At 71.8% G+C, this 57,671-nt stretch carries 52 protein-coding genes and 2 riboswitches (2 of these 54 running past the window's edge); of the genes, 23 read left to right on the forward strand and 29 right to left on the reverse strand.

Features of this window, described 5'->3' with window-relative positions; all coding sequences use genetic code 11:
• A protein-coding gene (locus C6361_RS03630; RefSeq protein ID WP_107266747.1) for a 1-acyl-sn-glycerol-3-phosphate acyltransferase crosses the window boundary here: on the reverse strand, positions 1-267 show its beginning. Its footprint begins 531 nt before the window's first position; the window shows 267 of its 798 coding nt (coding positions 1-267); the start codon lies at positions 265-267; its stop codon lies beyond the left edge, outside the window.
• 165 nt (positions 268-432) lie between these two features.
• Here C6361_RS03630 and C6361_RS03635 point away from each other — a divergent pair, with 165 nt between their 5' ends.
• From C6361_RS03635 to C6361_RS03650, 4 genes are all read left to right on the forward strand, one after another.
• A complete protein-coding gene (locus C6361_RS03635) occupies positions 433-1,875 on the forward strand; it encodes a cytochrome ubiquinol oxidase subunit I (RefSeq protein ID WP_107266748.1) in 1,443 nt (480 codons plus the stop codon).
• A gap of 95 nt (positions 1,876-1,970) precedes the next feature.
• Positions 1,971-2,966 carry a cytochrome d ubiquinol oxidase subunit II gene (gene cydB, locus C6361_RS03640; protein ID WP_107266749.1) on the forward strand — a complete coding sequence of 332 codons (996 nt, stop codon included), beginning with the start codon at positions 1,971-1,973 and terminating at the stop codon, positions 2,964-2,966.
• A gap of 168 nt (positions 2,967-3,134) precedes the next feature.
• Complete coding sequence (locus C6361_RS03645; protein ID WP_107266750.1) at positions 3,135-4,037, forward strand: siderophore-interacting protein; 903 nt, start codon at positions 3,135-3,137, stop codon at positions 4,035-4,037.
• Between the two features lie 163 nt (positions 4,038-4,200).
• Complete coding sequence (locus C6361_RS03650; RefSeq protein ID WP_107266751.1) at positions 4,201-4,614, forward strand: VOC family protein; 414 nt, start codon at positions 4,201-4,203, stop codon at positions 4,612-4,614.
• Positions 4,615-4,753: 139 nt separating this feature from the next.
• Here C6361_RS03650 and C6361_RS03655 read toward each other — a convergent pair whose 3' ends face one another.
• Positions 4,754-6,214 (reverse strand): glycine hydroxymethyltransferase, encoded by a 1,461-nt coding sequence (locus tag C6361_RS03655; RefSeq protein WP_107255795.1) that lies wholly within the window; start codon positions 6,212-6,214, stop codon positions 4,754-4,756.
• A 19-nt stretch (positions 6,215-6,233) separates the two neighbouring features.
• Positions 6,234-6,324, reverse strand: a riboswitch (ZMP/ZTP riboswitch).
• A 36-nt stretch (positions 6,325-6,360) separates the two neighbouring features.
• Complete coding sequence (locus C6361_RS03660; RefSeq protein ID WP_107255796.1) at positions 6,361-7,080, reverse strand: hypothetical protein; 720 nt, start codon at positions 7,078-7,080, stop codon at positions 6,361-6,363.
• A 243-nt stretch (positions 7,081-7,323) separates the two neighbouring features.
• On the opposite strand from C6361_RS03660, the gene C6361_RS03665 reads away from it, so the two are divergent.
• From C6361_RS03665 to C6361_RS03680, 4 genes are all read left to right on the forward strand, one after another.
• Complete coding sequence (locus tag C6361_RS03665; protein WP_107255797.1) at positions 7,324-8,052, forward strand: SDR family oxidoreductase; 729 nt, start codon at positions 7,324-7,326, stop codon at positions 8,050-8,052.
• Positions 8,053-8,175: 123 nt separating this feature from the next.
• Positions 8,176-8,625 (forward strand): helix-turn-helix transcriptional regulator, encoded by a 450-nt coding sequence (locus tag C6361_RS03670; RefSeq protein ID WP_107266752.1) that lies wholly within the window; start codon positions 8,176-8,178, stop codon positions 8,623-8,625.
• A gap of 5 nt (positions 8,626-8,630) precedes the next feature.
• Positions 8,631-9,041, forward strand: a complete 411-nt coding sequence (locus tag C6361_RS03675; RefSeq protein ID WP_107255799.1) for a VOC family protein — start codon at positions 8,631-8,633, stop codon at positions 9,039-9,041.
• Between the two features lie 71 nt (positions 9,042-9,112).
• Positions 9,113-11,515, forward strand: a complete 2,403-nt coding sequence (locus C6361_RS03680; RefSeq protein WP_107266753.1) for an excinuclease ABC subunit UvrA — start codon at positions 9,113-9,115, stop codon at positions 11,513-11,515.
• A gap of 122 nt (positions 11,516-11,637) precedes the next feature.
• Here the strand turns inward: C6361_RS03680 and C6361_RS03685 are convergent, their stop codons facing one another.
• The gene (locus C6361_RS03685; RefSeq protein ID WP_159079156.1) at positions 11,638-12,099 is read right to left on the reverse strand and encodes a DUF5980 family protein; all 462 of its coding nucleotides are present in this window, start codon (positions 12,097-12,099) and stop codon (positions 11,638-11,640) included.
• A gap of 877 nt (positions 12,100-12,976) precedes the next feature.
• Here C6361_RS03685 and C6361_RS03690 point away from each other — a divergent pair.
• Positions 12,977-13,996 (forward strand): tyrosine-type recombinase/integrase, encoded by a 1,020-nt coding sequence (locus C6361_RS03690; RefSeq protein WP_107266755.1) that lies wholly within the window; start codon positions 12,977-12,979, stop codon positions 13,994-13,996.
• On the opposite strand, the gene C6361_RS36820 is transcribed toward C6361_RS03690, so the two are convergent.
• Positions 13,993-16,713, reverse strand: coding sequence for an Hsp70 family protein (locus tag C6361_RS36820; protein WP_159079157.1), 2,721 nt, complete (start codon positions 16,711-16,713; stop codon positions 13,993-13,995). The two genes, C6361_RS03690 and C6361_RS36820, sit on opposite strands and share 4 nt — an antisense overlap.
• A gap of 263 nt (positions 16,714-16,976) precedes the next feature.
• Between C6361_RS36820 and C6361_RS03705 the strand changes: the two genes are divergently transcribed.
• Positions 16,977-18,143, forward strand: coding sequence for a sensor histidine kinase (locus C6361_RS03705; protein WP_107266757.1), 1,167 nt, complete (start codon positions 16,977-16,979; stop codon positions 18,141-18,143).
• The gene (locus C6361_RS03710; RefSeq protein WP_107255805.1) at positions 18,140-18,802 is read left to right on the forward strand and encodes a response regulator transcription factor; all 663 of its coding nucleotides are present in this window, start codon (positions 18,140-18,142) and stop codon (positions 18,800-18,802) included. The genes C6361_RS03705 and C6361_RS03710 overlap by 4 nt, the downstream gene beginning before the upstream one ends.
• Before the next feature lie 102 nt (positions 18,803-18,904).
• Here C6361_RS03710 and C6361_RS03715 read toward each other — a convergent pair whose 3' ends face one another.
• From C6361_RS03715 to def, 4 genes are all read right to left on the reverse strand, one after another.
• Positions 18,905-20,155 carry a hypothetical protein gene (locus C6361_RS03715; RefSeq protein WP_199853228.1) on the reverse strand — a complete coding sequence of 417 codons (1,251 nt, stop codon included), beginning with the start codon at positions 20,153-20,155 and terminating at the stop codon, positions 18,905-18,907.
• Positions 20,156-20,368: 213 nt separating this feature from the next.
• Positions 20,369-20,791 (reverse strand): DUF6223 family protein, encoded by a 423-nt coding sequence (locus C6361_RS03720; protein ID WP_107266758.1) that lies wholly within the window; start codon positions 20,789-20,791, stop codon positions 20,369-20,371.
• Positions 20,792-21,084: 293 nt separating this feature from the next.
• Entirely contained in the window at positions 21,085-21,864 is a 780-nt protein-coding gene (locus C6361_RS03725; protein ID WP_107270709.1) for an endonuclease/exonuclease/phosphatase family protein, read from the reverse strand.
• Between the two features lie 145 nt (positions 21,865-22,009).
• Positions 22,010-22,513: a peptide deformylase gene (gene def / locus C6361_RS03730; RefSeq protein ID WP_107266759.1), complete on the reverse strand. Its 504-nt coding sequence runs from the start codon at positions 22,511-22,513 to the stop codon at positions 22,010-22,012.
• Positions 22,514-22,819: 306 nt separating this feature from the next.
• On the opposite strand from def, the gene C6361_RS03735 reads away from it, so the two are divergent.
• Complete coding sequence (locus C6361_RS03735; protein WP_234359304.1) at positions 22,820-25,732, forward strand: DEAD/DEAH box helicase; 2,913 nt, start codon at positions 22,820-22,822, stop codon at positions 25,730-25,732.
• Positions 25,733-25,793: 61 nt separating this feature from the next.
• Positions 25,794-27,041, forward strand: a complete 1,248-nt coding sequence (locus C6361_RS03740; RefSeq protein WP_107266760.1) for an SWIM zinc finger family protein — start codon at positions 25,794-25,796, stop codon at positions 27,039-27,041.
• 228 nt (positions 27,042-27,269) lie between these two features.
• On the opposite strand, the gene C6361_RS03745 is transcribed toward C6361_RS03740, so the two are convergent.
• Positions 27,270-28,520 (reverse strand): chorismate-binding protein, encoded by a 1,251-nt coding sequence (locus tag C6361_RS03745; protein ID WP_107266761.1) that lies wholly within the window; start codon positions 28,518-28,520, stop codon positions 27,270-27,272.
• A 123-nt stretch (positions 28,521-28,643) separates the two neighbouring features.
• On the opposite strand from C6361_RS03745, the gene C6361_RS03750 reads away from it, so the two are divergent.
• Complete coding sequence (locus C6361_RS03750) at positions 28,644-28,844, forward strand: DUF5999 family protein (RefSeq protein WP_101365960.1); 201 nt, start codon at positions 28,644-28,646, stop codon at positions 28,842-28,844.
• A 56-nt stretch (positions 28,845-28,900) separates the two neighbouring features.
• On the opposite strand, the gene gcvP is transcribed toward C6361_RS03750, so the two are convergent.
• Complete coding sequence (gcvP, locus tag C6361_RS03755) at positions 28,901-31,762, reverse strand: aminomethyl-transferring glycine dehydrogenase (protein ID WP_107266762.1); 2,862 nt, start codon at positions 31,760-31,762, stop codon at positions 28,901-28,903.
• An 80-nt stretch (positions 31,763-31,842) separates the two neighbouring features.
• Positions 31,843-31,939, reverse strand: a riboswitch (glycine riboswitch).
• A gap of 326 nt (positions 31,940-32,265) precedes the next feature.
• Between gcvP and C6361_RS03760 the strand changes: the two genes are divergently transcribed.
• Genes C6361_RS03760 through C6361_RS03780 form a run of 5 tightly spaced genes read left to right on the forward strand, consistent with a single transcriptional unit; the run spans position 32,266 to position 38,076 of the window.
• Positions 32,266-33,939, forward strand: coding sequence for an ABC transporter substrate-binding protein (locus C6361_RS03760; protein ID WP_159079158.1), 1,674 nt, complete (start codon positions 32,266-32,268; stop codon positions 33,937-33,939).
• A gap of 9 nt (positions 33,940-33,948) precedes the next feature.
• A complete protein-coding gene (locus C6361_RS03765; protein ID WP_107255812.1) occupies positions 33,949-34,932 on the forward strand; it encodes an ABC transporter permease in 984 nt (327 codons plus the stop codon).
• Positions 34,932-35,855 (forward strand): ABC transporter permease, encoded by a 924-nt coding sequence (locus C6361_RS03770; protein WP_107255813.1) that lies wholly within the window; start codon positions 34,932-34,934, stop codon positions 35,853-35,855. Before C6361_RS03765 ends, C6361_RS03770 begins: the two co-directional genes overlap by 1 nt.
• Complete coding sequence (locus tag C6361_RS03775; RefSeq protein WP_369931248.1) at positions 35,852-37,069, forward strand: ABC transporter ATP-binding protein; 1,218 nt, start codon at positions 35,852-35,854, stop codon at positions 37,067-37,069. Before C6361_RS03770 ends, C6361_RS03775 begins: the two co-directional genes overlap by 4 nt.
• Positions 37,066-38,076: an ABC transporter ATP-binding protein gene (locus C6361_RS03780; protein WP_107266764.1), complete on the forward strand. Its 1,011-nt coding sequence runs from the start codon at positions 37,066-37,068 to the stop codon at positions 38,074-38,076. The genes C6361_RS03775 and C6361_RS03780 overlap by 4 nt, the downstream gene beginning before the upstream one ends.
• 43 nt (positions 38,077-38,119) lie before the next feature.
• Here C6361_RS03780 and C6361_RS03785 read toward each other — a convergent pair whose 3' ends face one another.
• A complete protein-coding gene (locus C6361_RS03785; protein ID WP_107255815.1) occupies positions 38,120-38,755 on the reverse strand; it encodes a carbonic anhydrase in 636 nt (211 codons plus the stop codon).
• Between the two features lie 337 nt (positions 38,756-39,092).
• Between C6361_RS03785 and mgrA the strand changes: the two genes are divergently transcribed.
• Entirely contained in the window at positions 39,093-40,088 is a 996-nt protein-coding gene (mgrA, locus tag C6361_RS03790; RefSeq protein ID WP_107266765.1) for an L-glyceraldehyde 3-phosphate reductase, read from the forward strand.
• A gap of 175 nt (positions 40,089-40,263) precedes the next feature.
• Here mgrA and C6361_RS03795 read toward each other — a convergent pair whose 3' ends face one another.
• The gene (locus tag C6361_RS03795) at positions 40,264-41,502 is read right to left on the reverse strand and encodes an FAD-dependent monooxygenase (RefSeq protein ID WP_107266766.1); all 1,239 of its coding nucleotides are present in this window, start codon (positions 41,500-41,502) and stop codon (positions 40,264-40,266) included.
• A gap of 234 nt (positions 41,503-41,736) precedes the next feature.
• On the opposite strand from C6361_RS03795, the gene C6361_RS03800 reads away from it, so the two are divergent.
• Positions 41,737-42,690: a TetR/AcrR family transcriptional regulator C-terminal domain-containing protein gene (locus tag C6361_RS03800; RefSeq protein WP_234359305.1), complete on the forward strand. Its 954-nt coding sequence runs from the start codon at positions 41,737-41,739 to the stop codon at positions 42,688-42,690.
• 130 nt (positions 42,691-42,820) lie between these two features.
• Here C6361_RS03800 and C6361_RS03805 read toward each other — a convergent pair whose 3' ends face one another.
• From C6361_RS03805 to C6361_RS03875, 15 genes are all read right to left on the reverse strand, one after another.
• Positions 42,821-43,552, reverse strand: coding sequence for a DivIVA domain-containing protein (locus C6361_RS03805; protein ID WP_234359306.1), 732 nt, complete (start codon positions 43,550-43,552; stop codon positions 42,821-42,823).
• Positions 43,549-44,727, reverse strand: a complete 1,179-nt coding sequence (locus C6361_RS03810; protein WP_107266768.1) for a globin domain-containing protein — start codon at positions 44,725-44,727, stop codon at positions 43,549-43,551. Before C6361_RS03810 ends, C6361_RS03805 begins: the two co-directional genes overlap by 4 nt.
• Positions 44,728-44,730: 3 nt before the next feature.
• Positions 44,731-45,180: a group 1 truncated hemoglobin gene (locus C6361_RS03815; RefSeq protein ID WP_107266769.1), complete on the reverse strand. Its 450-nt coding sequence runs from the start codon at positions 45,178-45,180 to the stop codon at positions 44,731-44,733.
• Between the two features lie 276 nt (positions 45,181-45,456).
• A complete protein-coding gene (locus tag C6361_RS03820; protein WP_234359307.1) occupies positions 45,457-46,098 on the reverse strand; it encodes a vancomycin high temperature exclusion protein in 642 nt (213 codons plus the stop codon).
• Positions 46,099-46,289: 191 nt separating this feature from the next.
• A complete protein-coding gene (locus C6361_RS03825) occupies positions 46,290-46,928 on the reverse strand; it encodes a MerR family transcriptional regulator (RefSeq protein ID WP_199853229.1) in 639 nt (212 codons plus the stop codon).
• Positions 46,929-47,142: 214 nt separating this feature from the next.
• Complete coding sequence (locus tag C6361_RS03830; RefSeq protein ID WP_101365933.1) at positions 47,143-47,607, reverse strand: bifunctional nuclease family protein; 465 nt, start codon at positions 47,605-47,607, stop codon at positions 47,143-47,145.
• A gap of 283 nt (positions 47,608-47,890) precedes the next feature.
• Positions 47,891-48,598, reverse strand: a complete 708-nt coding sequence (locus C6361_RS03835) for a MerR family transcriptional regulator (protein ID WP_107263527.1) — start codon at positions 48,596-48,598, stop codon at positions 47,891-47,893.
• 152 nt (positions 48,599-48,750) lie between these two features.
• On the reverse strand, positions 48,751-49,203 hold the full coding sequence (locus C6361_RS03840; RefSeq protein ID WP_101365931.1) for an FHA domain-containing protein: 453 nt from the start codon (positions 49,201-49,203) through the stop codon (positions 48,751-48,753).
• Between the two features lie 214 nt (positions 49,204-49,417).
• The gene (gene gcvH / locus C6361_RS03845) at positions 49,418-49,798 is read right to left on the reverse strand and encodes a glycine cleavage system protein GcvH (protein ID WP_107255821.1); all 381 of its coding nucleotides are present in this window, start codon (positions 49,796-49,798) and stop codon (positions 49,418-49,420) included.
• A 69-nt stretch (positions 49,799-49,867) separates the two neighbouring features.
• Positions 49,868-50,809, reverse strand: a complete 942-nt coding sequence (locus C6361_RS03850; protein WP_234359308.1) for a DUF881 domain-containing protein — start codon at positions 50,807-50,809, stop codon at positions 49,868-49,870.
• 107 nt (positions 50,810-50,916) lie between these two features.
• Positions 50,917-51,249 carry a small basic family protein gene (locus tag C6361_RS03855; RefSeq protein WP_107255823.1) on the reverse strand — a complete coding sequence of 111 codons (333 nt, stop codon included), beginning with the start codon at positions 51,247-51,249 and terminating at the stop codon, positions 50,917-50,919.
• Positions 51,246-52,148, reverse strand: coding sequence for a DUF881 domain-containing protein (locus tag C6361_RS03860; protein WP_107266772.1), 903 nt, complete (start codon positions 52,146-52,148; stop codon positions 51,246-51,248). Before C6361_RS03860 ends, C6361_RS03855 begins: the two co-directional genes overlap by 4 nt.
• The gene (locus tag C6361_RS03865) at positions 52,145-52,795 is read right to left on the reverse strand and encodes a CDP-alcohol phosphatidyltransferase family protein (RefSeq protein ID WP_107270711.1); all 651 of its coding nucleotides are present in this window, start codon (positions 52,793-52,795) and stop codon (positions 52,145-52,147) included. Before C6361_RS03865 ends, C6361_RS03860 begins: the two co-directional genes overlap by 4 nt.
• Positions 52,796-53,168: 373 nt before the next feature.
• Positions 53,169-53,609: a DUF2267 domain-containing protein gene (locus tag C6361_RS03870; protein ID WP_199853230.1), complete on the reverse strand. Its 441-nt coding sequence runs from the start codon at positions 53,607-53,609 to the stop codon at positions 53,169-53,171.
• A gap of 38 nt (positions 53,610-53,647) precedes the next feature.
• Positions 53,648-54,763, reverse strand: coding sequence for an N-acetylmuramoyl-L-alanine amidase (locus tag C6361_RS03875; RefSeq protein ID WP_234359309.1), 1,116 nt, complete (start codon positions 54,761-54,763; stop codon positions 53,648-53,650).
• Positions 54,764-54,953: 190 nt separating this feature from the next.
• Between C6361_RS03875 and C6361_RS03880 the strand changes: the two genes are divergently transcribed.
• Positions 54,954-56,360 (forward strand): selenium-binding family protein, encoded by a 1,407-nt coding sequence (locus C6361_RS03880; protein ID WP_107266773.1) that lies wholly within the window; start codon positions 54,954-54,956, stop codon positions 56,358-56,360.
• Positions 56,357-57,007: a hypothetical protein gene (locus tag C6361_RS03885; RefSeq protein ID WP_107266774.1), complete on the forward strand. Its 651-nt coding sequence runs from the start codon at positions 56,357-56,359 to the stop codon at positions 57,005-57,007. The genes C6361_RS03880 and C6361_RS03885 overlap by 4 nt, the downstream gene beginning before the upstream one ends.
• 67 nt (positions 57,008-57,074) lie before the next feature.
• Here the strand turns inward: C6361_RS03885 and C6361_RS03890 are convergent, their stop codons facing one another.
• Positions 57,075-57,671: the 3' portion of an XdhC family protein gene (locus C6361_RS03890; RefSeq protein ID WP_107266775.1), read on the reverse strand. 561 nt of this gene lie beyond the right edge of the window; the window shows 597 of its 1,158 coding nt (coding positions 562-1,158); its start codon lies off the right edge, out of view; the stop codon is at positions 57,075-57,077.

Here is a 57,671-nt window from a genome sequence, read left to right on the forward strand (position 1 = left end):
GCCGACGATCGGGGCCCGGAACACCCCGCCGGTGGCCATGATCCGGGGCGCGATCCGGCGTACCCGGCAGGCGGCGGTCAGCACGACCGGGTCGAACGGGTTGATGTGGTTGGCGGCCAGGATCAGCGGCCCGTGCCGTAGCTCCTCCGGCACGTCGCCGGTGACCCGGAGCCGGGCGAGCAGCCCGACGACGCCCCGGGCGAGCACCTGGAGGAAGAGCCAGAAGCGGGGGGCGCGCCAGGGTGCGGCGGTGGTGGTGGTCTCCATCAGCGGTCGATCGTCGCACGCGCCGGCCGCCGGGGAGGCCCGGGGCGGGGTGTGCTGGGCACCGGACCCCGATGCCGGCCGGTGACGTGATCGACCTCCCAGCGCCACCGTCTACGACGACAGGTAGTATTTACTACGTCCGGTAGTAAACCTGGGGGGTCAACCGTGGACGCGCTCGACGTCGCCCGGTGGCAGTTCGGTGTCACCACCGTCTACCACTTCCTCTTCGTACCGCTGACCATCGGGCTGTCGGTGCTCGTGGCGATCCTGCAAACCCGCTGGCACCGCACCGGGGAGCCGCGCTACCTGCGACTGACCAAGTTCTACGGCAAGCTCTTCCTGATCAACTTCGCGATGGGCGTGGTCACCGGCATCGTGCAGGAGTTCCAGTTCGGGATGAACTGGAGCGACTACTCCCGCTTCGTCGGCGACGTCTTCGGCGCCCCGCTGGCGATCGAGGCACTGCTCGCCTTCTTCCTCGAATCCACCTTCCTCGGCCTGTGGATCTTCGGCTGGGACCGGCTGCCCCGCCGGATCCACCTCGCCACCATCTGGGCCGCCGCGATCGGCTCGACGCTGAGCGCGTACTTCATCCTGGCCGCGAACTCGTGGATGCAGAACCCGGTCGGCTACCGGATCAACCCCGACACCGGCCGCGCCGAACTCACCGACATCGTCGCCGTACTCACCAACAAGGTCACCCTGGTCACCTTCCCGCACACCCTCGCCGGCTGCTTCCTGGTCGCCGGGGCGCTGATGGTCTCGATCGCCCTCTGGCACCTGCGCCGCCCGACCGGCACGACCGCCGACGAGAACCCGGCAGCGGGGGAGGACCGGGCCGCGTTCCGGTTCGCCGCCCGGTTCGGCTCCTGGGTCACCCTCGTCGCCGCCGTCGCCGTCGTGATCAGCGGCGACCTGCAAGGCAAGATCATGACGCAGGTACAGCCGATGAAGATGGCCGCCGCCGAGGCGCTCTACACCACCGAGGCGCCCGCCTCGTTCTCCGTACTCACCGTCGGCAGCCTGGACGGCAGCCGGGAACTCTTCGCGATCAAGATCCCGTACCTGCTCTCGGTGCTCGGCACCGGCGACCCGAACGGCCAGGTCATGGGCATCAACGACCTCCAGGCCCAGTACGTCGCCCAGTACGGCCCCGGCAGCTACACCCCGATCATCCCGGTCACCTACTGGAGCTTCCGATTCATGATCGGCTTCGGGCTGGCCGCCGCCGCGATCGCACTCTGGGTGCTCTGGGCGCAGCGCCGCGGCCGTACCCCGAACTCCCGCTGGCTGGTCCGGGCCGGCCTGGTCATGCCGGTCCTGCCGCTCGCCGCGAACTGCTTCGGCTGGATCTTCACCGAGATGGGCCGGCAGCCGTGGGTCGTCTTCGGCGAGATGCTCACCCGCGACGGCGTCTCCCGCAGCGTCTCCCTGGCCGAGGTACTCACCTCGTTCACCGCCTTCACCCTGGTCTACGCCACCCTCGCGATCGTCGAGGTCAAGCTGCTGATCCGGTACGCCCGGGCCGGCCTGCCGGACACCGCACCACCGGCCGAACCCGAACCCGACGCCGACGACGAGGACCGCCCGCTCGCCTTCGCCTACTGACCCCACCGGCCCCTGCTGATCCCCACCGGCCCCCGGCCCGGCCCACCCCGCCGGCGCCGGTATCCCGACCACGACCGATCCGACCGGAGTCCACGATGGACCTGCCCACCTTCTGGTTCCTGCTCATCACCGTGCTGTTCGTCGGCTACTTCATCCTGGAGGGCTTCGACTTCGGCGTCGGCATCCTGCTGCCCGTCCTCGGTCGCGACGACCGGGAACGCCGGGTGCTGATCAACACCATCGGGCCGGTCTGGGACGGCAACGAGGTCTGGCTGATCACCGCCGCCGGAGCCCTCTTCGCCGCCTTCCCCGGCTGGTACGCCAGCCTCTTCTCCGGCCTCTACCTGCCGCTGCTGCTCGTCCTGCTCGCCCTGATCTTCCGGGGCGTCGCCTTCGAGTACCGGCACAAGCGCCCCGAGGCCGGCTGGAAGGCCCGCTGGGATCTCGCCATCTTCCTCGGCTCCCTGATCCCCGCCGCGATCTGGGGAGTCGTCCTCGGCAACCTGCTGCGCGGCGTACCACTCGACGCGCGACACGACTACACCGGCGGACTGCTCGACCTGCTCAACCCGTACGCCCTGCTCGGCGGGGCGACCACGACGGGGCTCTTCGTCACGCACGGCGCCGTCTTCCTCGCGCTGAAGACCAGCGGCGAGATCCGCACCCGGGCCGGCCGGCTCGCCGCCCGGGCCGCCGCCACGACCGCCGCCCTCACCGCCGCGTTCCTGGCCGTCGGCCTGACCATCCGGCACACCCCGGCCGCCGTCGGCCTCGCCGTGGCCGCCGCGCTCGCCCTGGCCGGCACCCTGGCCGCGACCCGGGTACGCCGGGAGGGCTGGGCCTTCGTCGGCACCGCCGCCGCGATCGGGCTGACCGTCGCCACCCTCTTCGCGGCACTCTTCCCGAACGTGCTGCCCTCCACCACCGACCCGGCCGGCACCCTCACCATCGACAACGCCGCCTCCAGCCCCTACACCCTGAAGGTGATGACCTGGGTGGCCGCCTTCTTCACCCCCGTCGTCCTCGCCTACCAGGGCTGGACCTACTGGGTGTTCCGCAAGCGGATCGGAGTCGCCAACATCCCACGCTGACCTCCTCCCCGTCGCGAAGGCCACCGCCACGCTGCCCCCGCAAGTTGAGACTTCCCCCGCGCCCCGGCCCGTGCCGGGCGGGAAAAGTCTCATAAAGGACTTCAATGAAACAATTGAAGCGAAAGACTCGCGCAGGGCAGCGCCCTCTCGTAACCTTCGGAGGCCCCGATGGGACAGCTCCCGATCCGGTACATCCGGGTCGCCGACACCGCCCGGATCACGCCACGGATGGCCCGGATCACCTTCACCGGCGACGACCTCGCCGACCTCCACCTCGCCGGCCCCGACCAGCAGGTGAAGCTCTACTTCCCCAGACCCGGACAGCGCCGCCCCCGGCTGCCGGACCCCGACCCCGACCTCTGGCGCTGGTACGCCGGCTTCGCCGACATCCCCGCACCCGAGCGCCCCTGGACCCGCAGCTACACCATCCGGGCCCACCACCCGCACGGCAACCTCATCGACATCGACTTCACCCTGCACGAGCACGCCGGACCCGCCACCCGATGGGCCGCCTGCGCCACCCCCGGCGACACCCTCGGCATGTTCGGCCCGTCCCCGGTCTTCGCCCGCCCCCTCCCGATCGGCAGCACCGACTGGATGCTGCTCGCCTGCGACGAGTCGGCGCTCCCGGCGCTCGGCACCATCGTCGAGGCACTCCCCGCCGGCACCCGCGCACACGCCTTCGTCGAGATCCCCGACCGGGCCGAGGAGCAGCACCTCGACACCCCGGCCGACCTCACCCTGCACTGGCTGCACCGCGACGACCCGCCCAGCGCACACGGCAGCCGCCTGCTCGACGCCGTACGCGCGGCGACCTTCCCGGCCGGTTCCGTGCTCGCCTGGCTGGCCGGCGAAGCCGGCACCGTACGCGCCCTGCGCCGACACCTCGTCGACGACCGGGGCCTGCCGAAACGGTCGATCGACTTCACCGGCTACTGGCGACGGAACCTGACCCAGGACGACGACCCGACCGAGGAGGACCTCGCCGAGGCACGCGAACGCCTCGCCGACACCGAGACCGACGCCGCCACCACCGCTACCGACGCCGCTACCGCCACCGTGACCGGCTGAACCACCGGCCGCCGGACCCGGGCCGTCGCACGCGGTGACGCCCGCCCACCCCGAACCGATCAGGATTCAAGAAGCGCGGCCCCCGACGCCGCTCGTACCGTGGCCCTCGGATGCGTCAGCAATAGACGGATGCGTCAGCAGAAACGCAAAAAGGGGACAAGAGATGAAAGCGCATGTGAGCTCGATCCTGCTCGCCGTCCGGGACATGGAGCGGTCCAAGCGCTTCTACACGGAAGGTCTCGGCTGGAAGATCGAGCAGGACTACGGCGTCTCGGTCTTCTTCGCCCCGGACGGCGGCTCGCCCGTCGGCTTCTACGGCCGCGACGGCCTGGCCGAGCAGGTGGGGACCAGCCCGGAGGGCAGCGGCTTCAGCGGACTGGTTCTCACCTACGTGGTCCGTACCGAGACCCGGATCGACGAGATCATGGCGGAGGCGGAGAAGGCCGGCGCCACCATCCTCAAGCCCGCCGGCCCGCTGCCGTGGGGCGGATACGGCGGCTCCTTCGCCGACCCGGACGGCTACGTCTGGAGCCTCGGGTACAGCGCGCTGGGGGAGAACCAGCCCTACGCGGAGTAGCCGCCGACCGGAGCGGGGTGCGGTTCACCTCGCACCGCACCCCGGCCCGGTGACGTCCCGACCGCCCCGAGGAACCGGTTGACGTCCAGACCGCCCCGAGGACCCCGGAAGGCGGCTCCCCGGGGCAGCCCGTGGCGGGTCAGCCCAGGTCGACCAGCGGATACAGCGGATAGTCCGCCAGCAGATCGGCGGCCTGCCCGGCCACCCGCCGCGCCACCGCCCCGTCCAGCACGTACCGCGCCTTGGACGGGGCACCGTCCGGCCCGACCCCCGGCCGGGTCGCCGACAACACCGTGTGCAGCAGCCCCGCCACCTCGTCCATCTCCGCCACCCCGAGCCCTCGGGTCGTCAACGCGGGCGTGCCGAGCCGGACACCCGAGGTGTACCAGGCACCGTTCGGATCCCGGGGCACCGAGTTCCGGTTCGTCACGATGCCGGCGTCCAACAGCGCCGCCTCCGCCTGCCGCCCCGTCAGCCCGTACCCCGACACGTCCACCAGCAGCAGATGGTTGTCCGTACCCCCGGTTACCAGCCGCGCCCCCCGACGCAACAGCCCCTCCGCCAACGCGACCGCGTTCTGCACCACCCGGCCCGCGTACGCCGCGAACTCCGGCCGCCGCGCCTCCGCCAACGCGACCGCCTTACCGGCGATCACATGCGGCAACGGACCGCCGAGCACCAACGGACAACCCCGGTCCACCTGGTCGGCCAACTCCGGACCACACAACACCATGCCGCCGCGCGGACCCCGCAACGACTTGTGCGTCGTCGTCGTCACCAGATGCGCGTACGGCACCGGATCGAAGTCACCGACCAACACCTTCCCGGCGACCAGCCCGGCGAAGTGCGCCATGTCGACCAGCAGCGTCGCACCGACCTCGTCGGCGATCTCCCGCATCAGCCGGAAGTTCACCCGCCGCGGATACGCCGAATAGCCGGCCATCAGGATCAGCGGCCGGAACTCCCGGGCGATCCGGCGCACCTCGTCGTAGTCCAGCAACCCCGTCTCCGGATCGGTACCGTAACTACGCTGGTCGAACATCTTGCCGGAGATGTTCGGCCGGAAACCGTGGGTCAGGTGCCCGCCCGCGTCCAACGACATGCCCAACATCCGCTGGTCACCCAACTCGCGGCGCAACACCGCCCAGTCCGCCTCGGACAGCTCGTTCACGTGCCGCACGCCGGCCCGGCGCAACGCCGGCGACTCCACCCGGTCCGCCAGCACCGCCCAGAACGCCACCAGGTTCGCGTCGATCCCCGAATGCGGCTGCACATAGGCGTGCGCGGCCCCGAACAACTCCCGGGCATGCTCCGCCGCCACCGACTCCACCGTGTCGACGTTGCGGCAACCGGCGTAGAAGCGGCGGCCGACCATGCCCTCCGCGTACTTGTCGCTGAACCAGTTACCCATCGCCAGCAGCACCGCCGGGGACGCGTAGTTCTCCGAAGCGATCAACTTCAACGACTCACGCTGGTCGGCCAGTTCCGCACCGATCGCGTCCGCGACGCGGGGCTCGACCGCACGCACCACGTCCAACGCCGCGCGAAACGCGACGGACTCGGTGGAACTCGTGCCGACCGGAAAGACCTGATTGGCCATGGCAGCCTCCTGGGCGAAGAAAATCGGCCCAGGCGCACGGCACACGTCACTCGACGGGACCGCTTCCCGATGGTTGACCCCATCCCAGCACGCCAGTCACGGTCCGGGCCGAGCCTACCAACCCGACCGGCCCGGACGGCGAAGGATCAACCCGCGTCGCGCAACTCCGCCAACCGCGCCTCGATCTCCGCCAACTCGGCCCGCAACTTCTCCGCCTGCTGCTCGGCCTCCCGCCGCTCCACCGCCATGATCTGCTCCACCGCCTCGTGCACCCCGGGAACATCGATCAACGCCACCATCTTCAACGCCTCGGCCGGCTTGATCACGTACGGCTTCGCCAGCGACTTCGCGCCCTGCGTCGCCGCCAGCGTCCACTCGCCGTCCGCGTACGTCAGGGTGACCGTCAACCCCGCCGGACCCTTCGGCTTCGCCGCCTTCGTCGCCCGCCGGGCCGGCTTCGCCTCACCCTCGCCGTCCGCCGGACGGGCCGGGGGAGTGTCCACTGCGGTCACTGTTGCCTCCTCGCGGGGCGCCGGAACCGGCTCCCTGACAATCTTGAACTCTGGTTCGGGGACCGGCTCCGGCTCCGGTTCCGGCTTCACCGGCGCCCGCCGCGTCGCACCCTTCGGCGCGACAGCCAGATCACCGGGGGAGAAGGGCAGCTCGTCCCGACCGAACCGGACCACCACCCACTCCTCGGAGACCTCCGGATCGGTCAACTCCACCACCTGACCGAGCTGACCGGCAATCTGCCCCGCCGCCTCGGTGAACATCACCTTCGGCTTCCGGCCCGCCGCCAACGCGTCCCTGATCTGCTGCAACTCCTCGGTGGACAACCCCTGTTGAGCGGTACGCGCGGCAGCCATCGGATCCCTCTTCCGTACACCTGTTTGATTCATGACTTACTACCAGGCCCACCCGACAACGTCGAGACGGACACACCGTTCCGAGATCAACAAAACCAGAGCCCGGGACACGATCCGCCCCGACCGACCCGCCGCACCGACACCTGGCAGGATCGCCAGCTACCGGACCCGCGCGAACGATCCGCGACGAGCCCCGGCCCGGACCCGGCGGCCGGGGGCTGCGACAACCGAGGGGAGAGGCCCATGACTCCGCTGACGGTGGTGACCGGCGGCGGCCGCGGAATCGGCGCCGCGACCGTACGACAACTCGCCGCCGCCGGACACGACGTCGTCTTCTGCTACCGGCGCGACGCCGACGCCGCCGACGCCGTACTCCGCGACGTCACCGCCGCCGGACGCCGGGGCCTGGCCGTCCGCGCCGACACCACCGACCCCGACCAGGTGGTACGACTCTTCGACGAGGCCGCGAAACTCGGCGAACCCACCGGCCTGGTCAACAACGCCGGCGTGACCAGCCCGATCGGCCCGTTCGAAGAACTGACCGTCACCGACCTGCGCCGCGTCGTCGACGTCAACCTCATCGGCTACATCCTCTGCGCCCAGCAGGCCGCCCGCCGGTTCCCGTCCGGCGCGGCGATCGTCAACGTCTCCTCGGCCGCCGCCACCCTCGGCAGCCCCGGCGAATACGTGCACTACGCCGCCGTCAAGGCCGCCACCGACACCCTCACCGTCGGACTCGCCAAGGAACTCGCCCCCCGGGGAATCCGGGTCAACGCCGTCTCACCCGGCACCATCGACACCGAGATCCACATCATCTCCGGGGTACCCGACCGGGCCCAGCGGGTCGCCGGCCGGATACCACTCGGCCGCGCCGGCCGGGCCGACGAGGTCGCCGCCGCGATCGTCTGGCTGCTCGGCGACGGCGCCTCCTACACCACCGGCGCGGTACTCCGGGTCGCCGGCGGCATGTGACACCCCGCCGGGTGGCACCAGCCACGGCCTCCCCGCCGGGCGGCACCCGCCCCACGGGGCAGGGCCGGCACGCCAGGGAGGGGCGGCTAGGCAATTTCGGCAGGTCGTGGCAGCATCTCGCAGGTGAGCAGCACACTCGCCGAGGAGCAACGCCTGCGCGACCTCGTCCGGCTGCGCCGGGTCCGGGACCGGATCGACCGGGAGTACGCGCAGCCGCTCGACGTCGAAGCGCTCGCCCGTGGCGTGAACATGTCCGCCGGCCACCTCAGCCGCCAGTTCCGAGCCGCCTACGGTGAGTCACCATACTCGTACCTGATGACCCGGCGCATCGAACGCGCCATGGCACTGCTGCGGCGCGGCGACCTCAGCGTCACCGAAGTCTGTTTCGCGGTCGGATGCTCCTCACTGGGCACCTTCAGCACCCGCTTCACCGAACTGGTCGGCGTACCGCCGAGCACCTACCGGGCCCAGACCGCCCAGTCGACAGCGGAGATGCCACCCTGCATCACCAAACAGGTGACCAGACCGATCAGGAATCGAGAAGCGCGGGCCGACGAGCCGCAACTAGCGTGACGGCCATGGACATCAACATTCACGCCGCCTTCCTCCCGCACACCGACCCGGACGCCGCCCTCGCCTTCTACCGCGACACCCTCGGCTTCGAGGTCCGCAACGACGTCGGATACGCCGGAATGCGCTGGATCACCGTCGGTCCCGCCAAGCAGCCGGAAACCTCCATCGTCCTGCACCCGCCGGCCGCCGACCCCGGCATCACCGACGACGAGCGCCGGACCATCCTCGAACTGATCGCCAAGGGCACCTACACCGCCATCACCCTGGCCACCCACGACCTCGACGGCGTCTTCGACCGGCTACAGGCCAGCGGCGCCGACGTCGTCCAGGAGCCGACCGACCAGCCGTACGGCATCCGCGACTGCGCCTTCCGCGACCCCGCCGGCAACCTGATCCGGATCAACCAGCTCGGCTGACCCGCCCGGCACCCGAAACCACATGGTCCCCGCGAAGGCGACCCCAACCGGAAGATGGAGACACGACAAGCATGGCCACGAGCACGGACACCGGGTCCCCGGCGCCGCACGCCGCCGACAGCCACGACCTGATCCGGGTACACGGCGCCCGCGAGAACAACCTCAAGGACGTCAGCGTCGAGATCCCGAAGCGCCGGCTGACGGTCTTCACCGGCGTCTCCGGCTCGGGCAAGAGCTCGCTGGTGTTCGGCACGATCGCCGCCGAGTCGCAGCGGATGATCAACGAGACCTACAGCACCTTCGTACAGGGCTTCATGCCGACCCTGGCCCGCCCGGAGGTCGACGTACTCGACGGCCTGACCACCGCGATCATCGTCGACCAGGAGCGGATGGGCGCCGACCCCCGCTCCACGGTCGGCACCGCCACCGACGCCAACGCGATGCTGCGGATCCTCTTCAGCCGACTGGGCGAGCCGCACATCGGCCCACCCAGCGCCTTCTCCTTCAACGTCGCCTCCGTCCGGGCCGCCGGCGCGATCACGATCGCCGGCAAGACCAGCAAGGCAACCTACAACCGTACCGGCGGCATGTGCCCGCGCTGCGAAGGCCGCGGCCGGATCTCCGACATCGACCTCACCCAGCTCTACGACGACTCCAAGTCGATCGCCGAAGGCGCGTTCACCATCCCCGGCTGGAAGTCGGACAGCTGGTGGACCGTGCGCACCTACGCCGAATCCGGCTTCCTCGACCCGAACAAGCCGATCCGCGAGTTCACCAAGCAGGAGATGCGCGACTTCCTCTACCGGGAACCGACCAAGGTGAAGGTCGAGGGCGCCAACCTCACCTACGAGGGACTGATCCCCAAGATCCAAAAGTCGTTCCTGTCCAAGGACCGCGAGGCGATGCAACCGCACATCCGGGCATTCGTCGACCGCGCCGTCACCTTCACCACCTGCCCCGACTGCGGCGGTACCCGCCTCAGCGAGGGAGCCCGATCCTCCCGGATCAAGGGCGTCAACATCGCCGAAGCCTGCGCCATGCAGATCAGCGACCTCGCCGAATGGGTCCGCGAACTCGACGAACCATCGGTGGCACCCCTGCTCGCCTCGCTGGGCCAGACCCTCGACTCCTTCGTCGAGATCGGGCTCGGCTACCTCTCCCTCGACCGCCCCTCGGGCACCCTCTCCGGCGGCGAGGCACAACGCACCAAGATGATCCGCCACCTCGGCTCCTCGCTCACCGACGTCACCTACGTCTTCGACGAACCCACCATCGGGCTGCACCCACACGACGTACAGCGGATGAACGACCTCCTGCTCCGACTCCGGGACAAGGGCAACACCGTACTCGTCGTCGAACACAAACCCGAGACGATCGCCATCGCCGACCACGTCGTCGACCTCGGCCCCGGCGCCGGTACGGCCGGCGGCACCGTCTGCTTCGAAGGCACCGTCGAAGGACTGCGCGCCAGCGGCACCATCACCGGTCGACACCTCGGCGACCGGGCCGCCCTCAAGAAGACCGTACGCAAACCCACCGGCACGCTCGAAATCCGCGGCGCGACCGCCAACAACCTCCGCGACGTCGACGTCGACATCCCACTCGGAGTACTCGTCGTCGTCACCGGCGTCGCCGGCTCCGGCAAGAGCTCCCTCGTACACGGGTCGATCCCGGCCGGCGCCGGCGTGGTCTCGATCGACCAGGGCGGGATCCGCGGCTCACGCCGAAGCAACCCGGCCACCTACACCGGACTGCTCGAGCCCATCCGCAAGGCGTTCGCCAAGGCCAACGGCGTGAAACCGGCACTGTTCAGCGCCAACTCCGAAGGCGCCTGCCCCACCTGCAACGGCGCCGGCGTCATCTACACCGACCTGGCGATGATGGCCAGCGTCGCCACCACCTGCGAGGACTGCGAGGGAAAGCGCTTCGAGGCATCCGTACTGGAATACCGCCTCGGCGGCCGCGACATCAGCCAGGTGCTCGCGATGTCCGTCACCGAGGCCGAGGAGTTCTTCGGCACCGGCGAGGGACGCACCCCGGCCGCACACGCCATCCTGCGCCGCCTCGCCGACGTCGGGCTCGGCTATCTCAGCCTCGGCCAGCCGCTCACCACCCTCTCCGGCGGTGAACGGCAGCGCCTCAAGCTGGCCACCCACATGGCCGAGAAGGGCGGCGTCTACGTCCTCGACGAGCCGACCGCCGGACTGCACCTCGCCGACGTCGAACAGCTCCTCGGCCTGCTCGACCGGCTCGTCGACTCCGGCAAGTCGGTCATCGTCGTCGAGCACCACCAGGCGGTGATGGCGCACGCCGACTGGATCATCGATCTCGGCCCCGGAGCCGGGCACGACGGCGGCACGATCGTCTTCGAGGGCACGCCCGCCGACCTCGTCGCCGCCCGATCCACCCTCACCGGCGAGCACCTGGCCGCGTACGTCGGCCACGGCGACGCGCAGACCGGCACGAGGGACTGAGGCAGAACTCCACTCACCTACCTCGTCTCGCCGGCCGCAGCAGACAGCGCGACTGACGATGGTCCGTGCTGGCGTTCTCGGACGCCAGCACGGACGCGGAACATCTCGGGAGAACCCTCCCGTCAACAGCGTTCCTGGAAGTCGATGATCACCGGGACGGTCTGCGTCACCCGTCCGTCCGACGCCCAGAGCACCGAGTGGTACCGCCCGACCGGGGTCGACGCGACGCTGAACGGGGCGGCGCTGAGCACCCGACCGCGGTCGCTCGACCCGGGCGGGATGAATCCGTTCGGAGTGGGAGCAGCGCCGGGGGGCAGGTTCGCCACCCCGGACGTGATCGGGGTCGACCAGGTTCCGTTGATCGAGACCAGGAAGTACAGACCTGCCCTGGCGAAGTCGGACGGGGTGCAGATTCGCTGCGGTCGGTTGGGGTCGTAGTCGACGAGTTCCCAGGTCGCCGAGACGGTCGAGCCCGTGGTCGACGGGGAGGTCGCCGCGGCGGCGGGTGAGCCGCCGGTCAGTGCCAGCGCCAGTACTGCTGCCACGCCGATCACGAGCCTGAGCACACTACGGGTGGGTCTCACGAACAGCTCCCTCGGTCGTTGCCGATCCGGGCGACTCGGTGCCGCCCATCCGCAAGTATCGATGGATGGATGATTGCGTTGTCAAGCAAGTAGCCTCGGGTGGAGATCGATGCACCTGAGGCAGGGGAGCGGCGCATGGGCGCGGTCTACGGCGAAGCCCGGGCGATCAGCCGGATGGAGCCGCCCGAGAGCGGCGTCGATCGCGGGGCAAGGTCGTTCCTCGCGTACACACGGGAGCCATGACGAAGGGACGAGCACCAACCTCGGCACCACCGTGTCCGGGACAAAGATCCCGGACGACTTGAGATGGTGAGAGGCGCAAGGGGCGGGAGTCGAACCCGGAAATTCTGTAGGTCGATAATGTACATTATGTCAACTAGTCGTTATCGGGGCGGCCCCCCGTCGGGCGCGGGCCGGAACGACGGAGGTTTGTGACCTGGCGCCGCGACACCGGCTGGACGACGCGACGACGCTACGTCGGGCGGCGGGGCGTTCTGTGGCGACGGATCGCCCGCGGTTTCGGGCAGCCTGGTCCGGAGCGGTTCCACCCCGCGTCGGTCGACCTCCGCGCCTCAGCGGTACGTATATCTACGGCCGGCCGGCCGAGCCCCCGATGGCGAGACTGTCGCGTTGCGGCTGGTCGGTTGCTGGAGCGACCGGCGTCGTGCGATCTCGGTTGAGGCGCTGTGCGGTCCTCCGGCGACGAGACCGCAGCCACGGCTCGGCCAGCCCCGAGGTGCCTGCCCTGGGGCTGGCCGACTGCTTCTCGTTCGCCCCTTCCCCGCCTCGGGGCGGTCGCCGCTGGTCGGCTATTGGAGACCACTTGCAAGATCACTTGGACTGGCCGAGTACTCCCCAATCATGCATAATATTCGTTATGCAGGACAAAGAGGACTTTCTGCTACTCCCCCTCGTTGAGCAGTTCCTGACGTCCCGGGCCACCCGTAAGCCCTCCCCGCACACGCTGGCGGCGTACCGTCGGGATCTGCTGGCGGTCGCCCGGCTGGTCGCCGACGACCAGCCCGGCACTCCCCTCCCCCTGGCGGCACTGCCGATCCGCGCCCTGACCACCCGCTCCATCCGGGCGGCCTTTGCCCGCTTCGCCGCTCCCCGGGCCGCCGCCTCGATCTACCGGGCCTGGTCCACCTGGAACGGCTTCTTCGACTTCCTGGTCGCCGAGCAGGTGGTGGCCGGCAATCCGATGCCCGCCGTGGACAAGCCCCGGGTCCCCCCTGCCCCACCGAAGCCGCTGCGCGGCGAGCGTACGCCGGAGCAGTTGCTGGCCGGGGTGGTCGAATCGGACCGGCGGCAGCGTGATCCGTGGCCGGAGCGGGACCTCGCGGTGCTGGCCCTGGCGCTCTGCGCGGGGCTGCGCCTGGCCGAGTTGCTGGCCCTGCGCACGGGTTCGCTGGTCGGCCGGGACGGTGAGCGCCGGGTCGAGGTGATCGGCAAGGGCAGCCGGTCCCGGTTGATTCCGGTGGAGCCGGAGCTCGACCGGGTGATCGTGGACTATCTGGAGAGTCGGCGTCGCCGCTTCGGCTCCCGTACGGTCGGGCCGGACTCGGCGCTGCTGGTCGACCGGGAGGGTAAGCCGCTGCGTCGGGGTGGCCTGCAATATCTGGTGGAGTCCTGTTACCGGCGGGCGGGGATCACCGACCGGGTGCCGCCGGGTGCGCGGCTGCACGCGTTGCGGCACACCTTCGCGACCAGGTTGGCGGAGGACGGGGCGAGTGCTCCGGAGATCATGCGGCTGTTGGGGCACGCGAGTCTGGCGACGAGTCAGAACTATATCGAGGTGACCGGCGAGCAGGAGCGGGCGGCGGTGCGGGCGAACCGTACCAACCGGTCGCTGGGTCGGTTGTTGTCGCAGCGGTCGGTCGCGGACGGGGCCGGTTAGCGGGGTGTGGCGGTGCGCAGGCCGGCGACGTCGAGTACCAGGGTGCGGCGGTCGGTGGTGACGACTCCGACCAGGTTGTCGGCGATCACCACCTGCTCGGGGGCCTTGCCGCCGACGGCGAGCCGGTCGGTGCCCTCGCCGAGGGTGGTGTCCGCCACCTGGAGGTGCCAGCGTGGTGGTGAGCCGGCGACGGAGCCGAGGACGAGTCGTCCACCGGCGGCCGCCTCCAGGCTGGCGAGTTCGGGGAGTTCGCGTTGGGCTTGTCCGCTGGTGCCGCTGATCAGCCGGGGGTGGCTGAGCGAGTCGAAGGTGCCTCGGCCGGTGACCAGGGTGTCGTCGTGGGCGTACCAGTTCTGGTCGGAGTGTTCGGCCTGGGCGGTCCAGCCGGGTTTGCCGCTGCGGGTGTCGAGGGCGACGACGCGGTGTTCGGCGCCGTTGGTGATGGCGGCGCAGACGCGGGTGGCGGCGCAGGGTTTGATCCGTTCGACGATGTCACCGGCGGCGAGCGGCATCTTCCAACGCAGTCGCAGGCCGGGTACGTCGTAGGCGGCGAGGACGTGGTCGTTGCCGGTGGTCTTGCCGATCACCGCGTTGTCGTAGCCGGTCCAGAGGTCGGGTTCGAGGGGTAGTTTGCCGCTTCCCCGGACCTTTCCGGTGGTGGCGTCGAGGACGTAGCCGCGGTCGTTGGCGGAGTCGAGTTCGACGATGGTGTTGGTGGCGCCGGGCGCGTCGTGGTAGCTGCCGGCGACGGCTGGTAGGAGGCCGGGGGCGGGTGTGCCGGGGGCGGGCCACTGCCGTACCGGTTCGGCGCGGTGTTCGTCGGAGCTGAGCGCGTCGGGTTCGCCGGACTTGCTCCACACCTGGCGGCCGGTGCGGAGGTTGACGCGGCTGATCGCGAGGTCGTCGGAGCCGCCGAGGGTCTCGATGACGGCGTCGGTGCCGTAGTAGGCGACGTCGACGCGGTCGGGCCAGGTGCGTTGCCAGAGCAGCCGGCCGTCTTTGCCGGAGAGTACGGCGCGGACGTCCTGGCCGCCGTTGGTGACGGAGTTCTCGCCGTCGACGACGATCAGGTCCTGGACGGCGGTGAGGCGCAGGTCGGTGGGTTCGATCGGCAGTGTGGCCGTCCAGCGGGGTGGGCCGGCGGTGGCGGTCAGGGCCACCACTTCGGTGCTGCGGTTGCCGGCGACGGCGGAGATGACGTCGGCGCCGTGCACGGTGACGGCGGCGGCGCCTTTGCGGGTGCTCTGGTAGGTGTTGACCTGGTCGAGGGTTCCGGCGGGTGTGGGGCCGTCGTCGAGTACGCCGAGGTTGCCGAGCTGGTTGGTCAGCCATTCGCCGCCGATGACGACGGTGCCGACGCAGCCGGCGACGGCGAGGAAGGCGGTGGCGGTGACCAGGAGGCGGCGGATCCGTCGGCGGCGTGGGTCGACGGGGTGTGTGCGGGGGCCGGCGGGTCGGGGTGCGGCGGCGGCTGTCGGGGCGGGTGGCTGTGGGTGTCGCCCGGCGGCGGGGCCGGACATCGGTGGCGGCGGTGGCCCGGGTGGCGGTGGGACGGCACCGAAGCCGGCGGCTGCGGGCGGGTAGCCGGGTGGGCTTGGGTATCCGGGTGGGTTGCTGGTGGGGGTGGCCGGCTGTCGCGGCTCGGGTCCGGTGTGGTGGACGGCTCCGTAGGCGACCGGGAGTTCGGGTTGTTCGGGGACGGTGGGGGCGATGCCGAGCCGGGCGTGCAGGCGGCTGGCGACCAGGGGTAGCCGGCTGGATCCGCCGACGAGCAGCAGGCTGTTGAGGTGTCGGGCTTCGATGCCGGCCCGGTCGAGGGTGCGGCGGGTCTCGTCGACGGCGCGGGCGACGAGTGGTCCGGCGATCCGGTCGAGTTCGTCGCGGGTGAGGTGCAGCGGGTCGTCGCGGCCGGGGACCTGGACGGGCGCGGTGGCGGTGCGGGAGAGCATTTCCTTGGCGGCGCGGACCTCGGTCCAGAATGTCTGCCGGTCGCGGCGTTCGGTGGGGGTTTCGGGTTGGCGTAGTCGCCGCCACTGTTCGGGGTCGCGGAGTTCGACGAGTTGGCCGAGGTGGGCGACGAGGGCGTCGTCGATGTCGAGGCCGCCGAGGTCGTCGAGGCCGCCGGTGGCGAGGACGCGCAGGCCGGTGGGGTCGCGGCGGACGACGGCGACGTCGAGGGTGCCGCCGCCGAAGTCGAAGATGCCGAGGGTGCCGCCGACGGGGATCTGCTGGTGGAGGATCTGGGCGCAGTAGGTGGCGGCGGCGACGGGTTCGTCGAGGAGTCGGACGGTGCCGAGGCCGGCGTTGGCGGCGGCGGTGCGCAGCAGGGTACGGCGGGGTTGGCCCCAGTCGGCCGGGCAGGTGAGGACGGTGGCGCCGCCGGGGTCGACGCCGGCGGTACGGGCTTCGTCGGCGACCCGGCGCAGGGTGGCGGTGAGGAGTCGTTCGACGGGTACCTCGTCGGTGCCGAGCAGCAGGGTGCCGTCGTCGATGCGGCGTTTCGGGTGTGGTTCGTAGCGTTGCGGGTCGGTGCTGCCGAGCCGGACGGCGTCGCGTCCGGTGTGCACGGTGCCGTCGGGGGTGAGGTGGCCGGCGGAGGCGAGTAGCGGGGTGCCGTCGAAGAGGAGCGTTCGGGCGGGTTGGTGGTGGTCGCGGCGGACGACGGCGACGGTGTGGGTGGTGCCGAGGTCTATGGCGAGCCGGACCGGCTGGTCCACCGATGTCACCTCCGGGTGCGGCGGGCGCGCCGGGGGTGGGTGCGCCGCGTGCGGATGCTACTTCGCGTGGTGTGGGTGGGCGGCGGGGGTGTCGCCGGTTCGGGTTGTGCGGGGTCCTGGATCGGACTGTCGGCGGGACAACGATCGGGCTGTCAGGCTGTCAGGCTGTCGGTTGGAGGACTTGGCCGTCCTCCGGGACGGTGGGGCCGGCGGCTGCTAGTCGGGCTTCGTTGGCCTGGTCAGCGGCGGCTAGGCTTCGGCGCATGCCGAGGTGGCGGGTGCAGGGTCGGGCGGCGGACGTCGCCCTGGTGCTCGTGGTCGCTCTGGTCGGCCTCGGTGGGCTGGTGGTGCAGTCGGCCGGGGTCGACAGCGCCGCGGAGTGGGTGGCGCTGCTGGCGGTGCTGGTCTCCTCCGGCGCGTTGTACGTGCGGCGTCGCTATCCGGTACCGGTGGGTGTGGTGGCGCTGGTCGCCGTCGGCGGGTACGGGGCGTTGCTGCACCGGCCGGGTCCGATCATGCTGGTTTTCGTCGTGGCGCTCTACACCGTTGTCGACGAGGGGCGTCTCTGGGTCGCGGTCGGGCTCGGGGTCGCTTCGGTGGTCGCGTTCGCGGCGGCGGACAGCTATGGCCGGACGGCCGGTGGGGGGAACGGGGCGACGCTGCTGCACGCCGGTTGGCTGGTGGCGGTGATCGTCGGGGTGACCCGTAACCGGCGGGCCTATCTGGTGGAGGCGCGGGCCCGGGTGCTCGCGGCGGAGCAGGGCAAGGAGGAGGAGGCTCGCCGTCGGGCCACCGAGGAGCGGTTGCGTATCGCCCGGGAGTTGCATGACGTGCTCGGCCACCATCTCTCGCTGATCAACGTGCAGGCCAGTGCCGCGTTGCACCGCCCGGATCCGGGTCGGTCGGCCGAGGCGCTCGCCGCGATCAAGCAGGCGAGCAAGGAGATGTTGGGTGAGTTGCGTACGGCGTTGGGTGTTCTGCGGCAGGAGGACGAGGCGGTGACGGTGCCGGGTCTGGACCGGCTCGGCGAGCTGGTCCTGACGGCCGGGCGGTCCGGGTTGGAGGTCCGTACCGAGGTGGCGCGGCCTCGGGCGTTGCCGCCGGAGGTCGAGTTGGCGGCGTACCGGATCGTGCAGGAGGCGCTGACGAACGTGACCCGGCACGCGGGTGCGAGCGCCGCGGTGGTGCGGGTGCGGCGGGACGGTGACGACGTGCTGGTGGAGGTCGAGGACGACGGTACCGGCGGGCCGGGTGTGCCCGGTAACGGGATTGTCGGGATGGGTGAGCGGGCGCGGGCGTTGGGTGGTTCGTTGAGTGCGGGTCCTGGGCCGGGTGGTGGTTTCCGGGTGTCTGCCCGCCTGCCGTTGCGGGGCGGTGTGCTGTCGGCGGGGTCGGCTGGGCTGTCGCCGGAGTCGGGGGCCGTTTCGTGATCCGGTTGCTGCTCGCGGACGACCAGACCCTGGTGCGGGCCGGGTTTCGGTCCATTCTGGAGGGTGAGGAGGGCATCGAGGTGGTCGGTGAGGCCGCCGACGGTGCCGAGGCGGTGCGGCTGACCCGGCGGCTGCGGCCGGATGTCGTGCTGATGGACATCCGGATGCCAGGGCTGGATGGTCTGGCCGCGACCGGGGAGATTGCCGCGAGTTCGGATGCCCGGGTGATCATTTTGACGACGTTCGACCTGGACGACTACGTCTACGGGGCGTTGCGGGCCGGTGCGAGCGGTTTTCTGGTCAAGGACACCGAGCCGGCGGAGTTGATCCACGGGGTGCGGGTGGTGGCCCGTGGTGACGCGTTGATCGCGCCGTCGATCACGCGCCGGTTGATTTCCGAGTTCAGCGCCCGGGTCCGTCATCCTGATCCGGGGCCGAGGTTGCGCGCGTTGACCGAGCGGGAGCGGGAGGTGCTGGCGTTGGTCGCGGCCGGCCTCTCCAACGACGAGATCGCGGCGCGGCTGGTGTTGAGTCCGGCGACCGCGAAGACCCACGTCAGTCGGATCATGACGAAGACCCAGGTCCGGGACCGGGCCCAGTTGGTGATCCTGGCGTACGAGTCCGGGTTGACGGTTCCGGGCTGGCTCGGCCGCTCCTGACCTGGGCCGGCCGGCTGCCGGCGGCCGGTGCCGAGGGCGTGGTGGTGTCGACTCAACCAGGGTGGTGCGTCCCCGGGCGGGGACGCACCACCCGTTGTCAGGTCAGGGAAGGCTGTTCAGCGGGACGCTGTAGAGGACTCGTCCGCCGGGACCGGTCGGGTTGTCCCGGGACCACTCGGTCGTCGACCACACCTCGCCGGTCGAGTACCAGTACGTCACCGCCTCGGGGTGCAGTGACCAGCAGGTGGTTTTGACCTCGCCGTCGACTGTGCAGGTGCTGGATCGGCCGTTGCCGCCGCCGGGGGTGAATCCCCAGATCTGCCCGTAAAGGCTGAACGAGCTGTGCACCACGTACCAGCGGTTGTTGAACGAGAGCACGCCCTGCTGGTTTCCCACACCGCTGGCGTACGCCTCCGACGGGGTGGCCGAGGTCGGCAGCAGGTAGTCGGCGCCGAACGGATAGCGGATCAGCCGGCCGCGCTTGGTCTGGTCGCTGAAGTACTCGGCGGTGACCAGGCTGTCCGGGCTGGTGCTGCGGTCCAGCGACAGGGACGAGAAGCACGGTGTGCCGGTGTCGCTGTCCATGCTGCATGCGCCGCTGCTGTAGGTGTAGTAGCCGATCTGCGGCATGACGTACTTGTAGCCGTATGCGGCCCAGCCGCCGCTGACCTTGCCGATGTCGGACACGGTCGAGGTGGTTTGCAGGATGTGGCTCATGCTGAACACCCGTAGCGCCACGGTGCCGTTGCCGACGGCGTTGACGATCAGCTTGTCGCCGAACCAGATCATGCCGCCGATGTGTGTCTTGGCGGCGCTGAAGTCGCTGCCGGTGGAGTTCGGGTCGACCAGGTAGACCCACCGGTATTTCGGCGCGGCCGGGTTGGTGTAGTCGATGAACGCGACCCGGGCGTCGTTCCTGCGGGTGCCGCTGCCCCACGACCAACCGGACAGGATCGCCCGCTTGGCGCCCCAGGCCCCGTCGTCGTCGGCGTCCCCGGAACTGGTGATGCCCTGCGGTGACCAGTTGAGGTCGGTGGCGTCGGCGGTGTCGAAGCACCACTTGTTCGTCGCCACGGGTGCGATCGGCAGCGCGGCGAGTTCCTCGCTGTTGCAGGTGGTCATCGTCCGGTTGGCGTCGTCGAGCACGGTGGCCACCCCGACGTTGGGTAGCGCGTTGTCCAGCGCCTGGATGGCGGCGCTCGACTCGGCGTGCCAGGTCAGGCCCATGTTGGTTTTGCTGGTGGCCACCAGCGGGTCGGCGTATGCCGCGGCGGCGGGCGAGGTGGGCAGTACCACCGTCGCGATCGTGACGGTGACTGCCAGCGCGGTGCCGGCCCATTTCCGTCCAGCCATCGTGAACCCCCGTTCGTCAGGTGATGGGGGTCACCATAGTGGCGCCACGGACCCGTCGCCGTCCCGTAACTCCGAAGTGGACACTGTCGGTGGCCGGGCGACGACACCACCGCGGCGGTCGTCCGCGTCACCGCGTCGGGGGGCGCGGAGCCGAGGCACGGTGTCGCTGACCCGGCGCGGTGGCCGGGTCAGCGAGAGGGGTGGCTGTCGGGGTCAGCCGGTGTGGCGGGTGCGGTTCAGGGTCAGTCCGCCGAGGAGCATGCCGGTCGCTCCGAGGGCGAGGGCGACGATGGCTCCGCCGAGTCCGTTGCCGGTGCCGAGGCCGCCGTCGGAGGTGGCCACCACCACCGCGCCGATGAGGGCGCCGACCAGTCCCAGCGCGATGGCGGTCAGGGCGCCGCGCCGTGCGTTGCCGGTGCCGAGCCGTCCGGTGGAGCGGGCCCGGGCGAGTGCGCCGACGACGATGCCGACCAGCCCCAGCAGTCCGGCCACGATGGACCCGATCCGGCCGGGGCTCATCGTGGTGACGCTGGCGGCGACGGGCTGGCCGGTGACGTGCGCGGCGGCGGGTGCGGCGTGCCAGAGTGCCCCGAGCAGGGCGGCTGTGGCGGCGGCGGAGAGCTGGCGGACGGACATCGGTGGTTCCTTCCCTCGCACGACTGGTACCTGCCGGCAGCGTAGGTACCGGTCGGTCCCGGGTCGTCATGCCGGAGTTGCCGGTCGGGATACCACCCGGGTGGTACGTGCTCGGGACGCGGCGCCACCGGGGCGGTAGGTCGCCGGTTCCGGGGGCGGTTCGGGTGCGGGAGTGCGTTCCGGTGCGACAGTCGGTTGGGTGCGGGAGTCGGGTGGGCGTGCGGGAGCGGTTCGGGTGGGCGACGCGGAGCGCCTGCGGCGCCCGGGTGGTGTCAGGCGAGGTTGACGAGCTGTCAGGCGAGGTCGACGACGAGTGGCCGGTGGTCGGAGATGGTGGCGATCGGGGCGTCGACGGCGGTGACGGCGGGTAGCGGGTGTCCGTCGCGGGGGTCGGCGAGGATGTGGTCGAGCTGCACCCGGGGTTGCCGCGCCGGGTAGGTGGGGCGGTGGCCGAGGGAGCGCCAGCCGGAGACGAGGGTGGCGAGTCCGGCCGGCAGGTTGAGGTCGCCGAGCAGGATCCGGGGCGGTGGCAGGGTACGCAGGGCGCGGATGACCTGGCGTAGCTGCCGGAGGTTCCAGCCGGGTACGAAGGAGAGGTGGGTGGCGGCGGCGGTGATCGGCCCGTACGGGGTGTCGAGGATGGCGGCGAGGACGACCCGGGGTTCGTCGCGGAGCAGGATGATGCCGCCGCCGGGGCCGGGGTCGAGGACCGGGGAGCGTACGGGTGCCGAGGCGAGCCGGGTGACCTGCCAGGAGCGGACCGGGTAGCGGCTGACCAGGCCGATGCCGTAGAGGGGTTCGCCGTGGCCGTCGTCGTCGTGGGTCAGTGGCCGGAACCGTTCGCCGGGGGTGCCGACGACGGCGGCGGCGAACCGGTGTTCGGGGGCGTTCATCGCCCGGGCGGCGATGGCGGTCAGGTCGAGGTGGTTGCTGCGGGACTGGTCCCGGTCGACCTCCTGGAGGGCCAGGATGTCGGCGTCGAGGGTGGCGACGGCGGCGGCGAGCCGGTTCTCGTCGACGAGGCCGTCGTGCGGGGATCGGCCATGCAGCAGGTTGAAGGTTGCCAGGCGCACGTGCACACCTTACGGCGGGATGTGCGACAGTTTCGGCGTGCTCTTCAAAGCGCTGTGTTGTTCCGGCCTCGTCTTCGTGTTGCTGGGTGCGGTCGGTGTCTGGTTGCGGCGTCGACGGGGCCGCTGATCCTGGCGGTGCCCGGGGTCACCGCTCGGGGGTGGCGAACCGTCCGGCGCGGATCTCCCGGAGGGCGCGGCGTCGGGCGTCGCCGCGCAGGGTGTCGACGTAGAGCCGGCCGTGCAGGTGGTCGGTTTCGTGCTGGAGGGCGCGGGCGAGGAAGCCGCTGCCGGTGATGGTGAGGGGTTCGCCGTACTGGTCGAAGCCGTGTGCGGTGGCGTGCATGGCGCGCGGGGTCGGGAAGTAGAGGCCGGGGACGGAGAGGCAGCCTTCGTCGTCGTCCTGCGTTTCGGCGGAGAGTTCGAGGGTGGGGTTGACCAGGTGGCCCCGGTGCCCGTCGGCGTCGTAGACGAAGACCTGGGCGCTGATCCCGATCTGGGGTGCGGCGACTCCGGCGCGGCCGGGTGCGCCGAGCAGCGTGTCCATCAGGTCGGTGACCAGGTCGCGTAGTTCGGCGTCGAAGCTGGTGACCGGCTCGGACGGGGTGCGCAGCACGGGGTCGCCGATGATCCGGATGGGCCGCATCGTCATGACCGGAACCTTATCGGTTCGTTACCGGTCCGGGTGCCCCGGCGCGCTCGACGGCAACGCTACGCCCGTCGTTCCGGGCCTCGGCGCCAACCGGAGGTCATTCCCGTACGTCGTACGATATAATGTCCGGGCTGGTACGGGGTGGCGTTCCGGCCGGACGGGGGTCCGGGGTCGGGGCGGCTGGCGGACGAGGGGGCAGGACCGGAGATGCGGCCGAACACGACATCGGTACCCGGCGACGCCTCCCCACCCGCACGGTCCGCAGAGGCGGGCCCGGACGAGCGGTGGACGGCACCCTGTGCGGTGGTGTTCGAGCCGGCCGACCCGCCCCGCGCCGGTGTACTCGCGTTCTGGCGACCCGACGGCGGTGAACTGCCGGTCGACGGGCCGGGTCGCGGCGGAGAGTTGACGGTCGTGCTGCCGGACGGGGCCGGGGTGCGGACCCGGGTGGTGCCGGCCCGCCGGCTGCCGGTCGGCGACGCTCTACCGCTGCTGCTGGCCGATTTGGCGTCGGACCGGCCGGTCGACCCGGCGCTGGCCTACTGGTCGGCGGCGGCGCTGCTGGCGCTGCACCTGGTCGCCCGGCGGCGGATCCTGCCGACGGTCTCCCCCGCCGGCTTCGACGCCTGGACGGTCGGGGCGCTGGACGCGGCCGACGCGGGCCGGATCCGGGAACTCGCCGCCGCGATGCCGACCCGGGCCCGGGCCAACCCCTTCCCGGCGAAGCCACTCCCGGCGGACAAGACGACCGCAGACGGGATGACCGCAGACGACATCACCGCGGACGAGATGACGGCAGTCGGGATGACCGCGGACGAGATCACCGCGGACCGGATGACGGCCGGCCGGGCGGCGGCGGGCGAGGCGGGGGCCGGCCCGGTGCTGCCGGACGCGGCCGGCCTGCTGCGCGGTTTCCTCGACGCGGTCGCCGACACCCTGCCCCGGTCCCCCGCCGCCCGGCACGCCGCCGGCACCGACGCGTTCGCCGCGACGGCGCCACAGTCGCTACCCCGGCTGCGCGGCTGGGCCGAGGAGGTCCGCGCCGGTCTCGACTCCGGCGTGCGGGTCTCGATCCGGCTGGAGCCGGTCGACGGCGACCTGACCCGGCCCGGGCTGCGGGCGGTGGCGCAGGTGCACAGTCTCGTCGACCCGGCGCTGGTGGTCGACGCCGCCGCGCTGTGGCACGGCGACGTCGCCGGGTTCGGGCCCCGGGCCCGGCTCGACACCACGCTGGCGATCCGCCGCGCCGCCGGGGTCTGGCCGCCGCTGCGGCACCTGCTCGACGCCGCCGTCCCGGACGCGCTCCTGCTGACCGACGAGGAGGTCAGCGAGCTGGTCGCCGACGCCGCCGGCCGGCTCGGCACGGTCGGGGTGGCGGTGCACTGGCCCCGCGAACTGACCGCCGGGCTCACCTCCCGGGCGGTACTCGGCGCCGCCGAGGCACCCCCGTCGGACCTGGCCACCTTCTTCGGCGGCGACGGGCTGCTCCGGGTCGACTGGCAGCTCGCCCTCGGCGGGCGACCGCTGACCGCCGCCGAACTGGACCTGCTCGCCGAGGCGCACCGGCCGGTGGTGCGGCTGCGCGACCAGTGGGTACTCGTCGACCCGGAACTGGCCGCCCGGGCCCGCAAGCCGGGACTGCCGCCGGTCGGCGCAATCGAGGCGCTCGGCGCGGCGCTGACCGGGACGGTGGAGGTCGACGGTCGGCCCGTCGAGGTCGACACCACCGGCTGGCTGGACGGGCTGCGGCGGCGGATCGCCGACCCGGAGCAGGCCGGTGATCCGGAGCGGGTCGGGGTGCCGGCCGGGCTGACCGCCACCCTGCGGGACTACCAGCTACGCGGACTCCGCTGGCTGGCCTGGATGACGGAGCTGGGGCTGGGCGGCTGCCTCGCCGACGACATGGGGCTCGGCAAGACGGTCACGCTGATCGCGCTGCACCTGCACCGGCAGGCGGATCCGGCGACCGCCGGCCCGACCCTGGTGGTCTGTCCGGCCTCGCTGCTCGGCAACTGGGAACGCGAGATCGCCCGGTTCGCCCCCGGCACCCCGGTACGCCGATTCCACGGCGGGCGACGCAGCCTCGACGCGCTGGACGGCGGGTTCCTGCTCACCACGTACGGGACGATGCGGCTCGACGCCGACCGGCTCGCCGAGGTGCGGTGGGGGCTGGTCGTCGCCGACGAGGCGCAGCACGTGAAGAACCGCGCCTCCGGTACCGCCCGGGCACTGCGCCGGATTCCGGCCGCCGCCCGGGTCGCCCTCACCGGCACCCCGGTGGAGAACAACCTGACCGAACTCTGGGCGATCCTGGACTGGACGACTCCCGGCCTGCTCGGCCCGCTGCCCCGGTTCCGGGCCCGGTGGGCGGCGCCGATCGAGTCCGGTCGGGATCCGGCGGCGGCGGGCCGGCTGGCCCGGCTGATCGCACCGTTCCTGCTGCGCCGCCGCAAGTCGGACCCGGGGATCGCCCCGGAGTTGCCGCCGAAGACCGAGACCGACCATTCGGTGGGGTTGACCGGCGAGCAGGCCGGGCTCTACGAGGCGGTGGTCCGGGAGACGCTGGCCCGGATCCGGGACAGCAGCGGGATGGCCCGCCGTGGCCTGGTGCTGGAGCTGCTGACCTCGCTGAAGCAGGTCTGCAACCATCCGGCGCACTACCTGCGGGAGGCGCGGCCCCGGCTGGCCGGCCGCTCCGGCAAGCTGGAGCTGCTCGACGAACTGGTCGACACGATCCTCGCCGAAGGCGGCGCGGTGCTGGTCTTCACCCAGTACGTCGCGATGGCCCGGCTGATCGAGCGGCACCTCGGCGACCGGGGCGTACCGACCGAGCTGCTGCACGGCGGTACCCCGGTGACCCGCCGCGACGAGCAGGTACGCCGGTTCCAGGCCGGTGAGGTGCCGGTCTTCCTGCTGTCGCTGCGGGCGGCCGGGACGGGGCTGAACCTGACCCGGGCCGACCATGTGGTGCACTACGACCGGTGGTGGAACCCGGCCGTCGAGGAGCAGGCCACCGACCGGGCGTACCGGATCGGGCAGACCCGTCCGGTGCAGGTGCACCGGCTGGTCACCGAGGGGACGGTCGAGGATCGGATCGCCGCCCTGCTCGCCGTCAAGCGGGACCTCGCCGACGCGGTGCTGACCGGTGGCGAGGCCGCGTTGACCGAACTCTCCGACGCCGAGCTGGCGTCCCTGGTCGAGTTGCGCAGGCCGGCATGAGCGCGATCGTCGACCGGTCCCGGAGCGCCGGCTCCGGGCCGGCCGTGGAAGGTGGGGGCGGATGAGCGGCGACGACCGGGTCCGGGGCTTTCCGGCGTTTCCGCCGGGGCGGCGGGCCCGCAGCAGCCGTTCCTGGTGGGGCGACGCCTGGATCCGGGCCCTGGAGGAGACCTCGCTGGACGAGACGCTGCTGCGCCGGGGGCGGCGGTCGGCGACGGCCGGGCACGTCGGGTCGATCACGGTCAGCCCGGGCCGGATCGCGGCCGAGGTGCACGACGGGGTGCGCGACGTGCCGTACCGGACCCGGGTCTTCGTGGAGCCGATGACCGACGCGCAGTGGTCCCGGTTCCTGGACCAGGTGGCGGCGAAGGCCGGGCACATCGCCGCGCTGCTGGACGGGGAGATGCCGCGTGACCTGGCGTCGTCGGCCGACGATGTCGGGGTCGCCCTGCTGCCGGGGCTCGGCGACCTGCAACCGGAGTGCGACTGCCCGGAGTGGGTCGCGGCGGCGTGCCGGCACGCCGCCGCGCTCTGCTACCAGGTGGCCTGGCTGCTCGACGCCGACCCGTTCCTGCTGTTGCTGATCCGGGGCCGGGGGTCCCGGGAGGTGCTGGCCGAGCTGCGGCGCCGGGGGCAGCGGGCGACGGCGGCCGCCCCGGTCGAGCAGCCGGCCGGCCGGGCGCCGGGTGTCGGGGTGCCGGCCGCGCTGGCGTACGCCCGACCGGACCCGCCGCTGCCGGACCCGCCGCCGGCGCCGGAGCCCGGGGTGTCCGGGCCGGTACTGCCGGACGCGCCCGGGATCGCCGCGGAGGTGCTGCACGGGCTGGTCGAGAACGCCGCCGTACGGGCCGCCGCGCTGCTCGACGCCGCTTCGGGCGACCACGGCCCGCCGACCGTGCTGCCGGAGCGGGTGGACGCGGTCCGGCTCGCGGTCGGGGCGAGTGGTCCGGTGCTGGCCCGGCTGCGGCAGGCGGCCGGGCGTACCGCCCGGGAGTTCGGCCGGGCGGTACGGGCCTGGGAGTACGGCGGACAGACCGGCCTTTCGGTGCTGGACGAGGCGTGGACGCCGCCGCCGGTACGGCTGGCCCGGGCCCGGGCCGACCTGACCGCCGGCTGGACCGGTGACGACCCGCCGGAGCCGCAGGTGTGGCGCAACCGGTGGACGTTTCCGGGTCACCGGGCCCAGCTGCGGTACGGCCGCGACGGCCGCTGGTACCCGTACCGGGAGTTGACCGGCGGCGACTGGTGGCCGGCCGGGATACCCCGGGACGACCCGGCGGACGCCCTCGCCGACCTGCTCGGCGACTGACCGGCCCGCCGCTCGCCCGCACCCGGCCCGACCGCGCCGGCTGGGGGCGCGGCCGGTTCTGCAACGCGGCCGGCTCCGGAACGCGGCCGGCTCGGAGCGCGGCCTGCCGGCGGCGGCGAGCGGAATGCGGCGCGACGACGCCCGGTCAGCGGAATGCGGCAGGCCGGCGGCGGTGAGCGGATGCGGCCTGCCGATAACCCTGAGCGGATGCGGCGCGACGACGTCCGGTCAGCGGGGGCCGGCCAGGATGGCCCGGACCGGGCCGGACTTGGCGGCCGCCTCGGCGACCTCGGCGGCCGGGTCGCTGCCCCAGGTGATGCCGCCACCGGCCCAGACGTGCACCCGCTCGGCGTCGACCGCCACCGTCCGGATGGTCAGCCCCAGGTCGATCCGGTCCGGGCCGATCCAGCCGAGCCCGCCCATGCTGGCACCCCGGCCGACCGGTTCCAGGGCGGCGATCTGGGCCAGGGCGGCGAGCTTGGGCGCGCCGGTGACCGACCCGCCGGGGCAGACCGCGCGGAGCAGGTCGGCCAGCCCTCGCCCGTCGGCGAGGGTGGCCGAGACGGTCGACTCGGCCTGCCACAGGTTCGACCAGCGGCGGATGGCGTACAGCTCGTCGACCCGGACGGTGCCGGTGCGGGCGATCCGGGCCAGGTCGTTGCGCTCCAGGTCCACGATCATCACGTGTTCGGCGCGTTCCTTGGCGGATTCGAGCAGTTCTCGCCTGCCGGGGCCGGTCGCCGGCCGGGTGCCCTTGATCGGCCGGGTGTAGACCCGGCCGTCGGTCACCTCGACCAGGGTTTCCGGGGAGGCGCAGCCGATCGCCCAGCCGGGGCCGGTGAGCACGCCGCCGTACCGGGCGCCGGGGAGCCGGGCCAGCCGAGCCAGTGCCGGCAGCGGGTCTCCGGCGTACCGGGCGGAGCCGTGGCCGACGACGTTGACCTGGTAGATCTCGCCGGCCGCGATGGCGTCCCGGGCCTGCCGGACCGCGTCGGCGTGCCGCTGCGGCGTCCAGCTCTCGGTCCACGGGCCGAGTTCCCAGGGGGCGTCGGCTTCCCGGTGCACGCCGTCGAAGCGAATCCGGTGGTCGTGGACCGGATGCCGCCGGGTTCGGCCGGCCGCCGGGGCGGTGCCGTGCCGGTAGACCACCGCGACCAGGTCGGGGACGGCGGGTGCCGGGCTGGCCGGGCCGGCGGCGGCGCCGACCATCCGGGCTCCGGCGGCGGCGGAGACGAAGACGGCGGCGCCGCAGACCGTGCCGGCCGGGCCGTCCGGCGGGTGGACGCCGGGCCGGGTCAGGTCGTGGACCGGGAGGCCGTGCCCGGCGAGGAACTCCTCCAGCAGCGTGGCGGGGTCGTCCGGGCCGTCGGCCGGGCATTGAAGCCGGTCGTGTTCGACGAGCCGGGGTACGCAGCTCGCCGGCGCTCCCGGTGGCGCGAATGGGAGCGCTTCCACGACGTACGGCTGGATCTGCCTCATCCGAAAAGAGGATTTCCTCGGTCAGAGACGGATACCCGCTCGTCATCACAGGGCGTGAAGGGGTACCGTCCGTCACTGGTCATGTGAACCATGCCACAGCGCCCCCATAGTCCGGAGAACCCGATGTGCCAGCACGAACCGACCTGCCCCTCCGCTGAAGCAACCGACCGGGAAGCGGCCCGAGTCCTCGCCTGCTTCCGTGAGCAGGGGTGGAGCCTGCTCTGCAATGGCGTCATCCTCTTCGAGGACACCGGCGAGCTGCTGCCCGACGGCAGCACCATAGCGCCGCACCGCGGTCCGGCCCGGCACGCCCTGGTCGGCTGATTCATCACTTACAGTGACCGGCCGGCGCCTGGTGTGCCGGCCGGTCACTCGTGTTCTCAGTTCTCGAACGCCTCGGGCGGCGGGCAGGCGCAGACCAGGTTCCGGTCTCCGTAGGCGCCGTCGATGCGGCGTACCGACGGCCAGTACTTCGCCTGCCGGTCGACCCCGCCGGGATAGCCGGCCACCGACCGGGGGTACGGGTGCGGCCACTCGTCGCCGGTCACCATCGCCGCGGTGTGCGGCGCGTTGGCGAGCGGGTTGTCCCCCTTCGGCCACTCCCCCGCCCCGACCTTGTCGATCTCGGCCCGGATGGCGATCATCGCCTCGCAGAACCGGTCGAGTTCGGCGAGGTCCTCGCTCTCGGTCGGTTCCACCATCAGGGTGCCGGCGACCGGGAACGACATCGTCGGGGCGTGGAAACCGTAGTCGATCAGCCGCTTCGCCACGTCGTCGACGCTGACCCCGGTCGCCTTGGTCAGCGGCCGCAGGTCGAGGATGCACTCGTGCGCGACCAGGCCCTTGTTGCCGGCGTAGAGCACCGGGTAGTGGCCGCGCAGCCGGGCGGCGACGTAGTTGGCGGCGAGTACCGCCACCCCGGTGGCCCGGCGCAGCCCGTCCGGCCCCATCATCCGCAGGTACGCCCACGGGATCGGCAGGATCCCGGCCGAGCCGTACCGGGCGGCCGAGACCGCGGGCCGGCCCTCGGTGTCGCGCGGGTCGCCGGGCAGGTACGGCGCCAGGTGTGCCCGTACCGCCACCGGGCCGACTCCGGGGCCGCCGCCGCCGTGCGGGATGCAGAACGTCTTGTGCAGGTTCAGGTGTGACACGTCGGCGCCGAACCGGCCCGGCTTGGCGTATCCGAGCAGGGCGTTGAGGTTGGCGCCGTCGACGTAGACCTGGCCGCCGGCGTCGTGCACCCTGGCGCAGAGCGCGGCGATGCCGGCCTCGTAGACACCGTGGGTGGACGGGTAGGTGACCATGATCGCGGCGAGGGTGTCCCGGTGCGCCTCGATCTTGCGGTCGAGGTCGGCCAGGTCGATGTCGCCGTCGGGGTCGCAGCCGACCACCACCACCCGCATCCCGGCCATCACCGCGCTGGCCGCGTTGGTGCCGTGTGCCGAGGACGGGATCAGGCAGACGTCCCGGTGTCCCTCGCCCCGGTCGCGGTGGTAGGCGCGGATCGCCAGCAGGCCGGCGAGTTCGCCCTGCGAGCCGGCGTTCGGCTGCACGCTGACCGCGTCGTAGCCGGTCACCTCGGCGAGCCAGCCCTCCAGGGTGCCGACCAGGTCGCGGTAGCCGGCGGTCTGCTCCTCCGGGGCGAACGGGTGGACGTTGGCGAACTCGGGCCAGCTCACCGGTTCCATCTCGGTGGTGGCGTTCAGCTTCATCGTGCAGGAGCCGAGCGGGATCATGCCCCGGTCCAGGGCGTAGTCGAGGTCGGCGAGCCGGCGCAGGTAGCGCAGCATCGCGGTCTCGGAGTGGTGTGACCGGAAGACCGGGTGGGTCAGGTAGTCGCTGTCGCGGGCGAGGTCGGCCGGCAGCGCGGCCGGCGGCTGCCCGGTGGCCGGGGTCACCGGCTGCCCGGCGACGGCGCCGAAGGCGTCCCAGACGGTCGTCAGGTGTGCCTCGGTGGTGGTCTCGTCGCAGGCGATCCCGACGTGGTCGGCGTCGACCGGTCGCAGGTTGACGCCGCGCCGTGCGGCCTCGGCGACCACCTCGGCGGCCCGGCCGGGGAACCGGGCGAGCACGGTGTCGAAGAACGTCTCGTGCACGATCTCGACGCCGTCGAGGGTGCGCAGCCCGGCGGCGAGGGTGGCGGCCCGGTGGTGGGTCCGTTCGGCGATCGCCCGCAGCCCGGCCGGGCCGTGGTAGACGGCGTACATGCTGGCCATCACGGCGAGCAGCACCTGGGCGGTGCAGATGTTGCTGGTCGCCTTCTCCCGGCGGATGTGCTGTTCCCGGGTCTGTAGCGCCAGCCGGTAGGCGCGGTCACCGGCCGCGTCCCGGGAGACTCCGACCAGCCGGCCGGGCAGCATCCGCTCCAGGCCGCCCCGGACCGCCAGGTAGCCGGCGTGCGGGCCACCGAAGCCCATCGGTACGCCGAACCGCTGGGTGGTGCCGGCGGCGATGTCGGCGCCGATCTCGCCGGGCGGGCGGAGCAGGGTCAGCGCGAGCAGGTCGGCGGCGACGGTGACCAGTGCCCCGGCGGCGTGCGCGGCCTCGACCAGCCCGCTGTGGTCGCGGACCGCGCCGGAGGCGCCCGGGTACTGGAGGTGCAGGCCGAAGAACTCCGCCGGCAGCGGCTCGGCGGAAAGGTCGAGTACGCGTACCTCGATGCCGAGCGGTTCGGCCCGGGTGGCGAGTACGGCGAGGGTCTGCGGCAGGGTGTCGGCGTCGACGACGTACACGTTGCTCTTGTTCTTGCCGGCGCGGCGGGCGAGTGTCATCGCCTCGGCGGCGGCGGTGCCCTCGTCGAGCATGGAGGCGTTCGCGGTGGCCAGCCCGGTCAGGTCGGTGACCATGGTCTGGAAGTTCAGCAGCGCCTCCAGCCGTCCCTGGCTGATCTCCGGCTGGTACGGCGTGTACGCGGTGTACCAGGCCGGGTTCTCCAGCACGTTGCGGCGGATCACCGCCGGGGTGTGGGTACCGGAGTAGCCGAGTCCGATCATGGAGACGGCGACGGTGTTCCGGGCGGCGAGCGCGCGCAGCTCGGCGGCGACCTCCTCCTCGGTGGCGGCCGGCGGCAGGTCGAGGTCGCCGGTCCAGCGGATCACCTCGGGGATCGCGGCGTCCATCAGGTCGTCGACGGAGTGGTAGCCGACGGTCTCCAGCATCCGGCGCATCGCGTCGGCGTCGGGGCCGATGTGCCGGTCGGCGAAGGCTCCGCCGTCGCGGGTGGGCTGCTGTGCTGTGGTCATGGGGGACGCTCCCGGGCGAGGTCGACGCTGCAACCTCCCCCTCTGTCACGCTCCGCGACGTCGCGGGCGCTCCACAGTCGCCTGCCCGCGGGCTCCTTTTGCCTGAGAGGTTCCGGGGAGGATTTGCCCCTTCGGCGCCGCCCCACGCTGCCGGGCGGTCTCTCGCTCGCGAGTGTTGTCGGCGTTGGCAACGGTACCAGTGACCGGATTTCCGGCTGGTTTCGACCGCGCCCCGTTGATCACGATCGACGCCGGCCGCCGGGGCGTAGCCGGTGCCGCCCGTCCCGTCCGGCAGGGAGGGCAGAACCGGTTAAGTGCCACCGGACCGGCCCGTCCCGGCCCCGCTTCCCGGTCGCGTCGTACGTGCCGGGCCCGGTGGGTGGCGGGGGCGGAAATCGCTTTCCGTCTATTGACTGTGAACCGGTTCGGTGTTGTCATCGATCTCACCTGCCCGGGACCCCTGGTGGCGACCCGTGGCGAAATCCCCGAACCGGGAGGCAACGATGCGCCGTACCCTCGCCCGCCGGCTGCTCGCCACGCTGGCCACGGCGACGCTGGCCGTCGGTGTGACCGCCGGCTGCGGTGACGACGGTGACTCGTCCGCCGACGCCGAGGGCAAGATCATCAACGTCCTCTCGGGGACGAACGCCGGGTTCGTACCGAACTTCAACCCGTTCTCCCAGAACAGCGTCGCCGGCACGATGAGCGTGCTCTACGAGTCGCTGCTCTATTTCAACGCCGCCCGGGCCGACGACGTGCAGCCGCAGCTCGCCACCGGCTACGAGTTCGCCGACGACGGGCGGCGGCTGAACCTGACCATCCGGGAGGGGGTGAAGTGGACCGACGGGAAGCCCTTCTCGGCCGAGGACGTCGCCTTCACCTTCAACCTGATCCGGGACAACCCGAAGCTCAACCAGAACGGCCTGCCGATCGTCGAGGCGGTCGCCACCGACCCCACGCACGTCTCGGTCACGTTCAGCCAGGGCGTCTACACCCGGCTCAACCTGATCGCCGGCCGGACCTGGATCGTGCCGAAGCACATCTGGTCGACCATCGCCGACCCGTCCGCCTTCACCAACGAGAAGCCGGTCGGCACCGGGGCGTTCATGCTCGCCTCGTTCAGCCAGCAGAACTACGTCTTCGAGCGCAACCCCAACTACTGGGAGACCGGCAAGCCGAAGATCAAGGGGATGCGGTTCCAGCAGTTCGCCAGCGCCGACAGCGCGATCGCGGCGCTCGCCGCCGGGCAGCTCGACTGGGCCGGATCGTTCATCGCCGACATCGAGAAGCAGTACGTCAGCAAGGACCCGAAGCACAACAAGTACATCAACGAGTCGCAGCTCTACCTGACCAACCTGATCCCGAACCTGGACCGGGCGCCGTTCGACAGCGCCGCCGTCCGTAAGGCGATCAGCCTGGCCCTGGACCGCGACCAGATCATCCGGCTGGCCTTCTCCGGCTACGGCAAGGAGGCCAGCCCGGCCCAGCTGCCCCGGCCGCTCTGGGACGACTACATCAAGCCGGAACACAAGGACCGGAAGCTGGAGTTCGACCCGGCCCGGGCCGAGCAGACCCTCCAGGCCGACGGCTGGGCCAAGGGCGCCGACGGGATCTACGCCAAGGCCGGCCGGCGGCTCTCCTTCACGGTCAAGGTCGTGCAGGGCTACAACGACTACATCTCCGCGCTCCAGATCATGACCCAGTCGCTGAAGTCGGTCGGGATCGAGATGAAGACCCAGGAGGTCTCCTTCACCGCCTTCTCCACCGACCAGCAGACCGGCGACTTCGAGATGATCATCACGAACCTCTACAGCGAGGGCACCGCGTACTCCTGGTACAGCCGGGCGTTCTCCAGCAAGCGGACCGCGCCGCTGGGTCAGCAGGCCGGCTCCAACTACGGCCGCTTCCGCAACGCCGCCGTCGACGCGGCACTGCTGGCGATGGAGAACACCCCGCCGGACCAGCGCGACGCGATCAGGGAACAACTCTTCAAGATCCAGGATGTGATCGTCGAGGAGCTGCCGTACATCCCGCTCCAGCAGTCCGCCTCGCTGATCGAGTACCGCACCGAGAACCTCGGCAACTTCCCCACCGAGGAGAACCACTACGCGCTGACCACCCCGTACAACGGGCCGGACATGGGGATCGTGGCCAAGAACCTCACCCCGGCCGGCTGAGCCGCCCCGATGCGCTACCTGCGGCGCAAGGCGCTGTTCTACCTGGTCGCGGTCTGGGCGGCGGTGACCCTCAACTTCCTCATCCCCCGGCTGATCAAGGGCAATCCGGTCGACGCCGTACTGGCCAAGACCCAGAACATGACCCCGATGTCGCCGGACGCCCGCCGCGCCCTGGAGTTGCAGTTCGGGGTCACCGACGACCCGCTGTGGCAGCAGTACCTCGGCTATCTCGGCAACCTGCTGCGTGGCGAGTTCGGGCTCTCGGTCAGCTACTACCCGACCCCGGTGTCGAAGGTGCTCAGCCAGAGCCTGCCGTGGACGGTGGTGATGGTCGGCGTCGCCACCGTACTCAGCGTGCTGCTCGGGATCACCCTCGGCATGCTCGCCGGCTGGCGGCGCGGCACCTGGCTGGACGCGCTGGTGCCGACCACCACCTTCCTGGCCGCCATCCCGTACTTCTGGCTCGCCCTGGTGCTGCTCTACCTGCTCGGCGGGATCCTCGGCTGGTTTCCGCTGAACAGCGGCTACAGCTACGAGACCACCATCGGCTTCAACTGGCCGTTCCTGCGCAGCGCGATCTACCACGCCGTGCTGCCGGCCGCCTCGATCGTGCTCGCCTCGGTCGCCGGCTGGCTGCTCGGGATGCGCAACATGATGGTCTCGACGATGGCCGAGGACTACGTGCTGACCGCCGAGGCCAAGGGGCTCCGCCCGCGCCGCATCATGATCCAGTACGCGGCGCGCAACGCCGTACTGCCCAGCGTCGCCGGGTTCGCCATCACCCTCGGCTTCGTGGTCAGCGGCTCCATCGCCACCGAGATCGTCTTCTCCTATCCCGGCGTCGGGATGACCCTGGTCGCCGCCGTCGCCAACGCCGACTACCCGCTGCTGCAGGGCATCTTCCTGGTCATCTCGCTGGCGGTGCTCGGCGCCAACTTCGTCGTCGACCTGCTCTACGCGGTGATCGACCCCCGTACCCGGCAGGCCGGCTGATGGCGACCATCGAGACCCAGCGCGACGTGACCGGCGAGGTCGTACCCGGCGTCGTGGTGCCGACCCGCCGGCCCCGCTGGCGCGGCCTGCTGCGCTCCCGCAAGCTCGCCGCCGGACTGGCCATCGTCGGCTTCTTCGCCCTGGTCGCCGTGCTCGGCCCGCTGCTGGTCGACGACCCGAACCAGGTCAGCGACGACCGGCTGCTCGCCCCGTCGGCCGAACACCTGCTCGGCACCACCACCACCGGCCAGGACGTGTTCCGGCAACTCGTCGCCGCCACCCGGGGCTCGATGCTGGTCGGCCTGGTCGTCGGGCTGCTCGCCACCGTCGTGTCGGTGCTGGTCGGCGTCCTCGGCGGCTACGCCGGCGGACACACCGACGAAAGCCTCTCGCTGGTCAGCAACGTCTTCCTGGTGCTGCCCGGCCTGCCGCTGGTCGTCCTGATCACCGACTACGTGCAGACCCGGGGCGCCCTGGCGATCGCGTTGATCGTCTCGTTCACCGCCTGGGCCGGCTCCGCCCGGGTACTGCGGGCACAGACCCTGTCGCTGCGCTCCCGCGACTACGTCGACGCCGCCCGGGTCAGCGGCGAACCCGGCTGGCGGATCGTCACCTTCGAGATCCTGCCGAACCTGCTGCCACTGATCGCCGCCCAGTTCGTCTTCGCCGTCATCGGCGGCATCCTCACCGAGGCCGCGCTCGCCTTCCTCGGCCTCGGCGGCGCCGGCTCCTGGGGCACGATGCTCTACTTCGCGCAGAACTCGCAGGCGCTTTCCCAGGGCGCCTGGTGGTGGTTCGTCCCGCCCGGGCTCTGCATCGCGCTGGTCGGCGCCGGACTCGCACTGATCAACTTCAGCCTCGACGAGCTGATCAACCCGAGGCTGCGGGTCCCCCGCCGCCCCCGACGGACCGGACCGGCATGACCCTCGACACCACACCCCCACCGGCGGTCACCGGCACCGACGTGGTGCTGTCGGTCCGCGACCTCAGCGTCGTCTACGACGGCGCCGACCCGGTCCGGGCGGTCCGCGACGTCAGCTTCGACCTGGGTCGCGGCGAGGTGCTCGGCATCGCCGGCGAAAGCGGCTGCGGCAAGTCCACCCTCGCCTACGCCATCACCCGGCTACTCAAGCCGCCCGGCCGGGTCACCTCCGGCGAGGTCTTCTTCCACCCCACCGACGGCCCGCCGGTCGACCTGTCGACACTGCACGGGGAGGCGCTGCGCCGGTTCCGCTGGAACCGGGTCGCGATGGTGTTCCAGGGGGCGATGAACGCCCTCAACCCGGTGCTGTCGGTACGCCGCCAGCTCGCCGACGTCTTCACCGCGCACCGCCCCGAACTACGCCGCGCCGAGCGGGAACAACGCTGCCGGGAACTGCTCGACCTGGTCGGGATCGGCCCGGAACGGCTCTCGGCGTACCCGCACGAACTCTCCGGCGGGATGCGCCAGCGGGTACTGATCGCGATGGCGATGGCGCTGCGCCCCGACGTGGTGGTGATGGACGAGCCGACCACCGCGCTCGACGTGGTGGTGCAGCGCGACATCCTGACCGAGATCGACCGGCTCCGGGCCCGGTTCGGCTTCGCGGTCGTCTTCATCACCCACGACCTCTCCCTGCTGCTGGAGATCAGCGACCGGCTCGCCGTGATGTACGGCGGCCGGATCGTCGAGTACGGCCGCGCCGCCGACCTGCACGCCGCGCCGGGCCACCCATACACGGTCGGACTGCTGCGCTCCTTTCCCAGCCTGCGCGGGGAGCGGACCGTGCTGCACGGTATCCCGGGCAGCCCGCCGGACCTGTCCCGACCGATCACCGGCTGCGCGTTCACCGCCCGCTGCCCGTACGCCTTCGACGCCTGCCACCGGATCGACCCGCCGCTGCTGACCGCCGGCAGTACCCGGGCCGCCTGCCTGCACCACGACCCGGCGTTGCGCCCCGACGGACCACCGGCCGGGCTGCGGGCCGGCCGGTTCCATCCCGCCGACCCGCCGCCGGCCCCCGGACCGCCCGACCCGACACCGGCCCCCGGACCGGCACAGCCACGCCACACCGACCCGCCGCCGCCGCCGCCGACCGGGCCGGGCGTCGATCCGCCGCCGGCCGGGAACGGTGCCGCCGGAGGTGGTGACCGATGACCACGCTGACGGTCAGCCACCTGAGCAAACACTTCCCGCTGCGGGACGGGCGGCGCCGCCGCACCCTGCGGGCCGTCGACGACGTCTCCTTCGAACTGCGCTCCGGGCAGACGGTGGCGCTGGTCGGCGAGAGCGGCAGCGGCAAGTCGACGATCGCCCGGATGCTGGTCCGGCTCACCCCGCCGACCGCCGGCGAGATCCGCCTCGACGGCACCCCGGTGGCGGCCGGTCACCGGGCGGTCCGCCGCTACCGCCGGGACGTGCAGATGGTGTTCCAGGACCCGTTCGGGTCACTGAACCCGGCACACACCGTCGAATACCACCTGCGGCGGCCGCTGCGGCTGCACGGGGTCGCCCGCTCCGCCGACGACGTCCGGGCGGCCGTGCACGACCTGCTGACCCGGGTCAACCTCACCCCCGCCGACCAGGTCGCCCGCCGGCTTCCGCACGAACTCTCCGGCGGGCAGCGGCAGCGGGTCGCGATCGCCCGGGCCCTGGCACCCCGGCCCCGGATCCTGCTCGCCGACGAGCCGGTGTCGATGCTCGACGTGTCGATCCGGCTGGAGATCCTCAACCTGATCGACCGGCTCAAGCGGGAGGAGGAACTGGCCGTGCTGTACGTCACCCACGACCTCGCCACCGCCCGCTACTTCGCCTCCTCGATCATGGTGTTGTACCGGGGTCAGGTGGTCGAGTCCGGCCCGAGCGACGAGGTGATCCTGCGCCCCGCGCACCCGTACACCCAACTGCTGGCGTCGGCGGCGCCGGACCCGGGCCGCCCGCGTACCGCCGCGCCGGGCGGGATGCGGGCACTGCGCGGCGGGCAGCAGACGGCGACCGACAGCGGCGGCTGCCTGTTCCGGGACCGCTGCCCGGCGGCGATGGAGGTCTGCCGCACCGAGGTGCCGGAGTTCCCGGTCGGCGCCGCTCACCTGGCCCGGTGCTGGCTGCACCGGCCCGACAACGGCCGGCCCCGCCCCGCCGACGGGTCGGCCGGGCAGCCGTAGCCGCCGGTCAGGGCCCCGGACACGGCCCGCCGACGGGTCGGCCCTAGCCGGCGGTCGGGGCCGCGCCCGGCACCGTCAGCGACACCCGGCCGTCGGCCAGCTTGTAGAACATCCCGACGACGTCGCACCGGCCGGCGGCGACCGCGTCGGCGAGTTCGGTACCCGGCCCGGTGATCGTCTCGATGGTGTGCCGGGTGTGTATCGCGGCGATTCCGGCGTCGTCGCTGACCTGCCGCGCCTGGGCGGCCTCGATGCTCGGGGTGACCCGCTCGACGATGGCGCCCAGGTCCCGGCCGGGTAGCCGGGCACCGTCCAGGGCCGCCCGGGTGGCCTGGATCGCCCCGCAGGTGTCGTGGCCGAGGACGACGACCAGCGGCGCCCCGAGCACCACCACGCCGTACTCGATGCTGGCGGTCACCTCCGGGCCGACGATGTGCCCGGCGGTGCGGACCACGAAGAGGTCACCGAGGCCCCGATCGAAGATGATCTCGGCGGCGAGTCGGGAGTCGGAGCAGCCGAAGACCACCGCGAACGGCCGCTGCGCCGCCGCGACCACCGCCCGGTGCTCGGCGTCCTGGTGCGGGTGGATCCGGGTACCGGCGACGAACCGCTCGTTGCCGGCGAGCAGCTCGTCGAGCGCCTCGGTGGGAGTGGCCGGCCGATGGTCCAGGTATGCCATGACATTCCCTTTCGACGTCACCACCTTCCGGTGGTGAGGCGAGGTCGACGCCTTCGGCGACCTGATGCGTACCGATCAGATATCACGGAACGTCCGCTCCGGCAGCCCGGACCCGGGCCGACCGTGATCGACGGAACACCGGCCGGCGTCCGACCGGGAAACCCGCACCCGAACAGGCTACGGCCCGCCGCCCGCGCCGGCCGGCCGCCACGCGGCCGGACCGGATCGACGAACCCCGCAGCGACCCTCCTCCCGAGGTCCGACGCGGCGGCGGCGGAGCGGCGGACCCGACCCTCCGGGCGGCCCGGGCCGAACCAGGTTCAATAGGGTGGCGAGGGTGACCTACCTTGCCGCGGACGACCGCTACGACTCGATGACCTACCGCAGGGCCGGCCGCAGCGGCCTGCGACTGCCCGCCATCTCGCTCGGCCTCTGGCACAACTTCGGCGACGAACGGCCGTGGCAGCAGCAGCGGGAGATCTGCCGCCGGGCGTTCGATCTCGGAGTCACCCACTTCGACCTGGCCAACAACTACGGCCCGCCGGCCGGCTCCGCCGAGGAGAACTTCGGTCGTACCCTCGCCGCCGACCTCGCCCCGTACCGCGACGAGCTGGTCATCTCCACCAAGGCCGGCTACTACATGTGGCCCGGCCCGTACGGCGAGTGGGGTTCCCGCAAGTATCTGGTCTCGTCGCTGGACCAGTCGCTGCGCCGGATGGGCCTCGACTACGTCGACATCTTCTACCACCACCGGCCCGACCCGGACACTCCGCTGGAAGAGACGATGGCGGCGCTGGACGCGGTCGTCCGGGCCGGCAAGGCCCTCTACGTCGGACTGTCGAACTACACCTCGGAGCAGACCCGGCAGGCCGCCGCGATCCTGCAACGACTCGGTACGCCGCTGCTGATCTCGCAGCCGTCGTACTCGATGCTCAACCGGTGGATCGAGGCGGACCGGCTGCTCGACACCCTCGAAGAGGCCGGCGCCGGCTGCATCGCCTACAGCCCGCTCGCCCAGGGCGTGCTGACCGACCGTTACCTGGACGGCATCCCGGCCGACTCACGGATCCGCACCAGCGTCTTCCTCAACGAGAGCGACCTCGACGAGACGACCATGGCGACCGTACGGGCGCTGCACGCCATCGCGCAGGGGCGCGACCAGTCCCTGGCCCAGCTCGCGCTCGCCTGGGCACTGCGGGACTCCCGGATGACCAGCCTGATCATCGGGGCGAGCAGCGTCGCGCAGCTTGAGACGAACGTGGCCGCGCTGGAGAACCTGACCCTCACCGACAGCGAACTCGCCGAGATCGGCGGCCACCTGACCGTCGACTGACCGCACGGCTCGGACCGCGACGACGGAAGCCGGACCGGGACGACGGAAGCCGGACCGGGACGACGGAAGCCGGACCGGGACACGGCGACCTGGCCGGCCGGGACACGGCGACCGGGCCGGGACGACGGCGAAGCGTGACACCGCTCCTCCCGGCCCGGCACGTCCCGGCGGGCGGCTACCCGAGCCGCCGGTGCGGGGCGCCGCTGGGCCGGGGGGCCGAGGCGGTGGCGTAGTCGGCCAGCGTGATGGCGTCCGCCTTCTGGAACTGCCGGGCGAGGATGTGGCGCATCGGCCAATGCCCCATCATCCGCATCGACTGGTTCCGCAACCAGATCATGGACCGGGTCCGGGGTGCGAATCCGCCGATTCCACCGGGCGGCAGCTCCTGGCACTGGCGCACGTAGTCGCGCATGACCTGCTGGTAGCGCGCGAACGCCGGCTCGTGGTCGCCGCCGGCGCCGGCCAGCTCGCCGGCGAGCACGTACGCCCCGACCAGCGCCATACTGGTGCCCATGCCGCTCAGCGGCGAGCCGCAGTACCCGGCGTCACCGAGCAGCGTCACCCGTCCCCGCGACCAGTTCGGCACGTGCACCTGGCAGATGCTGTCGAAGAAGAAGTCCGGCGCGTCCGGCAGGGCGTCCAGCAGCGCCGGCACCCGCCAACCCACCCCGGCGAAGGCGTCGGTGAGCAGGCGACGCTGCCGGTCCACGTCGCGCCGGTCGTACTCCAGCGGCGGCGAGGTGAAGCTCAGCATCGCCTTGGCGGTGCCGCCCCGCTCGGGGCGGATCCCCGCGACCCGCCCGCCTGGCGAGTTGTACATGAGGAACCAGCCGTTCAGGTCACCCGGATCCGGCACGGTGAAGTAGGCGGTGTACCCGCCGAGCGGCTGCACGTACTCCCGCTCGGGTCCGAAGGCGAGCCGCCGTACCCCCGAGTGCACCCCGTCCGCGCCGACCACCAGGTCGAACGTCCGGGTCGTGCCGCTGGCGAAGCGGACCCGTACCCCCGAGGCGCCCTGGTCGAGTTCGGTGATCCGGTCGGCGAAGAGGTATTCGACCTCGCCCGTGGTGGCGTCGTGGAGAATCCGGGTCAGATCGCCCCGCATGATCTCGATCTCGGCCACGATGCCCTCGCCGCCGAAGAGGTCGGCGGGCATCCGGGCCATCCAGCGGCCGTTTGCGTCGACGTTGGCGACCCCGCGCTCGTCGACCCGGGCCTCGCGTACCCGGGGCATCAGCCCCATCCGCTCGACCACCTCGCGGCCGGCGCCGCGCAGGTCGACTGCCTGACCGCCCGGGCGCGGGCCCGGGGCGACCTCCACGACGGTCGGCTCGAAGCCGTGCCGGCGCAGCCAGTACGCCAGTGCCGGCCCGGCGATGCTGGCGCCGGAGATGAGGACGGTTCTGCTGGTCATCGGCGATTCCCCGTTCGTGTACGCTGTACATCATGGCGCGTACACGCTATGTCACCGGCTCGGAACCGGGCAATATTCGGGCTGGCCAGGGGCTTGTCAGACTCAACCGTACTAGTACGCCTGCCGGTGTGGCTCAGCTGCGCGTCGGCCGGCAGCCGCGCCCCGGCAGTGAAATACCCGACACCGGCGTACTAGTACGCCCGGCCGGCAGTGCGACGTGACCGGGGTGACCGGGTGAGCCGACCGGAGGCGCCCTACCTGCGCATCGTCGACGAGATCCGACGCCGCATCGCCGCCGCCGAGCTACGCCCCGGCGACCAGGTGCCCTCCGCCCGCCAGATCAGCCAGGAGTGGGGTGTCGCCATCGCCACCGCCACGAAGGTGCACGCCGCGCTACGACAACTGGGACTGACCGAGGCGCGCCCCGGCATCGGTACCGTCGTGGCCAGCGCCCCGAAGCCCGCGCGGGTCCCGGCGGACGAACGCGCCCGACGGCCCCGTGGCCCGGCACGACCACGAGGCGAGGGCGAGCTGAGCCGGGAACGCATCGTCGGCGTCGCGATCGCCGTCGCCGACGCGGACGGCCTCGCCGAACTCTCCATGCGCCGGGTCGCCACCGAACTCGACGTCGCGACGATGTCGCTCTACCGGTACGTGGCGGGCAAGGACGAGCTGCTGCTGCACATGATCGACACGGTGTTGGGCGAGGAGGAGGTCCCGCCGCCGAGCCGCGAGGGCTGGCGGACCGACCTGGCGCGGATCGCCCGACTGGAGTGGCGCACCCTGCGCCGCCACCCGTGGCTGGCCCCGGCGATGTCGATCACCCGACCCCAGCTCACTCCGAACACCCTCGCACTCACCGACGGGGTACTGCACGCCCTCGACGGACTCGGCCTCGACTCGGAAACCCAGCTGTACGTGCATCTCACGCTCTTCAGCTTCGGCCGGGGGCTGGCGGCGGCGATCGAACCGGAAACCGAGGCGCAGCGCGACACCGGCCTCACCAACGACGAGTGGATGGATTCCCAGCAGGCACGGCTGGCGGAACTCGCCGCCGCCGGCTCGCCGCTGCTGCGGATGGCCCTGCGCAACGACTTCGACTTCGACCTGGACAGGCTCTTCGAGTTCGGGTTGGCCCGCCTGCTGGACGGGCTGGCGCGGCACCTGTCGGACGACGGCGGCCCGTGAACGGACCGTACCCCTCCAGCGGGTGCCAGCCCTCGGACGGGTGCCAGCCGTCGGAGCGGCGGTACCGGCACGGAGATCCAGGCCCAGCCCAACCCGGCCACACCGACGGACTGGGCCCGGCCCGACACCCTCACATCTGCCGTGGCGGCTGTTGCTGCTGCTCCGGACGCGGCGACAGAGCCGGCCGGACGACACCCGGCGGCGTCGTGGCGCCGATCCCCGCACCCGCCTCCCGGACGATCCGGTCCATGGTCCGGGCCAGATGCTCACTGCCGTCGTCGAGATGCCGGGCCGCCGCCTGCATGTGCGAAATCATCATCTCGCCGAAGATCCGCAGCGCCTCCCGGGTCGCGACCGTGTCGTCGAAACTCGACCCGGCCGACGCCCGGTACTCCTGCACCGCCCGCTCCGCCTCGTTCCGGGCATCCTCGGCCGCCGCCCGCAGATAGTTCTCGTACTGCACCCGGGCGTACTCGGCGACCCGGCGGGCGTAGTCGTGCGCCTGGGCGATGATCTGCTCGGCCTCCCGCTGCGCCGCCGAGAGCAGGTTGACCTCCTTCGCCCCCGGCAACTGCGGCCGGTTGTCGGCACTCGGCAACACCCCGTGCCGGTGCAGCTCCACATGGTCGTGCAGCCGCTGGTTCTCCGCCCGCAGATCCGCCACCTGGGTCGCCAACAGGTCCAACTCGTCGGCCACCTGATGCCGGAACCGGTCGACGTCCCGCTCGTCGAAACCGCGCCGGGTGAACGACGACGTGCTGAACTCCCACCGCCGGACCCGGTCCGCGGTGATCCGCACCCGGGGACTGGGACCCGACACCGCCGTGGCGCGGTCGTACTCGCTGATCGGGCTGGCGCTCACTGCGTACCTCCGTCTGCCGGCCGCTGCTCCTGCACGTCACCGATCCGCCGCCCGGGCGAATACCACTGCCCGCCCAACGCCTCGTAGTGCAGTTGCCCGGCGTGGTAACCCGCCTGCGCCAAAGCGTTGACCGCACCCGACACCATCGGATCGGACCCGCAGACGAAGACGTGCCGGTTGCGCCAGTCGCCGTCGGCGAGGGCGCGGTCCACCACCTGGACGAACTCTCCGGGCCGGGACGGGTCGGCATTGACCACGTACGTCACCCGCAACCATGGGCACGACGCCACCAGCTTCTCGGTCGCGTCGACGTCGTAGAACTCGGTACGGGACCGGGCACCGACGTAGGCGTCGACGCGCCGGCCCCCGCCGGTCGCCGCCACCTGCTCCACCAGCGCCTTCAACGGCGCCCAACCGGTACCGTTGGCCAGCAGCAGCAGGTCACCACCGCCGGACGCCTGGCGCAACGTCAGCCGCTCCCCCACCGGCGCCGCCAGATGCACCTGGTCACCGACGCTGGTCGCATACACCAGCCGGGAACTCACCGCCCCACCCGGCGCCGCCCGCACGTGCAACTCGATCGTGCCGTCGCTGCGCGGCGCGTTCCCCGGCGAGTAGTAGCGCCACGCCCGGGTCGCCGGACTCGACACCCCGATCGACTGACCCGCCTCGAACGGCAGCAGATACTGCGGCCGCAGCGTCAACACCGCGATGTCGAACGTCCGCGGCTCGTGCGCGACGACCTCACCGACCCACCACGGCGGGCTGACATTCTCCGCCGCCGTCGCACCGTCGATCATCACCTTCGAGACCAGCCCGTACGCCGCCGTCCAGTCCTGGGCCAGATCCTCGGTCCAGTGCTCGCCGAGGAAATGCGCCAGCGTGGCCAGCAGCGCCTCACCGACCGCCGGATAGTGCTCCGGCCGGACCGCGAACTTGCGGTGGTCGGCGCCGAGAGAGTGCAGGAAACCGACGAGCTGGTCCACCTGGTCCACATTCGACACGACGTGACCGAGCGCGGTGACCAGCCGGTCCCGCTGCCCGGCCATGTTCGTCGGGAACATCTGCCGGACGTCGGGATGGGCGAGGAACAGGGTCGAATAGAAGTAGAGCGGCACCTGGTCGCCGTGCCCGGCGACCAGGTGCCAACTCTGCTTGAGACGAGCGATGTCCACGGGTCAGACGCCCGCGGAGGTGCCGCTCGACACCACCTGGTCGCGCACCGAACCCAGCGTCGCCCGTACGTCGTCCAGGATGTCGTCCGGCACACCGAGACCGGTCAGGGTGTCGACCAGGTGCGCACCGACCCGGGCGTAGTGCTCCTCCGGAATGTTCAGCGGCTGGTGCGCCTCGGCCAGGTCCCGGCCGGCGTAGTTGTTCGGCCCGCCGAGCACCACGGTCAGCATCAGCACCATGTGCCGCCGCTGCTCCTCCATGTTCACCGAGGTGAAGTAGCCGACCAGTTCCGGGTCGGCGAGCACCCGGTCGTAGAACAGCCGCACGGCCGCCTTGACCGACTCCGCCCCGCCGATCCGCTCGTAGTGCGAGGGGCGGGCAGCCGAACCGTTACCGTTGGTCGGGGCGCCGTCCGCGGGGGATGGTACGGCGCTGTCTTGTGGATCCGTCACGGTCTTCCTTCCGGCGCGACGGGGATCGCGCGGCGAGTGGGGGCGTAGCACCGACAGTGCCGACCCGGCGGGCGGATGGCCGACGGGTGACACTGGGTGGGGACACTACCGCGCCCACCCGTTCTGTGTCATCCAACCCGAATCGGTGTCATCCATACCCAACCGGCTCGGCAATCATCGGGCTCGATCCGATCCGGACCATCATCCCCATCGGACGCCGCCCCGGCCACCCCGGTCACCGTCAGCGACGACCACACCGCCGGCATCGAGCCCGCGTCAACCGGCGAGCGCGTCCCGTACCCCCGGCTCGACCGGCCCCAGAAACACCGGATCCCGCCCGCTCACCACGTCGTAGACCGCCTTCACCGCCGCGAAGTGTTCCCGGAACCCGCCCCACCGCCAGGCCCGCTCGAACCGGCGTACCGAATCGTCACCGACACCGACCGCGTCCAGGCCGACCCGCCGGCACACCGTGACCGCCCGCTCGATGTGGAAGCTCTGGGTGACCACAATGGCCCGATCGACACCGAAGATCCGGCGAGCCCGCGAACACGAGTCGTAGGTGTCGAACCCCGCAAGGTCCTGCACCACCAACCGGGCCGGCACACCCCGCTCCACCAACCAGCGACTCATCGCACCCGGCTCGTCGTACGCCGAACTCCGATGGTCCCCGGAGACCAGAACCGCCCGGACCTTGCCCGCCCGGAGCAACTCCCTGGCCAACTCCAGCCGAGCGGCCAGGAACGGCGCCGGAGTACCGTCCGGATCCACCCGGGCACCCAGCACCAGCGCCACCGGCGCCGCCGGAACCTCGGCCGGCTGATACACGTGCTCCCGCGCCGACTGCCGCACCCAGACCACACTGCCGACCACCGACACCGGCAACAGCAGCGACACGACCAGGACCCCGGACACCACCCACCGACGCCAACGGCGGCCGGCGAACCGACGCCGACGGTCGGAACCGGACGACCCGGCCGCAGCACCGGGCGACGAAGCAGACGGCATACCGCCAATTATGCGATAACGATCAAGACGGGCCGGCGGCGGCGACCCCGGACCGGTACACCTCGACACCCCGGCCCCGACGCGCCTCCCGGCGCGCGACGTCAGCCCGCGCGGCGCCGGGCCCGGCGCGCCGCCAACTCGTCACCGGCCGCCGTGGCCGACGACTCCGGCGACTCCCCCGCCAACGGCGTCTCCCCGGCCGGCTCCGCCGGCAGATGCGACAGCGAGCCCTGGACCTCCTTGAACGCCCCACCGATGGCGATCCCGAACACCCCCTGCCCACCCTGCAACAGGTCGACGACCTCCTCCGGAGACCGACACTCGTAAACCGTCGTCCCGTCCGAGATCAGCGTGATGCCGGCCAGATCCGCCACCCCACGCGACCGCAGCGCGTCGATCGCCCGCCGGATGTTCTGCAACGAGACCCCCGCGTCCAGCAGCCGCTTGACCACCTTCAGCACCACCAGGTCCCGGAACGAGTAGAGCCGCTGCGTCCCCGACCCCGAGGCGTCCCGCACACTCGGCACCACCAGCGCCGTACGCGCCCAGTAGTCCAACTGCCGGTAACTGATCCCGACGGCGTGGCACGCCGTCACACCCCGATAGCCGACCGAGCCGTCCTCCACCGACGACCCGGCCACCGGGTCGTCCTCCGCCACCCGACGAGACCCGTCGACGTGCCGCTGATCCAAACCCTGAGGATTCGACCTACCCGGATCAGGGTCCTGTGGCTCATGCATCGGACAACCTCCCCGCCCGTGCGGTGACACGTCGTTTCCGGGACGTGCACCCCTCGACAGGCCAACCCTATAGCCCGGCTGGAGGCTTCCCCCGCAGGAAATGCCGCGACACGCCGCACACGGGGATCACCGCAGGGTTACCCCACGGCCAATCGATCGTTACCCCGGCACCAGCCCACCACCGGCGACCCGACAGCCGCCGCCGAGCCCGCGATCAGCCGGCGAAGTCCTCCGGGCGGACCTGCTCCAGGAACTCCCGGAACTTCTCCACCTCGTCCTCCTGCTCGTCCGGAATGATGATCCCGGCCTCGGTGAGCACCTGCTCCGCACAACGGATCGGCGCACCCACCCGCAACGCCAACGCGATCGAATCCGACGGCCGGGCCGACACCCGCAAACCATCCCCGATCAGCAGATCGGCGTAGAAGACGTTCTCCTTCAACTCCACGATCTCCACCGCCCGCAGCGGCGCCTGCAACGCGGCGAGAATGTCCCGCAGCAGGTCGTGGGTCAGCGGACGGGCCGGCTTGACCCCCTGCTGCTCGTAGGCGATCGCGGTAGCCTCCACCGCCCCGATCCAGATCGGCAGATAACGGTCGCCCTCGACCTCTCTGAGCAGGACGATCGGCTGGTTGGTGGGCAGCTCCACCCGAACCCCGACCACGCTCAGCTCGCGCACCGCCGCCTCCGTGTCGTTGTCGTCGTCCCCACCACCGTCCTGCGGCGGCCGATGCTACCCGCCGCCGGAGCCGGTATGCCCCTTCCCTGCACGGTACACGGGCTCGGATAACACCGCCCCACCCGCGCGCCCGGCAACCACCGCACCGCACGGGTTACCCCGGGAAGCGTACGCCACGCCCGCCGCCGCAGATCTTTCCCGCCGGCCGAGTGCGCCAGCCCACACCAGCCACCGCCCCCGGCCGGACAACCACCCCGGGACGGCACAACCACCGCCCCGCCCGTCACCGGCCCAACGTCCCGCGCAGCCCCACCCGGACCAGCGCCGCATGCAGCCGCTGCGACAGCCCCACCAGCTCCCGCGCCGCCTCCGCCGCCCGAGCCCGCGCCGCCGGATCGTTCTGCCGAGCCAACGGCGCCACCAACTGGGCGAACAACCCCACCTCGCGATCCGCCGCCGTCCGGTAACCCCGCAGATGCCTCGGCTCCAGCCCGTACGCCGCCAACCCCGCCACCGCCTGCGCGATCACCAGCGCGTCCGCGTCATACCAGCCGGGCGGCTGCGACACCACCAGACCCATCCGCTCCAACTCGGCCAACAACGCCTCAGCCAGCCCACTCCGGGACAACAACTCCGTCCGGTCCAGCCGGGTCTCCGACGACTCACCGACCGGCGCGGCCAACTCCCGCCCCGGCACCTCACCGTCCGGCCCCACCGCCACCAGCGACGGCCGATGCCGCTCCGACCCCGGCAACCCGTCCCGATCCGCCTCCGCGAGCTGCTCCCGGATCACCCGCAACGGCAGGTACTGGTCACGCTGAGCCGTCAACACGAACCGCAGCCGGGCCACGTCGTCCCAGCTGTACTTGCGGTAGCCCGCCGGAGTGCGTTGCGGCTCGACCAGACCCTCGGACTCAAGGAAACGCAGCTTGGAGATGGTCGTGTCGGGAAACTCGACCCGAAGCTGCGCCAGCACCTCACCGATACTCATCAGCGGGCCCTGCTGCACCTCCCCCTGCGGTCCGTCGTGACCACGGGTGGAAGCCGGAGGGCGCGCGCCGCGCGGTTCAGGTGGAAAAAGATTCGGTGGCTGGCCCCGAGCGGCCGCCCCCGGCCCGGGAACAGCCGCCGCCGCACGATCGCTCACCCCCGGACGGCCCCCTCCTCCGGACGCGGACCGGCGATGAAGACCAGCCGGAACTTCCCGACCTGCACCTCGTCACCATTGCTCAGCGTCGCTGCCTCGACCCGCTCCCGGTTCACGTACGTCCCGTTCAGGCTGCCCACGTCCCGGACGGTGAACGTGCCACCATCCCGGTGGAACTCGGCGTGCCGGCGGGACACCGTGACGTCGTCCAGGAAAATGTCACTGTCGGGGTGCCGGCCACTCGTCGTCACATCGTGGTCCAGCAGGAACCGGGCGCCGGCATTCGGACCACGCCGAACCACCAGCAACGCCATGCCCGGAGGCAGCGAACCTGACATCCGACTCGGAACGACGTCGGTCTCGGGCCCCTCCAACATCTCGTCGAGAGAACCGAGGTTCAGCGTCGATGTGACGTCGAGTGGGGGGAACTCGTCGTCTGGGCGCGTCATTGGGACCACCTCACGGATCTGTTCGGTCGGCGTCGGGTGTTACGGGTCTGGCCGCCGGGCGCCATCGAGGCCCAGCGGCTGGCTCCCCCGTGCCCGGGAAGGCAATTCCGCAACGCGCAACTATTGGTTCTCGGTCGACTGGGCGAGCCTAGCCAGCGCCGAAATACAGGGCAACCAGACGCGCGGACACAACCACGCGACGGCGTCACCACGATCAGCTCTCGGTCAGCTCCCGATAAGCCTCGGCGGTCAGCAGACCCGAAACCGCCGACGCGTCACCAGGCACCATCTCGACCAGCCAACCCGCACCGTACGGGTCGGTGTTGATCACTTCGGGAGTATCCGTGAGCTGCTCGTTGCGCGCCACCACCGTGCCGGTCAACGGCGCGTAGATCTCCGAGACACTCTTGGTCGACTCCACCTCGCCGAACGATTCGCCGGCCTGCACCGTCGCACCCTCGTCGGGAAGCTGGACATACACGATGTCGCCCAGCGCGTCCTGCGCGAAGTGGGTGATGCCCACCCGCACCGGTCCGCTGCCGTCGCCAGCCACCCACTCGTGCTCGGCGGTGTACCGCAGGTCCTCAGGAATCACCAGACGCGTCCTTCTTCGTCGCACCAGCCAAAAACCGGGACGCCGAGTCGCCGCCCCGACCGCCCCCGGTCAGGAGACCGGACGCGCATGTTGCAGATCCTTCGGCGGGCTGAGGGCCGTCACGTCGACCACCTCCCGCTCCTGGATCGCCACGTTACCGCCGTCCCCGCTGACCGATGCCACCACCCCGCCCGGGATGTTCAGTGCGGTTTGCATCGTCTTCGGATCACCGATCACCGTGATCATGAACGGTCCGGTCAACCGCCGTCCACTCACCGAGATACCGCCGTTCGCGTCGAGGAAGTACGTCGACGCGATGATCCGTACCGTGGCGCCGTCACCACCGGCGATCTGCATCGCCTCGGCCCCCGCACCCCGCAACTCCTGCACCGCGTCCAACACCCGCGACGCCGCGATCGGCTTGCTCACCGGCATGAAACTGACCGTCAACCCCGGCCCCCGCGCCGGCAACGTCCCCGCCAGGATCCCCAACTCGTCGGCCCGCCGGGTCGCCTCGTCCAACGCCGCCTGCCGCCCCTCGGCACCGGAGTTCAACTGACGCTGGCTCTCCTCCAGCGTCGCGATGTCCTGCCGGACCCGCTCCTCCTGCGCCTCCAGATCCGACAGGATCCGCACCAGGTCCTCCTGCCGGGTCGTCTCCAGCGACGCGCCCGTGGAGTTGGTCCGCACCTGCACCACCAGGGTGAACCCCAACAGCGCCAGCAGCACCCCGATCATCGCGTTCGCCGCCGTCAGCCTGGGCAACAACCGGCGAGCCCCCGACCCCGGCCCGGCCGCCCCCGCCGGCTCACCCGCCGCGATCGGCACCGTCTCGTCGTCCCCCGGCACCGTCGGGGAATCCCCCACCGGCAACGGCACCGTGGGGCCGTCCTCCGCCGACGACCGCCCATCGACCCCGTCACCCGTCGACAGCCGCACCGTCGGGTCGCCGTCGACCGAGACCACGCCCCGGTCGACGCCCGGGTCCACACCATCCGCCGGCCGGGTCACGGCCTCCGACGACCCGGCCGGCGCCGGCTCCGCAGACGCTCCATCCGGCCGGCCCGCAGCGCCGGCCGGACCGTTCCGCTCACTCGCTCCCGCCATCGCCGTCGAACCTACGCCCGGAACAGGTGCCGGCGAATAGCCGCCACATTGCCGAAGATCCGGACACCGAGCACCACCACGACACCCGTGGACAACTGACCACCGACACCGAGCTGGTCACCGAGATAGACGATGATCCCGGCGACCAGCACGTTCGAGATGAACGAGATCACGAACTGCTTGTCGTCGAAGATGCCGTCGAGCTTCGCCCGCACCCCGCCGAACACCGCGTCCAACGCCGCCACCACGGCGATCGGCAGGTAAGGCTGGAGCGCCGACGGAACCGTCGGATCCAACCAGACGCCGAGCAACACCCCGGCGAGCAACGCGAGCACAGCGATCATCGGCCGCCTCCAAGCGGACTCGGGGAACCCCCACCACCCGCCGACGACCCCGACGGTGTCGGCGCGGGCTCCGGCGAGGGCGTGGCATAGCGCAGCCGCGGCTCCGTCGCGGCCGGCAGAGTCAGGTCGTCGACCCTACGGAACTCGAACGACATCCCGTGCTCCTCGGAGACGCTCTCCAGCAACCGGGCCGCCGCACTGTCCCGGAACCGCCGCTCCAACTGACCGGGACCGATCGCGGAGACCTCGTACGGGCCGATCACCGGCTTGAAATCCACCAGGATCGCCCCACCCGCAGCCCGGATCGTCGAGGTGGCGGTCAGCCGCTGCCCGTTGATCGAGACCGCCTCCGCCCCGCCGCTCCACAACGCGTTCGCGATGTCCTGGAGGTCCCGGTCGAGCACCCGGCCGAGATTCGTCCCACCGGCACCCGTGACCGCGTCCGCCTCCTCCGGCGCGTCCGCGACCCGCACCACCAGACCGTCGCCGCGTACCCGGCCCAGTCCGGTCGCCGCCTCCAGATTCCGCAGGTTCGCCGCCGCACTGCCGGAGAGCGCGGCGTCCCGCTGCCGGAGCACCTCGGCACGCAGCCGGTCGGCCTGCGCCGTCAGCGCGGCGTTCTCCGCCTCCCGCTGCTTGATCTGCGCCACCAGCCCGGCCCGGGCCTTGCTGCGGCTCGGCTCCGCCGCCACCGTCTGGCGGTAGGCCACCGCCAGCAGCAGCCCCAGCACCACCAGGGTCACCAGGGTCACCGCCCGGGGCGTCGAACGGCGCCACCCCGTCGCCGGTGCGCCGCGTCGGCGACGTTCGGCCGCGTCGGCGTACCCGGGATCGAGCGGGTTCTGGAACAGCTCGGTGAGGAAATCGGCCGCGTACGTCCGCCTGCCCTGCCCGGTCATCCCACCTCCGCCCGCGCCGACCGGGTCGCCCTGATCAGCCGGCCCGCCTGCATCAGGTAGAGCCCGCCGGCCAGCCAGTACAGGCCCAGTCCCCACAGCGCCAGCCCCCAGCCGATCGCCCCGGCGACGGTAGCCGCCCCGGGCACCGTAGCCGCGAGCAGCAGCACCGGAAAAGCGGCCAGGAGTACGAATGTCGCCGTCTTGCCCAGATAGTGCACCGGCGGCGGACGGTGGCCGTACAGCCGCAGCACGCCCAGATTGGCGGTCATCACGACATCCCGGGCCAGCAGCGCGACGGTGAACTGCCACGGCACCACGTCGCGTACGGTCAGCGCGACCAGGGTGGCCAGGATGTAGAGCCGGTCGGCGACCGGGTCGAGCAGCTCGCCGAGCCGGCTGACCTGGCGCAGTCGCCGGGCGACGAAGCCGTCCACCCAGTCACTCAGGCCACCCACCGCGAGGACGACCACCGCAGCCCCGGCCGCCTCGGCGACCAGGAAGAGATAGAGGAAGAGCGGAACACCGAGCAGCCGCACGAAACTGATCAGGTTGGGGACGGTGAGGATCCGCCCCGTCGAGCCGACAGGCCCGGCGGCGGCGTCACCGGTTGGCTGGGCGTCATCCGCCCGCGCCGGCCGACGCGACACCGAACCTCCCTCCGCGCCACGGTCCAGCGTCCGCACGATGGCGGAGGACGGTCCAGAAACCGGTGCGCGCTCCGACCGACATCTCCCCCGGGAACAGCTGACGCATTCCGGACGAGCGACGGCACCTGTCGCAGCCCCGGCAGCGCCGTTTTCGGCTCCCGTGGCTGCTCAATTGCCGTGCCACTATATCCGGCCCGATTTTGCTCCGGCCGTCCGTGTCCGATGCTTTCGCTTTCGGTCGGCTGGGTGTGACGGGCGGCACGTCCCGTAAGCCATCCTAGGAAGCTAGCTCACGGGCTGGCGTGACGGATCGGGTGGTGGGAAAGGTCCGGGCGGTGTGCCGAACGGGTCGGGGCGGGTACCGGCCGGGCTGTCAGCCGCTCAGGCCGGCGCGGCCGAACAACGGGGCGTACCCGGACGGGAGCTGGGTCAGCACGTCGTTGAGTTCGCCGCCGGAGATGGCCTCGGCCAGGGTGCAGAGCACCGCGCTGGCGTCCCACTCGGCGGTCCGGGCGCTCGCTCCGGCGCCGGTGGCCACCCGGCCGAGGAACTCCCGCGCGCCGAACGCTCCGGCGGCACCCTGCCCGGCCGAGATCAGGGTGGCGGCCAGCGGGCCGGGCAACTGCGCGGCCAGGTCCTCCGCCTCGTCCGGGGTCAGCCGCTGGGCGAGGATGCCCAGCACCAGGTGGGTGACCCGTTCGGCCTCCGCCGGATCGGCGTACTCGCCACGGTCGCGCACCTTCGCGACGAACTCGTCGTACCGCACTCCCCCACCCCCGTAGCCGGCGTCCGGTACGCCGATACCCGCCGGCACGCCGATGATGCGCTCCGGCGGGTATCGGGGCGGCCGGCTCAGACCCGGGTGACCCGTACGGCGTCGGCGACCACGTATCCGGCGGCACCGCTCCACCGGCTCACCCCCACCACGTTCTTGTCCCCGGCGGTCAGCGTGAAGGTGCCCAGCGAGCGCCAGCTTCCGCCACCGGTGCTCTGGTCCACCACCACCGTCTGGTTGCCGCTCTTGGCCAGCACGATGTACGGGGTGGCGGTGTTGTAGCCCGCGATGCCCGGATACCAGGCGTCGATCCGGTACGTCCCCTCGGCCGGGATGTTCACCCTGTAGTACGCCACGTCGCTGATCGCGGCCGGGTCGGCGTACCGGTAGTCGGCGCCGTACCGCTCGGCGGAGTACGTCGAGGTGAGCCAGTTCGCGCTGGCGGTGAACCGCCCGCTGGTGGTGTTGTCGACGATGGCGCTGAAGGCCGGTGGCGGGGTGCTGCCCCCGTCGAGCGCGTCCGCGACGTCGGCACGCAGTTGCGGGAGCATGCCGTAGAGCATGTTTCCGGGGCAGGCGGTGGCGACGTAGTCGCGGTGTCCGTAGATCCGGGACGCGGCGATGCCGTACTGGTCGCAGATGTAGGCGCAGAACTGCACCAGACTGTCGTAGAGCGCGGCCGTCGGGGTGGCACTGGTGTAGGTGCCCTCGTTCTCGATGCCGATGCCCTTGTCGTTCTGGCCCGGGCAGTGCGCGCCGACCACCATGCCGCTGCCGGCACGCAGCCGGGACAGGCTGTTGTGCCGGCCCTCCATGATGTAGCCGCCCCGGCTGATCGTGAAGTGCTGGCCGGAGTCGGACCAGCCGTTGCCGTCCATGTGGAAGTTCTGGATGCTGCGGGCCATCGCGAAGGCCGCCGCCTGGGTGTAGTTGGTGGTGTTCGACCCGGCGGTGTGGTGGATCACGATCTTGTCGGGCGAGGACGAGATCACGCTGAGCGAGCCCGGCGACCGGGCGCCCCAGGTGGCGCAGCTCGCGATGGTGGGGACGGGTACCGCGAGCGCGGTGGCCTCGTCGGGCGCGGCCAGCGCCGGTGCGGCGCCGATGCTCGACAGGCCGCCGGTCGCGGCGCCGACGCCGAGGAAGACCGCGCCGCGTACGACGTCGCGGCGGGAGAGCGGGTTGCCGGTCACGTGGACCTCCAGGGAAGCGGGGGTTGAAGGTTTCCTTGATGAGTGCCGGAGAGATTGAAGGAATTTTTATCAGAGGATCGACGTCCGCCGCTAGAGCCGAGCCGCCGGAGCGGATCCCTTCCGGGATATAGGCATATTCCGATAGGTTTACTGGGAATGCCTGCCGGGTCGACCGTGGACAGGAGAAGTCATGACCAGATGGACTCCCGACCCGACCTTCTACGCCTCGCCCCGGGACGCCGCCGAGGCGCCACCGGAGAAACTGGCCTACGTCGCCGCCTTCGACCGCACCGCCCGGCGACCCGACGCGATCGCCGTGGTCGACGTCGACCCGGACTCCCCCGGCTACGGCACGGTGGTCGGCTGGACGGACCTGCCCTACACCGGCGACGAGCTGCACCACTTCGGCTGGAACGCGTGCAGCAGCGCACTCTGCCCGACCGCACCGCACCCGCACGTCGAGCGCCGCTACCTGATCGTGCCCGGGCTGCGTTCCTCCCGGATCTACGTCCTGGACACCCGGGCCGACCCGACCCGGCCCGAGGTGGTCAAGGTGGTGGAGCCGAAGGAGCTGGCCGACGGCGCCGGCTACTCCCGGCCGCACACGGTGCACTGTGGTCCGGACGGGATCTACGTCTCGGCGCTCGGCGGCGCGCACGGCGCCGACGGACCCGGCGGGATCGCCGTGCTCGACCACGACACCTTCGAGGTACGCGGTGGCTGGGAGGCCGACCGGGGTCCGCAGTTCCTGGCGTACGACTTCTGGTGGCACCTCAACCACGACGTGCTGGTCAGCTCCGAGTGGGGCACCCCGGCCATGATCGAGGACGGGATCGTCGGCGAACTGCTGCTGGGTAGGAAGTACGGGCACGCCCTGCACTTCTGGGACCTGCGCCGGCGGCGGCACGTGCAGACCGTCGACCTCGGCGACCAGTACCAGATGCCGCTGGAGCTGCGCCCCGCGCACGACCCGACGAAGACGTACGGCTTCGTCGGGGTGGTGATCAGCGTCGAGGACCTCTCCGCGTCGATCTGGGTCTGGCACCGCGACGGCGAGCGCTGGGCGGCCACCCGGGTGATCGACATCCCGGCCGAGCCCGCCGACCCGGAACTCCTGCCCGACCTGCTCAAGCCGTTCGGCGCGGTACCGCCACTGGTCACCGACATCGACCTTTCGGTCGACGACCGGTTCCTCTACGTCTCCTGCTGGGGCACCGGCGAGCTGCGCCAGTACGACGTCAGCGACCCGTTCCACCCCGTGCAGACCGGTGCGGTACGCCTCGGCGGGATCGTCGGCCGCGCCGCCCACCCGGCCCGGCCGGAGCTGCCGCTGGCCGGCGGACCCCAGATGGTCGAGGTGAGCCGGGACGGCCGGCGGGTCTACCTGACCAACTCCCTCTACGGCGCCTGGGACGACCAGTTCTATCCGGACGGGGTCGGCGCCTGGCAGGCCAAGCTGGACGTCGACACCGAGCGGGGCGGGATCACCCTCGATCCCCGGTTCTTCCCGCACGGCGAGGACTTCCGGGGACTGCGGGTGCACCAGACCCGCCTACAGGGCGGTGACGCCTCCTCCGACTCGTACTGCTTCGGGTGAGCTGGAGCCAACTGGCCGGCCTGGTCGCGCTCGGCGCGTTCCACGGGCTCAACCCGGCGATGGGCTGGCTGTTCGCGGTCGCCCGGGGCCTACAGGAGCGTCGCCGGGCGGCCCTGTTCGGGGCGCTGCCGGCGATCGCGGCCGGGCACGGCGCCTCGGTGGCCGTACTGGCCAGCCTGGTCACCGCGACCCGTTCCGTACTGGCCAGCACCGTACTGGCGGTGTCGACCGGTGTCCTGCTGGTCGGGTTCGGGCTGTGGCGGATGCTCTCCCGCCGGCACTTCCGCTGGGTGGGGATGCGGCTCTCCCTGGCCCAGCTCGCCGGCTGGTCGTTCCTGGTCTCCTCCGCGCACGGTGCCGGCCTGATGTTGCTCCCGGTGCTGTTGGCCGGGCCGGCGCCGGTCGACCCGGGACACGGCGCGGGGCACGGCGGCCACCTGGCCGGAGCCTCGGTCGGCGCGCTGGCCGGGCTGGCCGCCGCCGGTGTGCACACCACGGCGATGTTCGCGGTGGCGGCCGGCTGCGCGCTGCTGGTCTACGAGGTGCTGGGCACCGGGTTCCTGCGCCGGGCCTGGTTCAACCTGGACCGGCTCTGGGCGGCGGTGCTGGTCGCCACCGGCCTGGTCACCCTGGCCACCGCGTTCTGAACCGGTGATTGGCGGGCGGCGAGGTCTGCCGGCCGTCGTCGATGCTGCCGAACTCCGCGCTCCGGGTTCAGCCGACCGGGGTCGACTCCTCGGCGGCCGGCACCTCGTGGTGGATCCGGCCGGCCAGCGCCGACAGCCGGCTCCCGGTGCCGCCCCACCGGCCGGCGACCACCTCGGCGGCGATGCTGACCGCGGTCTCCTCCGGGGTACGGGCGCCCAGATCGAGCCCGAGCGGTGAGGAGAGCCGCCCCAGCTCCGCCGCGGAGAGGCCGGCCGCGCGCAGCCGGGCCAGCCGGTCGTCGTGGGTACGCCGCGAGCCCATCGCGCCGACGTAGCCGAGCGGCAGCCGCAGCGCGACCTCCAGTACCGGCACGTCGAACTTGGGATCGTGGGTCAGCACGCAGACCACGGTGCGCCCGTCCACCCGGCCGGCCTCCGCCTCGGCCCGCAGGTAGCGATGCGGCCAGTCGACCACCACCTCGTGGGCGTCCGGCAGCCGGCGCTGGGTGGCGAAGACCGGGCGGGCGTCGCAGACCGTCACCCGGTAGCCGAGGAAGGCGCCGATCCGGGCCAGGGCGGCGGCGAAGTCGATCGCCCCGAACACGATCATGCGGGGCGGTGCGGCGTACGCCGCGACAAAGAGCAGCAGGTCGTCGCCGCGACG

This window comes from Plantactinospora sp. BC1 (assembly GCF_003030345.1).
Classification (GTDB): Bacteria; Actinomycetota; Actinomycetes; order Mycobacteriales; family Micromonosporaceae; genus Plantactinospora.

What these genes read in the sequence shown, in the direction of transcription:
- C6361_RS03765 (WP_107255812.1), top strand. Translation starts at nt 33,949, where the DNA reads ATGCGCTACCTGCGGCGCAAGGCGCTGTTCTACCTGGTCGCGGTCTGG.
- C6361_RS03650 (WP_107266751.1), top strand. Translation starts at nt 4,201, where the DNA reads ATGAAAGCGCATGTGAGCTCGATCCTGCTCGCCGTCCGGGACATGGAG.
- C6361_RS03645 (WP_107266750.1), top strand. Translation starts at nt 3,135, where the DNA reads ATGGGACAGCTCCCGATCCGGTACATCCGGGTCGCCGACACCGCCCGG.
- C6361_RS03720 (WP_107266758.1), bottom strand. Translation starts at nt 20,791, where the DNA reads ATGTCCGTCCGCCAGCTCTCCGCCGCCGCCACAGCCGCCCTGCTCGGG.
- gcvP (WP_107266762.1), bottom strand. Translation starts at nt 31,762, where the DNA reads ATGACCACAGCACAGCAGCCCACCCGCGACGGCGGAGCCTTCGCCGAC.
- def (WP_107266759.1), bottom strand. Translation starts at nt 22,513, where the DNA reads ATGACGATGCGGCCCATCCGGATCATCGGCGACCCCGTGCTGCGCACC.
- C6361_RS03795 (WP_107266766.1), bottom strand. Translation starts at nt 41,502, where the DNA reads ATGACCAGCAGAACCGTCCTCATCTCCGGCGCCAGCATCGCCGGGCCG.
- C6361_RS03675 (WP_107255799.1), top strand. Translation starts at nt 8,631, where the DNA reads ATGGACATCAACATTCACGCCGCCTTCCTCCCGCACACCGACCCGGAC.
- C6361_RS03840 (WP_101365931.1), bottom strand. Translation starts at nt 49,203, where the DNA reads ATGACGCGCCCAGACGACGAGTTCCCCCCACTCGACGTCACATCGACG.
- C6361_RS03660 (WP_107255796.1), bottom strand. Translation starts at nt 7,080, where the DNA reads ATGGCTGCCGCGCGTACCGCTCAACAGGGGTTGTCCACCGAGGAGTTG.
- C6361_RS03860 (WP_107266772.1), bottom strand. Translation starts at nt 52,148, where the DNA reads ATGACCGGGCAGGGCAGGCGGACGTACGCGGCCGATTTCCTCACCGAG.
- C6361_RS03785 (WP_107255815.1), bottom strand. Translation starts at nt 38,755, where the DNA reads ATGGCATACCTGGACCATCGGCCGGCCACTCCCACCGAGGCGCTCGAC.
- C6361_RS03825 (WP_199853229.1), bottom strand. Translation starts at nt 46,928, where the DNA reads ATGCATGAGCCACAGGACCCTGATCCGGGTAGGTCGAATCCTCAGGGT.
- C6361_RS03740 (WP_107266760.1), top strand. Translation starts at nt 25,794, where the DNA reads ATGAGCGGCGACGACCGGGTCCGGGGCTTTCCGGCGTTTCCGCCGGGG.
- C6361_RS03680 (WP_107266753.1), top strand. Translation starts at nt 9,113, where the DNA reads ATGGCCACGAGCACGGACACCGGGTCCCCGGCGCCGCACGCCGCCGAC.
- C6361_RS03780 (WP_107266764.1), top strand. Translation starts at nt 37,066, where the DNA reads ATGACCACGCTGACGGTCAGCCACCTGAGCAAACACTTCCCGCTGCGG.
- cydB (WP_107266749.1), top strand. Translation starts at nt 1,971, where the DNA reads ATGGACCTGCCCACCTTCTGGTTCCTGCTCATCACCGTGCTGTTCGTC.
- C6361_RS03855 (WP_107255823.1), bottom strand. Translation starts at nt 51,249, where the DNA reads ATGATCGCTGTGCTCGCGTTGCTCGCCGGGGTGTTGCTCGGCGTCTGG.
- C6361_RS03690 (WP_107266755.1), top strand. Translation starts at nt 12,977, where the DNA reads ATGCAGGACAAAGAGGACTTTCTGCTACTCCCCCTCGTTGAGCAGTTC.
- C6361_RS03665 (WP_107255797.1), top strand. Translation starts at nt 7,324, where the DNA reads ATGACTCCGCTGACGGTGGTGACCGGCGGCGGCCGCGGAATCGGCGCC.
- C6361_RS03705 (WP_107266757.1), top strand. Translation starts at nt 16,977, where the DNA reads ATGCCGAGGTGGCGGGTGCAGGGTCGGGCGGCGGACGTCGCCCTGGTG.
- C6361_RS03770 (WP_107255813.1), top strand. Translation starts at nt 34,932, where the DNA reads ATGGCGACCATCGAGACCCAGCGCGACGTGACCGGCGAGGTCGTACCC.
- C6361_RS03715 (WP_199853228.1), bottom strand. Translation starts at nt 20,155, where the DNA reads ATGGCTGGACGGAAATGGGCCGGCACCGCGCTGGCAGTCACCGTCACG.
- C6361_RS03745 (WP_107266761.1), bottom strand. Translation starts at nt 28,520, where the DNA reads ATGAGGCAGATCCAGCCGTACGTCGTGGAAGCGCTCCCATTCGCGCCA.
- C6361_RS03750 (WP_101365960.1), top strand. Translation starts at nt 28,644, where the DNA reads ATGTGCCAGCACGAACCGACCTGCCCCTCCGCTGAAGCAACCGACCGG.
- C6361_RS03760 (WP_159079158.1), top strand. Translation starts at nt 32,266, where the DNA reads ATGCGCCGTACCCTCGCCCGCCGGCTGCTCGCCACGCTGGCCACGGCG.
- C6361_RS03775 (WP_369931248.1), top strand. Translation starts at nt 35,852, where the DNA reads ATGACCCTCGACACCACACCCCCACCGGCGGTCACCGGCACCGACGTG.
- C6361_RS03880 (WP_107266773.1), top strand. Translation starts at nt 54,954, where the DNA reads ATGACCAGATGGACTCCCGACCCGACCTTCTACGCCTCGCCCCGGGAC.
- C6361_RS03835 (WP_107263527.1), bottom strand. Translation starts at nt 48,598, where the DNA reads ATGAGTATCGGTGAGGTGCTGGCGCAGCTTCGGGTCGAGTTTCCCGAC.
- C6361_RS03655 (WP_107255795.1), bottom strand. Translation starts at nt 6,214, where the DNA reads ATGGCCAATCAGGTCTTTCCGGTCGGCACGAGTTCCACCGAGTCCGTC.